Raw genomic sequence first — 56,680 nt, 5'->3', positions numbered from 1 at the left:
TCTCTGTCTGTCGAGGATGGTGCGTGGGGTACGCCGGGGCATGGCTGGCTCCTCGCGACGGGGGTGAGCCGGACGTTACCGCCGGTATCCCCGCGTTTGAAGATGAACATGCGTCACTTTTGGCGTCGGCGGGGCCGGAGGATCCCCCGACGCACCGCCGGCCGCACCGGCCGACGGCGAGAAGCAGACGGTGGACGGCCGAGAACCGTCTGATGGACGGTCCGAAATCGTCCGATTGGCGGCTTTTTATCGGTCGCCGAAAAACAGATGGAGCCGAATCGCGTGTCGATACGTCTATTCGGCGACGTCCTTTCGACGACGCCGAAGTGACCGAAGTACAGGTGCAGGTGTGACGGAGGTGCAGGGCGATGGCCGGCTTTCGGAGTCTGGCGAGACAGGTGCGCGACCCGAGGAGCGATCTGGCACTGCGGCGCTATTCACTGCGCAAGTGCCTTGAGAGGTTCGCTCCTTACGGTCACCGGGCGACCTGGGACCATCTGTGCTCCCGGGCCGGGTTCGGCCCCGAGGACCGGTCCCCCGATCCAGCGCGGCTCGTGGCCGCACTGGACGAACTGGAGGAGGCGCGCTCCGTATGGCTCGCCTACGAGGTCGAGTTCGCACAGCGCCGCAAGAAGGAGAAGCACGACGGTCTGCGCAGCCCTGGCAGCGTGGACGACTGGCACCGGCTCACCTGGGGCGGCTTCGGGGTCGCCTGGTGCGACGACCCTCGGGTCCACCCGCATGAGCCGATGGCCGAGGTGCTGCGCCGGCTGATCGCCGCCCTGGAGCGCGAGCCGGGCACCGTCTGCCCGGTCTGCTCGGGCGAGCGCCTCACCTGGAAGTACGACCTGGCCCACGAACCGTCCACGGGCCCGGTCTGCACGGCCTGCGGGATCGTGGTCCCGCGGCCGGTTCTCACGCCCGAGGCCCTGGCAGAAGCCAGAAGAGGGCGTCTATTGGTGTCGGTGGCGAGCTAGGCGTGCCGGGGGTGCGCCGGCGGAACCGCACCCCCGGGCGATCGGCTACGGCGTCTTGACGTCGGTGTGGATGGCGAGCTTGAACTCGGCGAGCATCAGCGGTGTAGAGACCTTCACGTCCCCCGCGCCGCGCACGGAGATCTTCAGCCCGAGCGGCGTCCCCGGATGGACGAACATCTGCCACATGTAGGTGCGGTACTGGCCGCCCCGGGTGGGTGCGATGTCGGTCGTGGCCGTCGAGTTGTAGCCCGTCGAGAGGTTCAGCGGGTCCCGGACGTAGCGCGCCCGGTACTCGAGTCCGGCGGAGTCCGCCTCCCAGAAGACCATCGCGGACAGTACGCCCCAGCCGTCGTGGCTGGGCCAGATCAGGCCCGAGCGGGCGTCGGGGAACGTCGACGCGCTGTCGCCGCCCTGCGCCGGGTCGTGCATGTTCCAGGGGTCGTACTGCTCCTCCCCCGTGACGTACGGGAAGCGCACGAGGTGGTACCCGTCGCTGTCGTACGTGATCGTCTGCGCCCCCGTGTGCGCGGCTTCCCACTTGAGCGAGCAGATGGCCAGGCTCATCGCCTGTTCCTCCTTCGATCTCCGGTTGTCAGTGGCGCCTGGCACCATCGGGGGCATGGTGCAGGTGTGTGTGAACGGGGGACGCGGGTCCGGCGACGGTGCTCTCGTGCCGTTGTCGCCGGCGGCGATGGCCGACTCCGCGGCGGAGGCCGTCGCGGTCGGGGCGTCGGACATCCATGTACATCCCAAGTCCCCCTGTGGAGAAGACACGCTGTCGCCGAAAGCGGTTGCAGCGACGCTGGAGCAAATACGTTCCCGGGTCACCGCCCCCGTCGGCGTGACCACCGGAGCCTGGGCCGAGCCCGACCCCGCCACCCGCGTGGCCCGCGTCCGCGAATGGACCGTCCTGCCCGACCACGCCTCGGTCAACTGGCACGAGCCGGGAGCCGAGCAGGTCGCCGCCGCACTCCTGGAGCGTGGCGTGGCCGTGGAGGCGGGCATCTGGTCCGACACGGACGGAGCCGCACGCTTCGCGGCCTCACCACTCGCCCCACGGGTCCTGCGCATCCTGGCGGAGGTCACGGACCCGAACCCCGACACGGCGGAGGACTCGGCCCGGGGGCTGCTGGCCGCACTCACCGTCACTCACGGCCGTCCCGTTCTGCTGCACGGCGAGGAGGGCGGCACCTGGCCCGTCCTGCGGCTCGCCGGACGCCTCGGTCTCGCAACACGGATCGGCCTGGAGGACACGCTGTTCCTGCCGAACGGCCAACGGGCGCTGTCCAACGCGGAGTTGGTGACAGAGGGGCTGGTCCAGCACGAGAGAGCGCGGCGTTCTCCGTAAGGGGCGCGCCCCTTAGGGGCGCGGGGAACTGCGCGACCAGCCCCCACCGGGCCCGCACGTCACCACCCACCCTCAAGCGGAACACATAGCAGCCCCAAAATCCCTCGCTCCACCCCTTTCCCGTACGGACAGTTGGAGGCGATGAGACCGGTCTGAGGAACCCGAGGAGTCCCACCATGTCGACGCTGCGCGTCACCGCCGAAGTGCTGACCGTCCACGAGCATCCGAACGCCGACGCGCTCGAACTGGCCCAGGTGGGCCTGTACCGAGCAGTCGTCGCCAAGGGCGTGTACCGCACCGGTGAGACCGCCGTCTACATCCCCGAGCAGTCCGTGCTGCCAGAGGAGCTGATCGAGGAGCTGGGCCTGACCGGACGCCTCGCGGGCAGCAGGTCGGACCGGGTCAAGGCGGTGCGGCTGCGCGGCGAGCTGTCGCAGGGGATCGTCTGCCGGCCAAAGGTGCTGGCGGGCGTCGACCTCGCCCGGGCCGCGGCGGACGGCACGGACTTCGCCGAGCGGCTCGGCATCACCAAGTGGGTGCCGCCGATACCGCCCACGATGGACGGCGAGGTCGAGCCGGCCCCCGATCTGCTGCCCTGGGTCGACATCGAGAACATCCAGCGCTACCCGGACATCTTCACCCCGGGCGAGGACGTGGTCCTGACCGAGAAACTGCACGGCTCGGCCTGCCTGCTCACGTACTTCGCCGAGGACGGCCGCGTCCAGGTCTCCTCGAAGGGCTTCGGCGCCAAGTACCTGGCCCTGACGGAGGACCCGCGCAACCTGTACTGGCGCGCGGTCCACGGCCACGGCGTCACCGCGGCCGCGGCCCGGCTCGCCGAGCGGCTCGGCGCGCGCCGCGTCGGCGTCTTCGGCGAGGTGTACGGAGCGGGCGTACAGGACCTCACCTACGGCGCCGACGGCCGCCGCGAGTCGCTCGGATACGCCGTGTTCGACGTGTCCGCGGAGATCGACGGCGAGGTCCGCTGGCTGGACGCGACGAAGCTGCTCACGGGCGAACTGCCGCTCGTGCCACGGCTCTACGAGGGTCCGTACGACATCGGCCGCGTCCTGGAGTTCGCCTCCGGGCGCGAGACGGTGTCCGGGCAGGGGCTGCATCTGCGCGAGGGTGTCGTGATCAGGCCCGCCACCGAGCGGTACAGCCCGGTGACGGGCGGCCGGGCCGTCGCGAAGGCGGTCAGCCCGGCGTATCTGACACGCAAGGGCGGCACGGAGTACGAGTGAGGAGGGGCCCGGGGTCTCAAGAGCCCCGGGCCTCAGAACCCGAGGCCATGGCAACCCGAGGTCCCAGGAACCCGGGGCCCAGAAGCGCGGGGGCCCAAGAACCCGAGAGCCCAGGAGCCCGAGAGCCCAGGAGCCCGGGGCCTGAGGAGCCCAGGCCTCAAGAGCCCGAGGTCTGAAGGGCCCGGGCCCCAGAAGCCCAGTGGCCGCTTCAGCCGCAGTTCCTGGGCTCCTTCTCCGGCTGCTCGCGCTGGTTCCTGGCGCCCGGGCGTTCCACCATCAGGCGGGAGCCGCTCTGCCGTTCACCGAAGACGTCGTCGGGGTTGGACAGTACGCAGGTCTCCAGCGAGAGACAGCCGCAGCCGATGCAGTCGGTGAGGTGGTCGCGCAGGCGGCCCAACTGCTTGATGCGCTCGTCGAGTTCGGACCGCCAGGCCTCCGAGAGGCGGGCCCAGTCCTCGCGCGTCGGAGTGCGCTCCTCGGGCAGCTCGGCGAGCGCGTCGCGGATCGTGGCCAGCGGGATGCCGACCCGCTGCGCGGCCCGCACGAAGGCGACGCGGCGCAGTGCGTCGCGGTGGTAGCGGCGCTGATTGCCTGTCGTGCGGCGGCTGCTGATCAGGCCCTTGGACTCGTAGAAGTGCAGGGCCGAGACCGCGGCACCGCTGCGGGCCGACAGCTGGCCGACCGTGAGTTCGTGGATCTTCTCGGGAATCTGGGGCACCTCTCGAAGCCTACCCATGCCGTCGACCTGCCTCGCCCGCCCTCCTTGTCACGCGTCACGCTTCCGGTCCGTTGACAGGGAACTCTCGCCCTACCATGCTAAGCAGTTGCTTAGACATTGCTACGCGGGAGGCCAGGGACATGGCAGAGCCGAGGATCTTCACGTCCGCCGACGAACTGAAGGCGGCGGTGGACGAGCAGTTGGGGTACAGCGACTGGCTGGAGGTCGACCAGAAGCGGATCGATCTGTTCGCTGACGCGACAGGGGACCACCAGTGGATCCACGTGGACCCCGAGAAGGCCGCGGCGGGTCCCTTTGGGACGACGATTGCCCACGGGTATCTGACGTTGTCGCTGCTGCCGCTGTTCGGGCCGCAGCTGATCAAGGTCGAGGGCGTCAAGATGGGTGTCAACTACGGGACGAACAAGGTTCGTTTTCCCGCTCCTGTGCCGGTGGGGTCGCGGCTGCGCGCGACGGCGAAGATCACCGGTGTCGATGAGGTGCCGGGCGGGGTGCAGGTGTCCGTGGGCTTCACCGTGGAGCGTGAGGGGGGCGACAAGCCGGTTTGTGCGGCTGAGTCGGTGTCTCGGTACTACTTCTGACCGGTCGCGTGTTGGCCGCGGGTGCGTTGGGGCTGGTCGCGCAGTTCCCCGCGCCCCTTGAGGGGCGCCCTGCGCGGCGCGAACAACCCAGCGGGCTATTTCCTGGCCCCGACCATCCTCAGGACCAGGTCCGCGTAGAGGGTGCCCACCTCGTCCGGTGTCCTCGTGCCGTTGACGTTGAACCAGCGGGCCACGTCGATGCACAGGGAGAGGACCGCGAGGGTGGTGCCCGGGACGTCCGGGACGTCGAAGTCGCCCGCCGCCACACCGTCCTGGATGATGCCGCGGACCTCGGCGTCGACCTGGCGGCGCAGGGCGATGATCTCGGCCCGGGCGTCCGGGCCGAGCGAGTCCAGTTCGTACTGCACGACCCGGGCGGTGGTACGCCCACCTGCGTGCCAGCGGACGAAGGAGCTCACGGCGTCCGCCAGCCGCTCGGCGGCACCGCCCTCGCCCTGGGCCGCCGTCCGCAGGATCTCCAGGGCCTTCTCGTGGCCGATCCTGCTGATCCGGTGGAGCAGTTCTTCCTTGGTCTTGTAGTGGATGTAGAGCGCGGCCGGGCTCATCCCCGCCCGGCCGGCGATGTCACGGGTCGTCGTCGCGTGGTACCCGCGCTCGGCGAAGGCCTCCACGGCGGCGACGAGCAGCCGCCGGGCCGCGTCCGGGGTGACCTCGGCCCACGGCGGCATCTCCGCACCGGCCGTCTCCTCCGCCGTACTCATCGCTGGTTCGCCCCTTCCACTGGCAGAACGAACACCATACCTCCGATACTGAGCGGGCGCTTAGAGTGCCCGATCAGAGGCGTGGAAAACCCGCTCGGAGCTTCACCGCTTCAGGACTTCGGCTTCACAGCTTCTCGAAGGGGTCGTGTGCGGCGAGGAGCTTCTCCAGTCGGGCCTGGTCGACCCGGCTGACGATCTGCCCGGCCTCCTGACGGTCGCGGATCACCTTGGCGAGGGTGAAGGCGGAGGTGACGAGGTAGAGGACGGCGATCCCCAGGAAGGCGCGCACCCAGGTGTCGGCCTCCAGCTTGAAGATGCCGATGGTGGTCGCGACGACGGCGACGCCGAACGATAGGACCGCCTGGCCGTAGAAGGCGGCGGTGTTCTGCTGCTTGACCGGTGTCTCACTCATGCGCACCAGAGTCGGCCCACCTGGCCGCAGCCACATCCGCTCGCATACTCAGACGCGTACTCAGAAGGCCGAAATCCCTGTCAGCGCACGGCCGATGACCAGTTTCTGGATCTGGCTGGTGCCCTCGTACAGGGTCATCACGCGGGCGTCGCGCAGCAGCTTGCCGACCGGGTACTCGTCGATGTAGCCGTAGCCGCCGAAGACCTGGAGGGCGTTGTTCGCGGCGCGCACGGCGGCCTCCGAGGCGAAGAGCTTGGCCTTGGAGGACTCGGTGGCGAACGGCTCGCCCCGGTCGACGAGATCGGCGACCCGCCAGGTGAGCAGCCGGGCCGCGTCGACGTCCACGGCGATGTCGCTGAGCAGTTCCTGGACGAGCTGGTGGTGGGCGATGGTCTTGCCGAACTGCTCGCGCTCGGTCGCGTACGTCACGGCGGCGTCCAGCGCGGCCTGGGCGATGCCGACACAGCCGGCCGCGACGGACATCCGGCCCTTGGCCAGCGCGGACATCGCGATGGAGAAGCCCTTGCCCTCGGGGCCGAGCATCGTCGAGGCGGGCACGCGGACGTCCTCAAGTGCCAGCTCCGCGGTGGCCTGGCCGCGCAGTCCGAGCTTGCCGTGGACGGTGCGGCGGGTCAGGCCGGGGGTGTCGGTGGGTATGAGGAAGGCGGAGACGCCCTTGTGGCCTGGGGCGTCGGTCGAGCGGGCGAAGAGCAGCACGACGTCGGCCCAGGTGCCGTTGGTGATGAACATCTTGCTGCCGCTGATCACGTAGTCGTCGCCGTCGCGCACCGCCCTGGTCGAGAGGTTGCCCGCGTCGGAGCCGGTGCCCGGTTCGGTGAGACCGAAGCAGCCGACGTACGCGCCCGAGGTGAGCCCCGGCAGCCACTGCCGCTTCTGCTCCTCGCTCCCCCAGGACGCGATGGTCTTGGCGACGAGGCCGAGGGAGACCGAGACGATACCGCGGACCGAGGAGTCACCCCGGCCCAGCTCCTCCGTCACCAGGCAGTACGCGAGGTGGTCGCCGCCGGAGCCGCCGTACTCCTCGTCGACCGTGAGGCCCAGGAAGCCGACATCGCCGAGCTTCTTCACGATCGAGCGGTCGACCTCCTCCGCCCGGTCCCAGGCGACGACGTGCGGGGCGATCTCCCGGTCGACGAAGTCCCTGGCGAGCCGTCGGACGGCGGCCTGCTCCTCGCTGAGCCCCAGGTTCATGGCGAGTCCTCCCGGTCGAAGGCCACGTGACGGCCGCGACATGACTGCTGCGGCATTAAATTAGCGCTGCTAGTTTCTGGTTCGCAGCCCTACTATGTGCGCCATGGCCAGACCGCGCAAGCCCCTCCTCAGCACCGACCGGATCGTCGGGGCGGCCCGGACGCTGGTGGACGCCGAGGGCCTGGCCGCCGTCTCGACACGCCGGCTCGCCGCCGAACTGGGTGTGAGCGGTCCGTCCCTCTACAACCACTTCCGCACGAAGGACCAGATCCTGGAGGCGGTCGCGGACTCCGTGAGCGGGCAGGTCGACCTGTCGATGTTCGAGGACGGGCGCGACTGGCGCACCGCGCTGCACGACTGGGCCGTCTCCTACCGGGCCGCCCTGCGCGACCACCCGAACATCGTCCCGGTCCTGGCCCGCGGCCCCGGCCGCCGCCCGGCCGGACTGCGACTCGCCGACGCCGTCTTCGGAGCGATGGTCGAGGCGGGGTGGCCCCCCGCCCAGGCCACGTCCATCGGCGCGCTGATGCGGTACTTCGTGATGGGCTCCGCGCTGGGATCGTTCGCCGGGGGCTTCGTGGACGACGAGACCGCGTACGATCCCGCCGACTATCCGCATCTCGGGCAGGCCCATCTCCTTGCCGAGCAGCAGGAGAAGATCGACGAGCGGGCCTTCGAGACGGGGCTCAGGGCGTTGCTGGACGGGTTGGCGTTGCAGTTTGAGGGGCTGCGGGGGTAGAGGCCGTGTTGTTTTCTGCGGGCCGGTGTGGGCTGGTCGCGCCCACACGGCGGAGCCGCACATCGATACAGCCCCGCGCCCCTGAAAAGCGGGGCTTCGCCCCAGCTTTTCATCCTTCGGCGTCGGCCGAACCATGCGTCGCGCATCCTGAGTGCATGACCTCCTCACGTACGGGCCGTACGAGCAGTGCGCGCGCCGAGGCCGCCGGGCTCGCCGCCCTCGCCTCTCTCGTCGCCGACGAGACGCGGGCCGGTTTTCTGCTGGCCCTGCTCGACGGGCGGGCGTGGACCGCCGGGGAGCTGGCCCGGCACGCGGGGGTCGCCGCGTCGACGGCCAGCGAGCACCTGGGCAAGCTCGTCGCGGGCGGGCTGCTCGCCGAGGAACGGCAGGGGCGGCACCGGTACGTACGACTGGCCGACGCCCGGGTCGCCCAACTCGTCGAGGATCTCGCCGCCCAGGTCGCGCCGACGACCGCCGTACGACCGCGCACCCTGCGCGAGGCCGGTGCGGGCAGCGCGATGGCCAGGGGCCGCACCTGCTACGACCACCTGGCCGGCCGCCTCGGCATCGCCGTCACCGACGCGCTGACCGGCCGCGGACTGCTCCGACAGGACACGGGGTTCGCGCTCACCGACGAGGGGGTTCGCTGGTTCGACGGCCTGGGCGTCCCCCTCGTACGCACCGGGCGGCGTCCCCTCGCCCGGGCCTGCCTGGACTGGACGGAACGACGCCCCCACCTCGCCGGCATCGCGGGAGCCGCCCTCTGCCGACACGCCCTGGACACAGGCTGGTGCGTACGCATCGGCTCGGAGCGCGCGGTGAAGGTCACGGCTGAGGGCGAACGGGCGCTGGCGGAACTACTGGGAATCCAACCCGAGACTCTCCACTGACCCGCCCCTCAAGGCGCCCCATAAGGGGCGCGGGGAACTGCGCGCCCAGCCCCCACCGCCCCGCAGACAGACAACGCCACCCAGCGGAGCACAACGCCCCGTCCAAAAACCGCGAGCCCTTTCCCGCAACCCCACCTAGCCTCTGGAAAGTGATGAAGCCTCTCCTGTCCGCCCGCCGCACAGAACTGCTCGCGGCCGGAGCCGCGACGATCACCGTGCTGCTGTGGGCCTCCGCGTTCGTGTCCATCCGGAGTGCGGGCGAGGCGTACGCGCCCGGCGCCCTGGCCCTGGGCCGGCTGCTCGCCGGGGCGCTCGTCCTCGGCGTGATCTGTCTGATACGCCGGGAGGGGCTGCCGCCGCGCCCCGCCTGGCCGGGGATCGTGGTGTCCGGGCTGCTCTGGTTCGGGCTCTACATGGTGGTGCTCAACTGGGGTGAGCAGAAGGTCGACGCGGGCACCGCCGCCCTGGTGGTGAACGTCGGCCCGCTGATCATGGCCCTGCTCGCGGGGTGGCTCCTCAAGGAGGGGCTGCCGCCGAGGCTCCTCGCCGGGATGGCCGTGTCGTTCGCGGGAGCGGCGGTCGTCGGCCTGTCGATGTCGGGCGAGGGCAGCGCCTCCGTGCTTGGCGTGTTGCTCTGCCTGCTCGCCGCGGTGGCGTACGCGGGCGGTGTGGTCGCCCAGAAGCCGGCCCTGCGGCACGGTTCCCCGCTCCAGGTGACGACGTACGGCTGTGCGATCGGGGCGGTGGCCTGTCTGCCGTTCGCGGGGCAGCTGGTGTCCGATGCCGCCGACGCCCCGCTGTCCGCGACCCTCAACATGCTGTATCTGGGCGTCTTCCCGACCGCCCTCGCGTTCACCACCTGGGCGTTCGCGCTGGCCCGTACGACGGCCGGGAAGATGGGTGCCACGACGTACGCGGTGCCCGCGCTGGTGGTGCTGATGTCCTGGGTGGCACTCGACGAGGTGCCGGGCTGGATCACGCTCGTCGGCGGGCTGGTGTGTCTGGCGGGGGTGGCGGTGTCGCGGTCGCGCCCGCGAACGGCCGCCGTGGCGGCGGAAGTCGGGCCTGCGGCTGCCGCCGGGCCGGTCGCCGCGGCCCCGGAGCCGAGTCCGGAGCCGCAGCGCGAGCAGGCCTAGGCAGCCTGGCTTCTCAGCGTGAACGCGCCCTGTCCGCAAGGACCTTGATCGATCCGAGCGCGATCACGGCGAGCCCGATGATGTACGCGGCCACCGACATCGACGTGCCCGTCGTCTCCAGCAGGAGCACCATCACGAAGGGCGCGAGTCCGCCGCCGAGCACAGCCGCGATCTGATAGCCGAGCGAGGCGCCCGTGTACCGCATCTCGGGGGTGAACAGCTCGGCGAACAGGGCGGCCTGGGGCCCGTACATGATGCTGAGGAAACAGCTGGCGACGAACGTTCCGACCGCCAGCCACAGCAGCGAGCCCGTGTCGATCAGCAGGAACATCGGCACGGCCCACAGGGCGATGCCGGCCGCGCCGAGACCGTAGATCCGGATGCGGCCGATGCGGTCGGAGAGCGCGGCGGACGCGGGGATCAGGACGAGCTGGGTGAGGCTCACACAGAGGGAGACCGTGAGGACGGCGCCGCGGTTCATGTCCAGTTCGCGGGTCGTGTAGTCGAGGACGCCGGTGATCAGGATGTAGAAGGTCGCGGTGTTCACGGCGAACGAGCCGCCCGCGAGGAAGACCGTGCCGAGGTGGCCTCGGAGGATGGTGCGCAGCGGGGAGTTCCGCGCGCCGTCGCCTCGCTTTCCGTTCCCTGTTCCCGGTCCCTTGCCTGTTGATTGCCCCTTCTCTTCCCTCTCCTTCTCGGCCAGGGCCCGTTCGGCCGCCCGGAACTCCGGGGTCTCCTCGACGTGTTTGTGGATGTACCAGGCGAGTACGAGGACCAGCAGGCCGACCAGGAACGGGAGCCGCCATCCCCACGCGGCGAACGCCGACTCGCTGGTGAACGCGCCGGCGAGGAGGAAGACCGAGTTGGCGCTCACCACGCCGATGGGGACGCCGAGTTGGACGAAGCTGCCGTAGATGCCGCGCTTGCCCTCGGGGGCGTACTCGGTGGCGAGGAGCATCGCGCCGCCCCACTGGGCGCCGACGGCGATGCCCTGCATGACGCGGAGCGTGACGAGGAGGACCGGGGCGGCCATGCCGATCGTCTCGTACGTGGGGAGGAGGCCGATGCCCGTCGTGGCCACGCCCATCAGGGTCAGGGCCAGGACCAGCATGGGCTTGCGGCCCCGCTTGTCGCCGAGGTGGCCCGCGATCACTCCGCCGAAGGGGCGGGCGAGGAAGCCGACCGCGAAGGTCGCGAACGAGGCGAGGACTCCTGCGGAGGGGCTGCCTGCGGGGAAGTACAGGTCTCCGAGGACGAGGGCTGCCGCGATGCCGAAGACGAAGTAGTCGTACCACTCGACGGCTGAGGCGAGGGCGGCGGCCGTTGCCCCTTTGCGGCGGTTTCTGGCGTCTTGCGCGGGGGTGGATGTGCTGGGGAGGGCGGAAGGAGCGGTGTCCATGCGGTGCACACTCCGGTGGGTGCGGGGACGTTCGCGGCAACGTACTGACCGGACGGTATGTGGGTCAACGGGTGTGCGGGGATCGGTTTTTTCTCGCCCCCGCCGCCCCTACCCAATCCCGTCCCTTACTCAGGGGCTCCGCCCCCGAACCCCCAAAAGACCGCGCAGTTCCCCGCGCCCCTAGGTTTTCAGGGGCGCGGGGAACTGCGCGACCAGCCACAGCCGGACCCGCACCCGAAATCGCACCCCACGGGACCTGGGGCGGAGCCCTAGAACACCACCAACGCCCGGCCCCCCTTCCCCGCCAGCATGTTCTCGAAAGCCGACGGGATGCCCTCCAAGGCGATCCGTTCGGTCACCAGGGAGCTCAGGTCCAGGCGCCCCGCGCGGACGAGGTCGGCAAGAAGCGGCAGGTCCCGGGCCGGATCCGAGTTGCCGTAGACGCAGCCGGAGAGGGTCCGACCCCAGTGGAAGAGTTCGAGGGCGTTGAAGGTGACCTGCTGATCCTTGCCGCCGATGCCGACGACCGTCGTACGGCCACCCCGGCGGGTGGATTCCCAGGCCGCGCGGATCGTGACCGCCCGGCCCACACACTCCACCGCCACATCGACCCCCTGCTTGCCCGTGAGCCCCCGGATCTCCCGCGCGGTGGTGTCGGACGCGACGACATACTCCGTCGCCCCGGCCGCCCGCGCCAGGGACTCCTTCTCCGGCGACACATCCACCGCCACGATCGTTGAGGCACTCGCGATCCGCGCGGCCTGGATCGCCGCGAGACCGACCCCGCCCACCCCGAACACGGCCACGGTCTCCCCGGACCGTACCCGCGCCGAGTAGTGGACGGCCCCGTACCCGGTGAGCACGGCGCAGCCGAGCAGCGCCGCGTCCGCCAGCGGAATCCCGGCCGGCGCCGGGAGCACACACGCGCCCGCCACCACCGTCTCCTCGGCGAACGCGGCGACGTTCAGCCCGGGATACAGCTCGGCCCCGTCGGAGGAGCGCCGCGCGTACACCTCCCCCGCGCCCACCAGCGCGTTGGCGCACAGCCATACCTCGCCCAGCGAGCAGGCGTGGCAACTGCCGCAGGAAGGGGCCCAGTTGAGGACCACGCCGTCCCCGGGCGCGACGTGTGTGACCCCGGGTCCGACGGAGACGACGGTCCCCGCCCCCTCGTGGCCGAGCACGGCGGGCACCGGCACCCGCATGGTGCCGTCGGACAGGGAGAGGTCGGAGTGGCAGACCCCGGCCGCGGCCAGCCGGACCCTGACCTGCCCGGGCCCCGGCACCTCCGGCAACTCGATCTCGGTGATCTCCAAGGGAGAACCGATGGCGGGCAGGACAGCGGCGCGAACCGTGTGCGTCGCACTAGCCATGTCGTACACCCCTCCTGGAACTAGAACTGCAGGGACTTGGTCTGGAGGTACTCGGACAGGCCGTGCGAGCCCAGCTCCCGGCCGACCCCCGACTGCTTGTAACCGCCGAAGGGGGCAAGGGGGTTGAAGCGCCCGCCGTTGATGTCCACCTGCCCGGTGTCGAGTTGTCGTGCGAAGGCCACGGCCTCGGTCACCTCGCCGGCCCACACGGCCCCCGCCAGCCCGTACACCGTGCCGTTGGCGATCCGCAGCGCGTCGGCCTCGTCCTCGTAGCGGAGGATCGAGAGGACCGGGCCGAAGATCTCCTCCTGGGCGATCGTCATCTCGGGGGTCACGTCCGCGAAGACGGTCGGGCTGACGAAGTAGCCCTGTGCGCGCGGGGCTTCGGGGCCGCCGGCCACCAGCCTCGCCCCTTCCCCGACGCCCTTCTCGATGTAACTCCGCACGCGCTGCTGCTGCTTGGCGTTGACGACGGGCCCCATGCGCTCGCCGTACTTCGCGGCCGCCTCCACCGCCAGCGCGACCGCCTCGTCGTACTGCGAGTCGTGGACCAGCATGCGGGTCCAGGCGCTGCACGTCTGGCCGGAGTTGGACATCACGTTGGCCACGCCGACGTTGACCGCCTTGGCGAGGTCTGCGCTCGGCAGGATGACGTTGGCGGACTTGCCGCCGAGTTCCAGGGCGACGCGCTTGACGGCCGCGCCCGCGGTCGCGCCGATCCGCCTGCCGACGGCCGTCGAGCCGGTGAAGGAGACCAGGTCCACGCCCTCGTGCCCGGCGAGGGCCTGGCCCGCGACCGGTCCGAGGCCGGTGACGAGGTTGAAGACCCCGGCCGGAAGGCCCGCTTCGTGGACCGCCTCCGCGAAGAGCTGGGCGGTCAGCGGGGTGTCCTCGGCGGGCTTCAGCACGACCGTGCAGCCGGCCGCGAGGGCCGGGGCTACCTTGGCGACGATCTGGTGCAGCGGGTAGTTCCAGGGGGTGATCGCGCCGACCACACCGACCGGCTCCAGATGGACGGTCGAGTTCCCGACCTTCTCCTCGAAGGCGTACGAGGCGGCCAGCTCGGCGTACGAACCGGCGACCGCGATGGGGGCTCCGACGTGCACGGCCTGCGAGAGCTTGAGCGGTGAGCCGAGTTCGGCGGTCACGGTCCCGGCGATCTCGTCCTTGCGGGCGACGAGGACGTCCCGGAGTGCGGCGATCCGCGCGGCGCGCTCGGCGGGCGGGGTGGCGGCCCAGGCCGGCAGGGCTCCGCGCGCGCGGCCCGTACGGCGGCGTCCACGTCGTCGGCGGTGCCCGCCGGGACGTGGGCGATGACCTGCTCGTCGGCCGGGTTCACGACGGCTATCGTGTCCGTCCCGGCGGCCGGGCGCCACTCGCCGTCGATGTACATGCCGTCGTGTGCCTTCATGCGTTCCTCCCGGGAGGGGCGTCGTCTCCGCCGCCCAACCTAGCCGTCGTCCGAGACCCCAAACTAGCGGTGTTAGTTTTTGGACACCAGGGGCCCCGGGACGAGCACCGGGCCCACCGGGAGGACCACACGAACCGCTGTGAGGATCACCGGGCCACTACCGGGACACAGGCCTGCCGGACCTCAGAAGTCCGCGCGCGTCGGTTCGTCCAGCCGGGCCACGGCCTCCTGGCCGAACTCCTTCTCGTACGCGTCCCGGATCCGCTCGATCCCGGGGTCGGCCGCCTTCGCCCGCCCCACGGGATACAGCAGGATCAGCTCGTACGACCGCTCGCGCTCGATGACGCCGTTCCTGTCGCGCCACTGCCCGCGGCCGTCCTGCACGGTGAGCCCGTCCGGGAAGGCGGGGGTGACCTGCCGGTCGACGAAGTCCATGAACTGCCCGTCGGTGACCGCCGGGCCTCCGTCGGGGCGCTCGGTGCCGAAGAAGAGGCGGGTCTCGACGTATGCCGCGCCCCTGGCCGCCGGGGCCGTCAGAGCCGCCGGGGCCGTTGCGGCCGCCGGCCGGGTCCCGGCGTCGGTGAGTGTGGCGTACGCGGCCGGGGCGCCGGCGAAGAGGAGGGCGGAGGCCGTCGCGACGGCGAGGCGGGTACGCACGGTGTTCATGATCATGAACGCATACCTAGCGGGCCTCAGTCCTCCAGGTCGGGCAGGCGCGCCGGGGCCGGGCTGATCCGCACTCCTTGGTGGTCGAAGACGAACAGATGGGCGAGGTCCACGAGGAGGGGGACCTGCATGCCGTGGCGGAGTTCGTGGTCGGGTGTCGTACGGACGATGAGGTCTCCCGGCAACCGGCCTTCCGGCGGCGGCAGTTCGGTCCGGTCGGGTCCGGTGTCCCCGGGGTCCTCCAGAACCACGACGGGTCCGGCCCGCAGCGCGCCCGCCCGGTCCCGAAGGCGGCCCAGGACACCGCCCACGGGACGGCGGCGGCGCGGCGGCCGGGGCATGGGGCGCGGTGCCTCCAGGTCGGGCACGACGGCGGGCTGCGAGCCGGTGTTGAAGTGGACGAGGACCTCGTGTCCCTGGAACTCCACGTGCTCGACGAGCCCGCTGATCGCCACCTCGCCGGGTCTTGCCTCCGCCGGCTTGGCGATGCGTACGGCCTCGGAGCGCAGACCCACGATGACTTCGTGGCCCTGGTGCACCCGGAGCAACCGGTGGTCCAGGCACAGGGGTTCGGGCAGGACGAGGGCCTGGCGGCCGAGGCCGATCGACATGGCGCCGTCGAGCGGGGCGAGGACGACGCCGCGCAGGAGGCTGATGCGCGGGGTGCCGATGAAGGCGGCGACGAAGACGTTCTCGGGCAGCGCGTAGACCGTGCGCGGGGTGCCGACCTGCTGGAGGACACCGCCGCGCAGGACGGCGACCCGGTCGCCGAGGGACATCGCCTCCGCCTGGTCGTGGGTGACGTACACCGTCGTGACGCCCAACCCCCGGGTGAGGCGGGCGATTTCGGCGCGCAGACGGTTGCGGAGCTTGGCGTCCAGGTTGGCGAGCGGTTCGTCCATCAGGAACGCCGAGGGGTGCCGTGCGATCGCACGGCCCATCGCGACGCGCTGGCGTTCGCCGCCGGAGAGCTCGTGGGGGAAGCGGTCGAGGAGATCCTCGATGCCGAGCATCTTGGCCGTGGCGTCGACGCGCGAGCGCGGGTCCTGGCCGGGCGTCTCGATGCGCAGCGGGAAGCCGATGTTCTCGCGGCCGTTCATGGTCGGGTAGAGCGCGAAGTTCTGGAAGATCATCGCCATGTCCCGGTCGGCGGGCTCCAGATGGTTGGCGTACGCGCCGTCGAGCCGCACCTGTCCCTCGGTGGGGTCCGTGAGGCCGGCGATCATCCTCAGCACGGTCGACTTGCCGCAGCCGGACGGCCCGAGCAGCACCAGGAACTCGCCGGGCGCGACGTCGAGCGACAACCTCTCCACCACAGAGACACCGCGTGTGTAGGACTTGCTGACCTGTCGAAGGGAGATGGCGCGTGACATGGGACGTGACCCCCGGGGGCTCACAGGGCGCTGTTGCTCCGCGATCGGAGGTCTCGCGGGTCGTACGAGACCTATGAGTCACGGAAGCTAACGGACCGCACACATCCCGGGGAAGACTTGCGGCGGAATCGGACGGGCCTTGTGGAGGACCCTCTCGGGAAACAGGGGCGTTCGGGCCAACTCCGGTGCGAAATAGGTCTGTTCAGTGTCTCTCGGGCTCCGGTGCGGATGGCGTACGTCCCCTACGTTCCGTCGGCTCCGACCCGGCTGCGCCCGTACGCCCCTGTCGCAGTCCGAGCCCCGAGGCGATCAGCAGCAGCGCTCCGAGCATCACGAACGGCGCGGCCACGCCGGCGACTCCGGCGACCAGGCCCGCGGCGGCGGGCGCGGCGACCTGGCCGAGCCGGTTGCCGGTCAGGCGCAGGGCGAGGGCGGTGGAGCGGGCGTCGTCCGGGGCGGCCTGGACGACCGTGGTCATGGACAGGGGCTGGCCGACGCCCAGGCAGAAGCCGAGCAGGGCGAGGATCACGGCGAGGCCCCAGACCGGTACGGGCAGCGCGATCCCGGCGCACAGGAGGGCCCCCAGCAGACAGGTCGTGCTGAGCAGCGCGGCCCGGCCGAGGAGCCGCAGCATGGGTGTCATGACCAGGCGGCAGGCTATGGTCGCCGCCGCGCGCAGGCTGAGCAGCAGGCCGATCACGGAGGGCGCGATGCCCCGGTGTTCGCCGACCACCGGCAGATACGCGGTGAGGATGTCCGTCGCGGACAGCACGGCGAGGCTGATGAAGATGCCCGCGGGTACGCCCCGGGTGCGCAGTATGCGGTGCACGGGGACTCGATCGCCGCGTCCGGTACGGGACTTGGGCCGGTCGCGGTGCTCTATGCGCCACAGCGAGACGAACGAGACCGCGGCGACGGCGCCCGCGACCAGCAGCGCGAGGGCACTGGTGCCCGCCATGTCGGAGCCGCCGATCAGCGCGCCCGCGGCGATCGGTCCGACGAGCTGGCCGAGCGAGGCGCCGATGGTGAAGTGGCCGAAGTTGCGGTCCTGGTCGTGCGGCGCCGACTGGCGGGCCACGATCGACTGGGCGCCGATCACGAAGGAGAGGTGGCCGAGGCCCATCACCCCGCTCCAGGCCGCCATCGCGGCAAGGGAGTTCGCCGTACCGCTGAGGGCGCAGCCGCCGGCTATGAGGACGACGCCGACCGGGAGCAGCGGGGCGCACCGGCCGTGGTCGGTACGGCGGCCGAGCGGTACGGCGGCGAACAGGGGCAGCAGTGCGTAGACGCCGGCGATGACACCGATCGCGCGCTCGTCGGCGCCCAGCGCGAGGGCCCGGTAGGAGACGGCGGGCCGTGCCATCGACACCGCCCCCTGCGCGAAGCTGAAGGCGATGACGAGGCGGAGCAGCCAGCCGCGGTTCCCACCGGGCCTCACAGTGACACCCTCCATTGGATGAAAGGACGGACGGCGTGAGTCCGGCCGGGGCCGGACTCCCGGGAGCCGGGGCTCAGATGATGCCGAACAGGATTCCGGCGCCGAGTACCACGAGGGAAGTGAGGGCGGCCCACTTGACGACGAACTTGGTGTGGTCGCCGAACTCGACCTTGGCCATGCCGACCAGGACGTACACGGCCGGGACGAGCGGGCTCGACATGTGGAGCGGCTGGCCGACGAGCGAGGCGCGGGCGATCTCCAGCGGGGAGACCCCGTGGGCCGCGCCCGCCTCGGCGAGGACCGGCAGGACGCCGAAGTAGAAGCCGTCGTTCGACATGAAGTAGGTGAGGGGGAGGCTGAGGACGCCGGTGACGAGGGCCATGTGCGGGCCCATGCCGTCGGGGATGCCGTCGACGAGCCACTTGGCCATGGAGTCGACCATGCCGGTGCCCTGGAGGACGCCGGTGAAGACGGCGGCGGCGAAGACCATGCCGGAGACGTTGAGGACGTTGTCGGCGTGGGCGGCGAGGCGGGCCTTCTGGTCGGGGATGTGCGGGAAGTTGACCGTGAGGGCGAGCGCGGCGGCGAGCACGAACAGGACCGGGATCGGCATCAGTTCCATGATCATGGCGGTCAGGAGCGTCGCCGTGAGCAGTGCGTTGAACCAGTACAGCTTGGGGCGCAGCGTCGGACGGTTGGGGTCGAGGCCCTGGAGGCGGATGTCGTCCTCCTCCTCGTCGTCACCGTCGGAGGCGTCGGTGCCGGAGCCCGCGCCGCCGGTGGTCTTGGTCATACGCACCTTGCCGTCACCCGGGCCGCCGGCGGCGGCACCGGCGCCGACCAGCACCGTCTCGGTCTCGGGCTCATCCACCAGCTGCTTCTCGTCCGTCAGCACGTCGGCCAGGCTCAGCACGCCGAGGCGCTTGCGCTCGCGGAGGCCGAGGACGTACGAGAGGGCGATCACGGCGACCAGGCCGACGGCGAGCGCCGGGATCATCGGGACGAAGATGTCGCCGGCGTCGAGCTTGAGCGCGGTGGCGGCGCGGGCGGTCGGGCCGCCCCAGGGCAGCGTGTTCATGACGCCGTTGGCGGTGGCGGCGACGCCGGTCATCACCACGAGGCTCATCTTGAGGCGCTTGTACAGCGGGTACATCGCCGAGACCGTGATCATGAACGTCGTCGAGCCGTCGCCGTCGAGGGAGACGATCGCCGCGAGCAGGGCCGTGCCGACGACGATGCGCAGCGGGTCGGCCTTGCAGAACTTGAGGATGCCTCGGACGATCGGGTCGAAGAGACCGACGTCGATCATGACGCCGAAGTACACGATGGCGAACATGAGCATCGCGGCGGTGGGCGCGAGGGTGCCCACCCCTTCGATGACGTAGTCGCCGAGATGCGCACCCTTTCCGACGAACACGCAGAAGAGCGCCGGGATCAGTACGAGCGCCGCGATCGGCGACATCTTCTTCATCATGATCAGGACCAGGAAGGTCGCGATCATGGTGAAGCCGAGGATGGTCAGCATGAGTGGATACCTAACGTTCGCCCTTGAACTTCCACCAGGGACAGCGGTTCGAGTGACGTTAGGGCGGCCACACAAGGCTTAACAAGATGTTGACACGCGAGCAATAAGCGCAAAACTCCAGGTCAGGGCGTTGTGCCTGTTGGCGCGATATCGATGGGTACGCCATTGAGTACCGCTGTGCCGGACAGCGGGTCGAGCAGGCTGCCGTCGAGGAGCTGGTTGACGTTGACTCCGGGGTTCTCGGCGGCGTGGGTCGTCCGGGTGCCGGGACGGTCGTGTCCCCAGCCGTGCGGCAGGCTCACGACTCCGCGTCGTACGGCGTCGGTGACCTCGGCGGGGGCGACGACCTCTCCCCCGGCACCCTTCACCCGCACCGGCGCCCCGTCGGTGACACCGAGGCGGTCGGCGTCGTCGGGGTGGATGTGCAGGGTGCAGCGGTTGGTGCCGCCGGTGAGGGCGGGGATGTTGTGCATCCAGCTGTTGTTGGAGCGGAGATGCCGGCGGCCGACGAGGACGAGCCCCTCGGGGCGTCGGCGCAGTGCGTCGCGCAGGCGCGGGAGATCATCGGCGAGCGGCTGTGGAAGCAGTTCCACTAGTCCACTGCGGGTCTTGAGGGGCTGCGGGAGGCGCGACTGGAGCGGTCCGAGGTCGATGCCGTGGGGCTGGTCGAGCAGCTTCTCCAGGGTCAGTCCTTCGGGGCGTACGCCGAATCCGTCGCCGTACGGGCCGAGGCGCAGCATCATGTCGAGGCGTCGCTCGGGGCCGGTCTCGCCGGTGAGCTGTGCGGCGAGCTCGCGCGGGTCGCGGCCGTGCGCCGGTGAATGGGCTTCCTTGACGGCCTTGCCGAGGGTCTGGCCGATGACCAGGTCGTCGACGGCGGAGGGCTCGGCGCCGTGCATGCCGGTGGCGGCGAGGACGAGCCGGGCGAGGATCTCCGTCTCGGCCATGCGGCCGGACTCCAGGGGGACGGCGGCGCGGGTGTAGCGGACCTGGTTGCGTACGGCGAGGGTGTTGAAGGCGAAGTCGTGGTGCGGGCTCTGCGAGGGCGGGGGCGGCGGCAGCACCACGTGGGCGTGCCGTGAGGTCTCGTTGAGGTACGGGTCGACGCTGACCATGAAGTCGAGCGAGCCGAGGGCCTTGTCGAGACGGTCGCCGTCGGGCGCGGACAGGACGGGGTTGGCGGCGATGACGACGAGGGCGCGGATCGGCTCGCCCTCGGCGGTCGCGGTGTCGATCTCCTCGGCGAGCGCGGCCATCGGCAGTTCGCCCTTGGCCTCGGGGTGGCGGCTCACGCGGCTGTGCCAGCGGCCGAGCGCGAAGCCGTGGCCGGGTCCGGCGGGGCGGGGTGTCCGGTCGGTGGCGGCCTGCGGGAAGAGGGCGCCGCCGGGCCGGTCGAGGTTGCCGGTGAGGATGTTCAGGATGTCGACCAGCCAGCTGGCCAGGGTGCCGTGCGGGACGGTGCAGCTGCCGATGCGGCCGTATACGGCGGCGGTGGGCGCGGCGGCCAGTTCACGGGCGAGCGCGCGGATCGTGTCGGCGTCGACGTCGCAGGCCTCGGCGGCGGCTTCCGGGGTGAAGTCCCTTACGGCCTCGCGGAGTTCGTCGGTCCCCTGCACCAGCTCGGTGAGCTCCCCGAGGTCGGTGAGCTCCTCCTCGAAGAGGACGTACGCCATGGCGGCGAGCAGCAGCGCGTCGGTGCCGGGGCGGATGGCCACGTGCCGGTCGGCGAGCTTGGCGGTGCGGGTGCGGCGCGGGTCGATGACGGTCAGGGTGCCGCCGCGTGCCTTGAGTGCCTTGAGCTTGCCGGGGAAGTCGGGGGCGGTGCACAGGCTGCCGTTGGATTCGAGGGGGTTGGCGCCGATCAGCAGCAGGTGGTCGGTGCGGTCGAGGTCGGGCACGGGGATCGCGTTGGCGTCGCCGTAGAGCAGTCCGCTGGAGACGTGCTTGGGCATCTGGTCGAGCGTGGACGCGGTGAAGAGGCTGTGGGTGCCGAGGCCCCCGAGCAGCACGGTCGGGTAGAGGGCGCCGGCCATGGTGTGCACGTTCGGGTTGCCGAGGACGGCTCCGACGGCGTGCGGCCCGTACCGCTCGACGACCGGCCGCAGTCCGGCCGCGACGGCGTCGAAGGCCTCGGCCCAGGTGGCCTCGCGCAGTTCGCCGTCCTTGCGCACCAGCGGCGTCCGCAGCCGGTCGGGGTCACCGTCGGCCGCCCCGAACGAGGCGCCCTTCGGGCAGATGAACCCCTGGCTGAACACGTCGTCGCGGTCCCCGCGCGCGCTTGTCACCCGGGTCCCCTCGATGGTGAGCGTGAGCCCGCAGGTCGCCTCGCAGAGGGGACAGATGCGCAGAGCTGTTCGGGAGTCGGCGGTGGTGGACACGGGTCCTCCCGGAGGGGTGGCGACGACAATGGCGCTGACCCGGCCGAGCATACCGACCGGTATGGACGGTGGGGAGGGGGTGCGGGGGGTCACGTCGGAAATTCGCGCGCCGTTCGGGTGTCCGCACCCGGCGGGGTCGGGGCGGGTGGGCCGGGGCGGGTGGGCCGGGCGAGGCCGTCGCCCGGCCTCTCCGTCAGTCGAGCGACCGCGCCAGATACGCCCGCAGCAGTTCCCGGGTCTCCTCTATGACCCGTTCGTCGCCGGAGGGGTCGAGGCGGAAGGCGAGCTGGACGAGGGTGTCGGCGGCCTCGACGGCGATGAGGAAGGTGCGGCGCAGGTCCTCGTCGGGTTCGCGGTTCAGGACGGAGGAGAGCAGGTCGGTGAGGCGGTCGGCGACGCGGGTGTTGGGTTCGGCGTCGCGGGTGCCGACGGGTATCTGGTTGCCGAAGTCCACGAGGGAGAAGCCGGGCGCGGTGCGTTTCATGGCGAGGTACTCGTCGAGGACCGCGTCCATGGCCGCGCGCCAGCCGCCCGTGCCGGCGGTCTCCTGGAGGCGGAGGGTGACGCGCTCGGTGAAGACGTCGAGGTTGCGCTGGGCGAGCGCGTCGGCCATGGCGCGCTTGTTGCCGAAGAAGCGGTAGACGGAGCCTATGGGCACGCCGGCGCGCAGGGCGACCGCGCGGGTGCTGAGGGCGTCGTAGCCGACCTCGTCGAGGAGATCGGCGCAGGCGTCGAGGATTCGGGTGAGTCTTTCGGCGCTACGGCGTTGAACGGGCGCTCGGCGCAGCGAGGTCGCAGGGGGCACGGGCTTCATGATGCCTTTCCGCCGGGGTCCGGTGAACCTTGCCCTTCGGTACGAATGTCGGTGCTGATGCCACTCATTTGTGCGTGCCCGGGCCGCTCGTCGTCGTTGCCGTCGTCTTCGCCTTCGCGGACTCCGTGTCCGTCGGCCCGGGATCGGACACGGTGATGTCCGCCGCGCTGCCGACGGGCTCGCCGTCCACGGCCCACACCGTGTCGTCGTCGGCGTGCAGGCGCACGCTCACCTGGTGGGTGCCGCGCGGAACGAGACCGCCCGCGATGTGGTGGTCCGGGCCGCGGAGGAAGGACAGGGGGCGGCCGTCGAGGCGGAGGAGGGCGTGTCCGCGGCCGGGTTCGGCCGTCTTCCTCGTACCGGCCGGCGAGAAGCGGAAGTCGTGGACGGTCAGGCGTACGTCCCAGCCGTCGCTCTCGGCGTCGGGCTGTATCTCGATCGCGACCTTCGGTGCGTCCTTCTTGTCGATCTCACGGTAGTGGCGTCCTTCCTCGTCCGTGTCCTCCAGCACCTTGCCCACCGGCGACGGCTTCACTCCGTCGTCCTCGCGCGCTTCGTCGGACCCGCAGCCCGTCGCTCCGACGAACAGAGCGCCGAACAGGACACAGGCCGCGAGCGCGGTGAGGAATACGCGCGTCCACGACATGCCCGGGAGATTAGAGCACCGCTCTGACAGTCGGATCCCCCTGAAGTCTGGTTCTCGGTACTCCAGTGGTCTTGGCGCGATCCCGCGGTCGCCTCCGTGGGCACGGGCATCTCCCTCTTGCGCACGGATTTCGCGAATCCTACGGTGATGCATAGGAATCAGGAACGAGGGAGCGACCATGAGCGGGGACGGGCGGATCACCGCCGAGGCACGGCGGAAGACCGTCGAGGCGCTGACGTATCTCACCGGGTTCGGCAACGAGCACAGTTCGGAGGCGGTGCCGGGCGCCCTGCCGCACGGCCGCAATTCTCCGCAGCGGGCCCCGCTCGGGCTCTACGCCGAGCAGCTGAGCGGTACGGCGTTCACCGAGCCGAGGGCGCACAACCGCCGGTCGTGGCTGTACCGGATCCACCCGTCGGCCGCGCACCCGGCCTTCACCCGCACCGACAACGGCGCCGTCCGCACCGCGCCCTTCACGGAGACGGTGCCCGACCCGAACCGGCTGCGCTGGAACCCGCTGCCCGAGCCCTCACCCGGCACCGACTTCCTGGCGGGCCTGTGGACGCTCGGCGGCAACGGCGACGCGACACAGCGCACCGGTATGGCCGTGCACCTCTACCACGCCAACGCGTCGATGGAGCGGGTGTTCAGCGACGCCGACGGCGAGCTGCTGATCGTGCCGGAGCGCGGCGGACTGCTCCTGCGCACCGAGTTCGGGCTGCTGCATGTGCAGCCGGGACATGTGGCGCTGATCCCTCGTGGGGTGCGCTTCCGTGTGGAGCTGCTGGACACCGCGTCCGACGACGGCCCGGGCCCGACGGCCCGCGGCTATGTGTGCGAGAACTACGGGGCACCCTTCCAGCTCCCCGACCTCGGCCCGATCGGCGCCAACGGTCTCGCGAACGCCCGCGACTTCCGGGCGCCCGTCGCCGCGTACGAAGACGACGAGGACACAGCGGGCCCGGTGGAGGTCGTGAACAAGTTCTGCGGCAACCTCTGGTCGGCGACCTACGACCACTCCCCGCTGGATGTCGTGGCCTGGCACGGCAACCATGTGCCGTACGCCTATGACCTGCGCGCGTTCAATGTGATCGGCACCATCAGCTACGACCACCCGGACCCGTCGATCTTCACGGTGCTGACCTCGCCGAGCGACACCCCGGGCCTTGCCGGCGTCGACTTCGTCGTCTTCGCGCCGCGCTGGCTGGTGGGCGAGGACACGTTCCGGCCGCCGTACTTCCACCGGAACGTGATGAGCGAGTACATGGGGCTCATCGAGGGCGCGTACGACGCGAAGGCGGAGGGCTTCGTGCCGGGAGGCGGCTCGCTGCACAACATGATGTCGGCGCACGGTCCCGACCGGGAGACGTTCGACCGGGCGAGCGCCGCCGAGCTGCGGCCGCAGAAGATCGACGACGGTCTGGCCTTCATGTTCGAGACGCGCTGGCCGGTCACCGCCACCGCGCAGGCCGCCGGGGCGGAGCATCTGCAGCGCGCGTACGACGACGTGTGGCAGGGCCTCCAGCGGCACTTCCGGCCGGAGCGGCGCCCATGACCGGCCGGGACCGATCGTGACCGCCCGTTGCACCCATCGCCCGCGAACGGTACGGATACCCTCGTGACCTCCTTCGCCCCGGACTCGATCGTCCTGAACCGCAAGCTGCCGCTCTGGTATCAGGTGTCGCAGTCCCTGCGCGCCTCGATACTCGGGCGGTCCGCGCAGGATCCGCTGCGGCTGCCCACCGAGGAACAGCTGGCGGAGCACTACGGGGTGAGCGTGCTGACCATGCGGCAGGCGCTCAAGGAGCTGGAGGACGAGGGGCTGATCACCCGCCATCGCAGGCGCGGCACGTTCATCGAGCCGAGCGCCGCGCGGGGCGCCCCGGTGCGGCTGCTCGGCTCGGTGGACGCGATCGTGGCCCAGCAGTCGGGCATGACGACCCGGCTCCTCGACCACGGCACCGAGCCCGTGTCTGCGGAACTCTCCGAGCACTTCCCGGACCTGACGGAGGTCGCGACCTACCACCGGCTGCGCAGCGACGAGAAGACCGGGGAGCCGACCAACCACGCGCGCAACTACGTACGGCCCGAACTGGCCGCCCTGATCGACCCCGAGGACCTGGTCCGCTGGCCCATGACCAAGGTGCTGCGCGATGTCGCGGGGGCGAGGATCAGCCAGATCACCGACACCGTCGAGGCCCGGCTCGCGGACCCGGAGACCGCACGGCTGCTCCAGGTCCCGCTGCTGAGCCCGATCCTGCACTACACGGGCGTCGTGCACGGCGAGGACGGCCGGGCGCTCGACGTGGCTCGCATCCAGTACCGCGGCGACCGCTTCTCCTTCACCGTCACCCTCGACGCCCACTGAGCATGCGGGACCAAGTCGCCTCCCACGGCCCACGTCGTACGATGCCGAGCGTGACGCACGACGACGCTCCGCTGCTCGCGGACCTCATGCCGTGGGCCGTCGCACCGCCCCGGCTGGGCCGCGGGTGGCCGACGGCACCCGACCCGGCGTCCCTGAAAGCACGGTGGGACGCCCTCGTGAAGGCCGAAGGGCCCGACCGCGAGGCGTTGTTCGGCGTCACACGCGCGCGGACGCTCCACTCGGCGGTGGGTCAACTGCCGGGCCAGTCTTCCGGAACGGTCCGGCTGGCCCGCGCGTCGGGCCCCTGCGCGGAGCCGGTGCGGGTCATGCACGGGCCGTTCGACGAACAGTGGCTGATCCCCGACCACCGGCTGATCGACGCGGCGCGGCCGGAGTTGTGGCGTGTGACCGACGAGCGACAGGTGTTCGCGGTCGAGCAGGCCCCCGCACCGGACGGGCCGCCCCTCCTGATCACGTCGACCCTGCCGGTGGTCCTCCCCCAGTCGAAGACCGTGCCCACCGCCCGGCCGGGCCGGATCCACCCCTTGTACCGGCGCCCCGAGGGCCGCGAACCCAACCTGGCGCCGGGCCTGTTGGACCTCCTGGCCAAGCGCCTGGGCTACTCCCCCACTCCCCTGGACGTCCTCGCCTGGACGGTCGCCGTCGCCCGCCCAGGTCCGCGCGGGTGCACGGTGCCACTCACGCCGGACCCCGAACTCTGGGCACGCGGCACCGAGTTGGGCCACCGCATGCTGTGGCTGATGCGCCGCGACGGCGAACGCCCCAAACTCCCCGGCGGCCGCCGCCCGTACGTACGGTCCCCACTCCCCTCCCGCCCGCTCGAACTCCGCTACGACCGCGACGAGGAGACCCTCCACCTCGACGAGGGCCGCATCTCCCCCGTCCCGCCCGCCGCCTGGGACTTCGAGGTCGGCGGCGTCCGGGTCCTGGACCAGTGGTTCACCACCCGAACCACCCAGCCGGCCCCCGGCACCCTGGAGTCCATCCGCCCCACCACCTGGCCCCAGCCCTGGACCTCCGACCTCCTGGAGGTCATCACGGTCCTGTCCCTACTGGCGGAACTACGCCCACAGCAGGCCGAGTTGACGATTGAGTCCCCCATCACGCCGGACGACCTGCGCAAGGCGGGCGTCCTCCCGCCGCCGACCGCGTCCCGCCAACCGGCATCAGTACTGGACCACCACGAGGAGGGCCCAGAGGGCCAGGTCGCCCTGATCTGAGAAATACGGGGGCACTTCCAGGGGCGCGGGGAACGGCGCAGCCTCTTGCGGCGCAGGGGACGGCGCCACCTTCCAGGGGCGCGGGGAACTGCGCAGTTTCTTGGGCGCGCAGGGACTGGCGCAGCCTCTTGCGGCGCAGGGGACGGCGCCACCTTCCAGGGGCGCGGGGAACTGCGCAATCTTTTAGGGGCGCGGGGAACTACGCGACCAGCCCCCACCGGCCCGCAGCTCCAACACGACCCTCCGCGACGCAGTCACGACCCACTCAGCGAGACGGGGCAAACCCGTCGAGCACCCTCACCAACGCCCGCTCGAACACGGCACCCATATCAATCGGCCCCGCATCCTCCATGAACGCCGCAGCCATCCGCGGATACGCCCCGGTGGCAACCTGCCCACCCAAGTACGCCCCGCGCACAGCGTTCTCCTGTTCCTCCGACCACGGCAACGCCCGCACCCGCTCCACCGTCGCCAGCTCATTCCCCACGTACGTCGTCACCACCCCGTTGACCATCGCGATCAGCTCGAACTTCGTGCCGTACGTCCCCTCGAAGGAGTCCAGGCACGTAAGGCAGTGCTCCAGATAGCGCAGGGCGTTGGGGCTGAACCCGTACACCGGCGACATCAGAGCCGGCAGCCACGGATGCCGGAGCATGAGCGCCCGGGTCTCATGGGCGACCCGGAGCATGTCGGCCCGCCAGTCCCCAGCCGGCTCCCACAACTCGTGCTCACCACTGACGGCGTCGACCATCAGCTCGTACAGGTCCTCCTTGCGCGGCACGTAGTTGTAGAGCGACATCGTGCCGCAGCCCAGCTCGGCCGCGACATGTCGCATCGAGACCCCGTCCAGCCCCTGCGCGTCCGCGATCCGCACCGCGGCGGCCGCGATGTCGGCCCGGGTGAACGCGGGTCGCGGCCCGCGTCCCGTGCGCTCGGGTCGGGCCCAGATCACTTCGGGTACGTCGGCACGTCCTGCCATCGGTGTCGTCAGTCCTGCCATCGGTGGATCCTGTCGCCCCCATCGTAGTTACGTACAGCGTACGTAGTGAGGTATGGTCGCACCATGACGACTACGTACGCTGTACTTAGTGAAGGTCTGGAGAAGAGTTTCAAGGAAGTCCGGGCGCTGCGCGGGCTGGACCTGGCCGTGGCGGAGGGCACGGTCTGCGGTCTGCTCGGGCCGAACGGCGCGGGCAAGACGACGGCGGTGCGGCTGCTCACCACGCTGCTGCGGCCCGACGCGGGGTCCGCGCGTGTCGCGGGGCACGACCTCGTCCGGGAGCCCGACGCCGTGCGCCGCGCGATCGGCGTCACCGGGCAGTACGCCTCGGTCGACGGCGACCTCACGGGACGGGAGAACCTGCGGCTGTTCGCGAAACTCCGCCGCCTCCCGAAGGCGGCCGCCCGCGCCGACGAACTCCTCGACCGCTTCGAACTCGCCGACGCGGCGGACCGCCCCACGTCCACCTACTCCGGCGGCATGCGGCGCCGTCTCGACCTGGCCGCGAGCCTGATCACCCGGCCCGCGGTGCTGTTCCTCGACGAGCCGACGACGGGCCTCGACCCGCACAGCCGCAACCAGATCTGGGAGACCGTGCGCGCGCTGAAGGCGGAGGGCACGACGGTCCTGCTCACCACGCAGTATCTGGAGGAGGCCGACCAACTCGCCGACGACATCGCCCTCGTGGACCGCGGCAGGGTCGCGCACTCGGGCACGCCCGCCCAACTCAAGGCGCTCATCGGCTCGTACGCGGAAGCGGTCGTCGCCGACGCGGACGCCATGGCCGGAGCGGCGGCCGTCCTCGACCAACTGACGGGCTCCAGGCCCGACTTCGACGAAGAGCGGCACGCCGTCGGCGCGGTCACCACCGACCCGACGCTCACCCTGCCCCGCCTCGTACGCGAACTCGACGCCGCCGGTGTGCCGTTGCTTGACGTGAACCTGCGCCCGCCGACGCTCGACGACGTCTTCCTCCGCCTGACCGGCGGCTCGACCGGAGCCGGGACCGACAACCGGGCCGACAAGCAGTCCGGTGACCGCACCGACAGCAAGGAGCTTGTGACATGAGCGCGTTGGCCTACGACGGAACCGCGATGCTGGGCCGTCAGCTGCGGCGGATCCGGCACAACATGGGGCTGCTGATCCTCACCCAGACCATGCCGATCACGATGCTGCTGTTCTTCGGCTATGTCTTCGGCAGCGCGCTCGCGATGCCCGGCGAGGAGTACCGGGCCTTCCTGGTGCCGGGGCTGCTGGTCGCGACGGCGGCCAACGGGATCATGACCGGGATGTTCCAGGCCGCCCAGGACTCGCACCGGGGCGTGATGGACCGCTTCCGCACGCTGCCGATCAGCCGGGCCGCCGTACCGCTCGGGCAGGCGGTCGGGGACCTGGTCGTCACCGCCGTGGGCACGGTGCCGGTGCTGCTGGTGGGGCTCGCGGTGGGCTGGCGGATGGAGGGTTCCGCGCTGGAAGCTGCCGGCGCCGTGGGTCTGCTGCTGCTCTTCCGGTTCGCGACCACGTGGATCGGGATCCTGCTGGGCCTGGCCTCGCAGAGCGAGGAGGCGGCCGGGCAGCTGGGCGGCGCGACGTTCATCCTGCCGCTGCTGTCGAACGCGTACATCCCGACGGACAATCTGCCCGACTGGCTGCGCACGATCGCCGAATGGAACCCGATCAGCGCGGTGACCACGGCCCTGCGCGACCTGTTCGGGAACGCGCCCGTGCCGACGGACGGCGCCTGGCCGGTGACACACCCCGTCGCGGGGTCGCTGGCCTGGTGCGTGGTCCTCATCGCGGTGTTCATGCCGCTCGCCGTCCGCCGGTACACGAACGGCGGCCGCTGACCGCTCGCCCCCGCGGCCGCGTCCGCCCGGCCTGCCGGCTCCTGGCCTCCCGGCCTCGCGGCCCCCGCATGACAAAGCGCTCGCGCGCGGGCCATGATCCCTCGCATGGAGCCGCTTCCCCTGCCCCTGGAGGGCATCACCGTCGTCGCCGTCGAACAGGCCGTCGCGGCCCCCTTCGCCACCCGGCAGCTCGCCGACCTCGGGGCCCGGGTCGTCAAGGTCGAGCGGATCGACGGCGGTGACTTCGCGCGCGGCTACGACACCGCGGCCGCCGGTCTCGCCTCGCACTTCGTGTGGTGCAACCGCGGCAAGGAGTCCATCGCCCTCGACCTGAAGGACCCGCGCGGCCTGGACGTCGTACGCCGTCTCGTCGCGGACGCCGACGTCTTCGTGCAGAACCTCGCGCAGGGCGCGGCCGCGCGGCTCGGCCTGGACGCGGCGACGCTGTGCGCGGCCGACCCGCGGCTGATCGCCGTGGACATCTCGGGCTACGGGGCCTTCGGTCCGTACGCCGGCAAGCGCGCGTACGACATGCTCGTGCAGTGCGAGGCGGGGCTGGTGTCCGTGACGGGGACGGCCGGGCAGCCGGTGAAGGCGGGGATCCCGGCGGCCGACATCGCAGCGGCGATGTACGCGTTCTCGGGGGTGCTGGCGGCGCTGGTGCGGCGTGGCACGACGGGGCGCGGCGGCCCGGTCGAGGTGTCGATGCTGGAGGCGCTGGCCGAGTGGATGGGGCATCCGCTGCACCATGCGATGCACGGCGGAACTCCCCCGGCGCGCACCGGTCTCGCGCACGCCGTCATCGCCCCGTACGACGCCTATCCGACGGCGGACGGCGGGCGGGTGCTGCTGTCGGTGCAGAACGACCGGGAGTGGCGGCGGCTGGCCGAACAGGTGCTTCGGAGGCCGGAGTTGGCGCACGACCCGGCGTACGCGACGAACGCGGCGCGGGTCGAACACCGGGAGCACACCGACGAGTTGGTCGGCAAGGCCCTGGCGGCGCTGGTCACGGACGAGGCGGTGGCACAGCTTGAGGCGGCCGGGATCGCGTGTGCGCGACTGCGGGACGTACGGGAGGTGGCGGAGCATCCTCAGCTGGCGGCGCGGGACCGGTGGCGGGAAGTGGGTTCGCCGGTCGGGCCGCTGAGGGCGTTGTTGCCGCCGATCACGCTGCCGGGCGGGGACTCGGCGCGGATGGGGCCCGTACCCGCGCTCGGGGAACACACCGGGGCACTGCTGCGTGCCGTGGGGATGACGGACGATGAGATCGCAGCACTGCGCCGGGACGGTGTGGCCGCCTGAGCGCGGGTCGGGGTCCTGCTCGGGTTCGGCCGCCTGTCAGCGGCCGAGGCCGCTCAGCGGCCGCCGAACAGGGAACGGCGCAGTCGGCGCAGCGGCGCGAAGAGCGAGACCCGCCTCACTCGCGCGCCCCTGGCGGTGCGGTTGTGCGCGGTGTCACGTGCGGTGAGCTCGCGCATCAGGTCCGTCGCCTCTGCCGCCTCGCGCTGAGGGATGGCGGGGCCACCCATCACCGAGAGATGGCGGTCGAGGCGCGAGCTGGTCGCGCTGCTGCCACACGTGATCGCAGGGACTCGCGCCCTGCCACGCACTGTTATCTGTTCCATGTCACTCCCCACCCATACGAGGGCACCCGGCCCGGGCAGGTTAACCCTATCGCTCCCTCTCCACACCCGTGTATCCCGGGCGCGGGATTCACCTTTCCGGTAAGGGTGTTGACGGTTACTCTCCGAATCCAACTGATTCCAGGGCGAGTTGGACAACCGGTGCGGTAGTTGGCTGCGCTGAACCGCCCGACGGCTCGACGGTGACAGCGAGTGATGTCGCGTTCGTGTTCAGCCCGGTGGCAATCAAGGGCGTGTCGCCGTCCAGGAGCCCCAGGGATCGCGGTTTCTCCTCCGGTCGCATGAGCCACAGTTGGTGAACCCTTCCGTTCGAAGGTGTACCCAGTCCGGCCGCGGTCACTACAGCGGTGCGCTGCGAGGCGGACGCGACGACGCTCATGCCCTGTCCGTTCGCGTCGCGTCCGGCGCTCGCGCGGGCGTCCGGCGCGGCGAGAACGTGTGCGATCTCACGTGCCTGGGCGCGCTCCTGGGCTAGCTGGTCCTGGGTGCGGGCCGCCTGCATGCCGAACAGCGCGGCGACGACGAGGGCGGCCGCGGCCGTGGTGGACGCGAGCGGGATGAGGAACGGCGAGAAGCCCGAGCGACGGGCACGCGACGGCGCCCGTTCCTCGTACCGGTCCGTGATCGCCCGAGCCGGTGGCCGGGCGAAGGCCGCCGGCTCCTGAGGAGTCGTCCGTACAGCCATGAGGACCCGGTCCCGCATCGCGGCCGGCGCCGGGGCGGCCGTGGACCAGGCGAGGCGGACCGCGTCCTCGCGCAGCGCGCGCACCTCGGCGGCGCACCTGTCACAGCGCCTCAGGTGTTTCTCGAAACGCTTGTGCTCATGGGGTTCCAGGGCGTCCAGGGCGTAGGGGGCGGCCAGGGAGTGCAGATCACTCCGCCGGAAGAGGCTGGTCATGCGACACCTCCCAGGCAGTCGCGCAACCGCGTGAGTCCGTCGCGCATGCGCGTCTTGACCGTGCCGAGCGGCAGGGAGAGCCGTTCGGCCACTTCACGGTACGTGTAGCCGTCGTAGTAGGCGAGGGTGACGGACTGTCGTTGCAGGGCGGTGAGCCGGTCCAGGCAGCGGCGCACCCATTCTCGTTCGAGGCCGGCCTCGACCTCCTCGGCGACCTGGTCGAAGGCGGGGCCGTTCGAGCGCCGGGCCATGCGCAGTTCGCGCTCCCCGGCGGCGCGGGCACTGCGGACCCGGTCGACCGCCCGGCGGTGCGCGAGGGTGAGGACCCAGGACAGTGCGCTGCCGCGGCCCGGGTCGTAGCGTCCGGCGGACCTCCAGAGTTCGAGGAGCACCTCCTGGGCCACCTCCTCCGACTGGGCCGGATCCCGCACCACGCGGCGCACCAGCCCGAACACCGGCCCGGACACCAGACCGTACAAATCCTCGAAGGCCTTCTGGTCTCCTCCGGCCACGAGCACCAGAAGTTCGTCCGCCTCCACTCGTTTCCCCCTCTCCGGCCATTGAACGGCCCGTCTCATCCTCACGTATTCGGCGCCGGAACGCCTTCGGATGGGGTTACGGATCAACTGCTTGAAAACGCGGGTGAATCCCGAACCAATCCTTCCGAGCCCCCGCTCCGAATGGCGTGCATCAGGCAACACCAACCGACGCGGAACGAGAGCAGGAGCCGGCCAGTCGCAACCAGACCGGGGGCGCCTCTCGCGGACATCACCGCCGGAACACAGCTTTGGGACAGAGGACGGACGGCATGACACCTTTCACCAGCGGGTTCGTGGGACGCAGGAGCCTCGCGACCCTTGTCTGCGGTGCGTTGGCCACCGGCGGGCTCGCGGCCGTCGGCGTGACCGCGCTCGGACCGGGGACGGCGAGCGCGTCCAGCCACCGGGAGGCTCCGCTCATCTCGGGGCAGCCGCAGTTCGACAACACGGACGTGTACGCGTTCGTCAGCCCCGACCATCCGGACACCACGACGCTCGTCGCGAACTGGATCCCGTTCGAGGAACCGGCGGGCGGGCCGAACTTCTTCACCTTCGCCGAGGACGCCCAGTACGACCTGCACATCGACAACAACGGTGACGCGCAGGGCGAGTTCGTCTTCCGCTACACGTTCAAGACGCACGTCAAGAACGACAAGACGTTCCTGTACAACACGGGCCCGGTCGAGAGCCTCGACGACCCGGACCTCAACATCACGCAGACCTACGACATCGATCTGCTGCAGCTCAAGGACCAGTACGTGGTCAAGAAGACGAAGTACGCGGACGACGTGCCGGTCGCCCCGTCGAACGTCGGCCAGGCGTCCATGCCGGACTACGCCAAGCTCCGCGAGCAGGCCGTCCACGAACTCCCGGGCGGAGCGAAGACGTTCGCCGGTCAGGCGGACGACCCGTTCTTCCTGGACCTGCGCGTCTTCGACCTGCTGTACGGCGGGAACCTGTCCGAGGTCGGCAATGACACGCTGAAGGAGTACAACGTCAACTCCGTTGCCCTGCAGGTGCCGACCGACATGATCCAGGAGTCGGCCGACCAGCCGATCGTGGGCATCTGGTCGACGACGCAGCGCAAGAGCGCGAGCGGCAAGTACCGGCAGGTCTCGCGCCTCGGCATGCCGCTGGTGAACGAGGTCGTCAACCCGATCAAGGACAAGGACAAGTTCAACGCGTCCTCGCCCTGGAACGACGGCGACTTCCTGGAGAACGTCACCAACCCCGAACTGCCCAAGCTCATCGAGGCGATCTACAAGATCCCCGCGCCGAAGGAGCCCAGGAACGACCTGGTCGACGTCTTCCTCAAGGGCGTCGAGGGCCTCAACCAGCCCCCGCACGTGCGTGCTTCGGAGATGCTGCGCCTGAACACCTCGATCAAGCCGGCGGCCAAGGAGAAGCGGCTCGGCGTGCTGGACGGCGACAACGCGGGCTTCCCGAACGGACGCCGCCTCGGCGACGACGTGCTGGACATCGCGCTGCAGGTCGTCGAGGGCGAACTCGTCGGTGCAAAGAACGACTTGGGTGACGCGGTCGACAAGAACGACCAGAAGTTCGAGAAGGCGTTCCCGTACGTCGCGCTGCCGACCTCCGGTTCGCGCGGTCCGCTCGCCAAGGGCACCACGGGCACGAACGACGTCCGCAACCAGCTCGGTGACGCCCTGCAGCCCGCGGGCACCACGGGCGGTGTGGCCGGTATGGACGACACCACGCTGATCGCCGTCTCGGCGGCGTCGGGCGCGGCCGGGTTCCTGCTCATCGGCACGGGTCTCCTGTGGTGGCGTGGCCGCCGCCGGTCCTACTGACCCGCACTCCGACTGGCGCGGCCCGCGCGTTTCCGTCCCCCACGGCGCGCGGGCCGCGCCGCTCACCCTGAACCACCGCTTCTGAACCACCGCTTCCATCAAGGAGATTGAGGAGAGGGCATGGCCCCGGGTACGAACGAGGACGCGCACGAGAAGGATCGCGCGGACGTGACCCCGCCGCCCGAGGGCGAGGACAGGCCCGACCGGACCGACCGGCCGAAGGAGAGTCCGGAGTCCCCGCGGGCGCGGATGCTGCGGCTCGGCGCGTGCGCCGTCGCCATTGCCGTCGCGATGACCGCGGGAGCCGTGGTTCTGGGCAACAAGGACGACGACGGCGTGCGTACGGTGGCGTCCGCGCCCGGTGTCGCTCCCGAACTGCTGGGCACCGGCAGCCTCGCCTCCAGCATCTCCGCACTGCAGACCCACCTCAAGGCACAACCCAAGGACTACGGCGGCTGGTCCACTCTGGGCGTCGCCTACATCGAGCAGGCACGCACGAACGGCGACCCGTCCCGCTATCCGCAGGCGGAGCGCGCGCTGGACCGGTCGCTGAAGCTGAAGCCGGACAACGACCCGGCACTCGCGGGCCGTTCGGCGCTGGCCGCGGCCCGGCACGACTTCCCCGACGCACTGCGGTACGCGGACAAGGCGCTGGACGAGAACGCGTACAACGAACGGGCGCTGTCGACCCGCATCGACGCCCTGGTCGAACTCGGCCGCTACAAGGAGGCGTCCAAGGCCGCCGACCAGGCCGACGCCCGCCGCCCCGGCATCCCGGTCTTCACCCGCTACGCCTACGTACGGGAGCTGCGCGGCGACGTCACCACGACGCGGCGCGTCCTGAAGCAGGCGCTCTCCAGTGCCTCCACCCCCGGCGACATCGCGTACGTGGCGACGGCGCTCGGCCAACTCGCCTGGCGCGAGGGCGAGTACAGGACGGCACTGACGTACTTCGAGCAGGCCCTGCGGGCCGACAAGGTGTACCTCCCGGCGTTGGAGGGCCGTGCCAGGGCGCAGGCCGCGAACGGCGACAGCAAGTCGGCGATCACCGGCATGGAGGACGTCGTGGCCCGCTTCCCGCTGCCCGGCCCGCTGGTCGTGCTCGGCGAGCTGTACGAGGCCCGTGGCGGCGAACAGGACAAGGCGAAGGCCCGTGCCCAGTACGCCCTGGTGAACGCCTGGACCGCGCTGGCCCGGGCGAACGGCGTCAACGCCGACCTCGACACGGCCCTCGCGGCGGCGGATCACGGCGACCGCAAGGCCGCCCTGCGCGCCGCCCGCGCCGAGTGGGAACGCCGGGAGACCGTCCACACCGCGGACGCGCTCGCCTGGGCCCTGCACGTCAACGGCCGTGACGAGGAGGCCCTCCCCTACGCCCGGCGCGCCACGGCCACCGGCTACCGCGACGCGACGTTCCTCTACCACCGCGGCATGATCGAACAGGCCACGGGCAACAAGAAGGTGGCCCGCGGCAGCCTTTCGGCGGCGCTGAAGCTCAACCCGGGCTTCTCACCGGTGGGCGCGAAGCTGGCCGAGAAGACCCTGACGGCACTGGGCGGTGCCGAGTGAGCACCTTCTCCGCGCGCGGCCTCCGGGTCCGGCCGGCCCGCCAAGTGGCCGTGCGCCGCCGGGCGTTCGCCTCCGGTGCGGCCGTCCTCGTGGCGGCCTGCGCGCTCGTGGTTGTCCCCTCCGGCACCGCGTCCGCGCATCCGCTCGGCAACTTCACCGTCAACCGGTACGACGGACTCGTCATCGGTCCCGGGAAGCTGCGGGTCGACCATGTGGAGGACCTCGCGGAGATCCCGGCCACCCAGGCCAAGCCCGCCATCGACAAGGCGGGCATGGAGAGTTGGGCCCGGGAGCGGTGCGAGACGGCAGCCGGGAAGAGCCGGGTGACCGTCGGCGGAGAGGCAGTCGCGCTGACCGTCGGCGAGAGTCTCGCCCGGGTACGGCCCGGACAGGCAGGGCTCAACACCCTCCGGGTGCAGTGCCGTTGGACGGCCCCGCTGCCGGAGAGGGCCGAGAAGAACGTGTCCGTGCGCTTCCACGCCTCCGTGGACGACGGCCCCGGCTGGCGTGAGGTCACGGCGCGCGGCGACCGGATGACCCTCACCGCCTCGGACGTACCGACGAAGTCCGTCTCGGATGAACTGACCAAGTACCCCAAGGAGTTGCTGTCGTCCCCGGCCGACACGGCGACGGCCTCGCTGCGTGTCCGCCCCGGCGGTCCCGCGCTCGTCGAGGAGAACTCCGACGCGCCCGGCTCCTCCGTCCTTCCGCGGGGCGCCGACCGCTTCACCCGCGCGCTGGACGACCTGGTGTCCCGCCAGGACCTGACCCTCGGCTTCGCGGCGCTCGCTCTCGGCATCGCCGTGCTGCTCGGCGCGATGCACGCCCTGGCGCCCGGCCACGGCAAGACGATCATGGCCGCCACGGCCGCGGCCCGCGGCAACGCGACGATGCGTGACGTGATGCCGCTCGCCATCTCGGTGACCGTCACCCACACGCTGGGCGTGGTCGCCCTCGGCATCCTCGTGACCGCCGGCTCGGCAGCCGCGCCCTCGGTGATCGCCTGGCTGGGCGTGGCGAGCGGCGTCATCGTGATGCTGGCCGGCGCGACCCTCGCACGACGGGCCTGGCGGCAGCGCGGACACGGGCACAGCCACTCCCACGGCCACGGACACAGTCATGGGCACAGCCACAGCCATGGGCACGCTCACGCCCACAGCCATGATCGCGCGCTTGTTCTTGCGCATGCGCAGGGGCACGAGGACGACCACAAGGGCGTCCACACACACGGGGACGACCACGAACACGGTGACAAACAGACGCACGACCACGGCCCGTCCCACACCCACGACCACGGCGCCTCCCACACCCACGAGCACGACGATTCCCACGCCCACGGCCCCTCCCACGACCACGACGCCTCCCACGATCACGGTCACGGCCACCACTCCCATCCCCACCCGCACACCCACTCCCCCTCTCTCAAGCTCAAGGACACCCTTCTTCTCGGCTTCGCCGGCGGGCTCGTACCGAGTCCCTCCGCGGTCGTCGTGCTCGTCGGTGCCGCGGCGCTCGGCAAGGCCTGGTTCGGGCTGCTGCTCGTGCTCGCCTTCGGGGCGGGGCTCGCGCTCACGCTCACGGCGGCCGGGTTCGCCGTCGTCAAGATCGGCAGCCGGGTCGCGAAGGCCATCGAGAACGGCGCCCGGTGGTCGGGCGGCCGGACCGCGGCCCTGCTCCGGCGGACCGTGCCGATCGGATCCGCGTTCGTCGTGGTGGCCCTTGGGGCTGGATTGGTGTTCAGGGGGGCGGCAACCGCACTCGGTTGAGCTACTTTTGTTCAGAATCGTGCGGATGCGAATGGGGGACGCCCGTGTCCGAAGAGCCGGGTAGTGAACGAGTGATCGCGGGGCGCTACCGTCTGCTCTCTCCGCTGGGCGAGGGCGGGATGGGGACGGTGTGGCGCGCCCGTGACGAGGTGCTGCACCGCGAGGTCGCCGTCAAGGAGGTACGGGCCCCGGGCGGACTGCCGGGCCCCGACGCCGAGCGGATGTACGCCAGGCTGGAACGCGAGGCGTGGGCGGCCGCCCGGGTCGCGAACCGCAATGTGGTGACGGTCTACGACGTGGCGACGGAGGATGGGCGCCCGTGGATCGTGATGGAGCTGATCCGCGGGATCGCGCTCTCCGATCTGCTGGACGCCGAGGGCCCGTTGTCGCCGCAGCGCGCCGCGCACATCGGCGCGGAGGTGCTGGCCGCGCTGCGGGCCGCGCACGAGGCGGGGGTCCTGCACCGGGACGTGAAGCCAGGCAACGTACTGCTGTCGAACGACGACCGTGTGGTCCTCACCGACTTCGGTATCGCGACGGTGGAGGGCAGTTCGGCGCTCACCATGACCGGTGAGGTGATCGGTTCGCCCGAATTCCTCGCGCCGGAGCGGGCGTTGGGGCGTACACCGGGACCGGAGTCCGACCTGTGGTCGCTCGGTGTGCTCCTCTACGCGGCGGTGGAGGGCAACTCGCCGTTCCGCCAGAACACGCCGCTGAGCACCCTGCGGGCGGTCGTCGACGAGGAGTTGCCGGCACCGCTCCGCGCGGGCCCGCTCACCCCGGTGATCGAGGGCCTGCTGCGCAAGGACCCGGCGGACCGCATGTCGGCCGAGGACGCCGAGCGGGATCTCCGGCTCGTCGCGGCGGGCGGCACACCCCGTACGGGCAGCGCCGCCTACGCGCCGACGATCGCGGCACTGCCGCAGCCGGCCCCGACGCCGCCGACCCCGACTCCCGCGTACACACCGCCCGCCTACACACAGCCCGCCTACTCGCCGCAGCAGGCGTCGTCCGCGACGACCACCACCACGGGGCCCGCCCATCCGCGGCGCGCGACGGTCGTGGTGATCGCGGGTCTGGCCGCGCTCGCGATCGCGCTCGGGGGACTGACGTACGCCCTGGTCAACCGGGACAACGGGGGCGGCGGGGACGACACCTCCAACAGCGGGTCGAGCACCGGCGGCTCGACGGGCGGCGGTGACAACGGCGGGAGCAACGGAAGCAGTGGGGGCGGCACGGACGGCGGCTCGACCACGGAGAGCTCCGGCTCGAACGGCAGCGACGGCGGTTCGACCACCGGCGGCCAGACGACCAAGCCGCCCACCCAGTCCGTGAAGGTCACGGTCTCGGGCTCGCACACCGAGTACACCGGCGCCTGCCCGCCGCCCGACGCCGAGGCTCCGACCTTCACGGCGACGTTCACGGTGACGGTCGTGCCGGCGGACGTGGAGTACCGCTGGGTGACGGAGACGGGTCAGGTGTCCGACCCGGGCTGGAAGACCCTGTCGTTCCCCGCGAACGGCGGGAAGACCAAGCAGAACTCGGTCATCGTGACGACGTACGACGCGTCGGGGACGTACAAGAACAAGATCGGTGTGGAGGTGCGCAGTCCCGAGGAGGCGAAGTCGGAACAGGTGCCCTTCTCGGTGACGTGCGAGACGGAGGCCCCGACGGGCGGGGCCTCCTCCGACGCTCCGCAGGCACTCGCGCCGAACGGAGCGATCAGGCCTCGGCAGTAGTCGGTCCGAGGCGATCAGGCCTCGGCGGTGATCAGTCCGAGGCGTTGAGGACGGGCAGATAGCCACCCGACTGGCCCGAGGCCGTCGGGTGGTACGACTCGCCGATGTTCAGCCAGTTGACGCTGTGCAGCCAGGCGCTGCCGGAGCAGATCTCGTGACCGGTGAACGTGGGGCGTACGTCGCCGAAGGTGAAGCCGTGGTCGGCCGCCCGCTTGGCGATGGCGCTGTCCAGGTAGTCGGCGGCGCTGTTGATGGCGGCCCGCTCCGTCTCGGAGAGGCCGGCCAGGCAGCTGCCGCCCAGCTTGTAGAACCGGGGGTAGCCCAGGACGACCACATGGGCGGCCGGGGCCTTCGCGCTGATCGCCGAGTAGACCGAGTCGAGCTTGCCGGGGAGTGTCGAGTCGACGTACGCCTTCGCGGTGTTGATGCGGGCGACGCAGGCGCTCTCGGACTGCAGGACACAGGTCGTCATGACGTCGGAGAAGCCCGCGTCGTTGCCGCCGACGCTGATGGAGACGAGGCCGGTGCCGGAGCCGAGCGGGCCCAGCTGGTTCGCCAGAACATCACCCGTACGAGCGCCTGAGCAGGCCGTGAAACTGAACGACGAGGGTGAATGGGCGGCCGCCCAGAGGTAGGGGTAGGCCTTCGTGCTGCGCTTGCAGTCGCCGCTGGAGCCGATGTAGCTGCCCGCGCCGACACCGGACGAGTAGGAGTCGCCGAGGGCCACATAGCCCGTGGCTGCTGCTCGCTGGGACGCCTGCGCCGTCGTTGCCCCGGTGAGGGCGAAGACGGTGGCGAGGAGGAGCGAGGTCACGTATGCCGTAAGTCGGGAACGTCTCATGGAACCTCCCTTTAGCAGGATCTCTGCCGTAACTTTCGTAGCAGCTACGCGTGTTGACAGGAAGTGTCCATGCCAAGACTTTTCCGGACCTACCGGGTCCTCCGCTTTGTGTTCACCGTGCGTTCGATTGCGTGTTCATGACAGGTGCGTGACAAAGTGTCAACTCCCTTGAGCTACATCCGTAGATCGATCACGCTGATGTCTCAACCGGTAGCGGAACGCAACGCTCCTGGTTGTGCGTGCGATCACGTGCGCACCCCCCACAGACGTGCGCCCCACCCAGGCGCACGCCGCCTATGAGGAGGACTCCCTCGCATGGCACAGCTGCGTAGCAAGAAGATCCGGATCGCCGCGATAACCTCCGTGGCGACCGCCGCCCTGCTAGGCGCCGTCACCGCGCTTCCCGCCCAGGCCGCGCCGGCCGAGGGCCGGGTCCTCGCGGCGGACTCCCCCACCGCCGTCAAGGACAGCTACATCGTCACGCTGAAGAAGGGCGTCGACTTCAAGGCCTCGTCGGCCGAGGGCAAGGGTCTGATCAAGGAGTACGGCGGCACGGTCAAGAAGGCGTTCGGCGCCGCGCTGAACGGCTACACGGCGACCCTGTCCGCGGCCGAGGCCAAGAGACTGGCGGCCGACCCGTCGGTGGCCGTGGTCGAGCAGAACCAGACGGTGCACGTCACCGACACCACCCAGTCCAACGCCCCCTGGGGCCTGGACCGCTCCGACCAGACGTCGCTGCCGCTCTCCGGCACATACACCTACCCGGACACGGCGGGCAGCGGCGTGACGGCGTACGTCATCGACACCGGCGTGCGCATCACGCACTCGCAGATCAGCGGCCGGGCCAGCTACGGCTACGACGCCGTGGACGGCGACACCGTCGCCTCGGACGGCAACGGTCACGGCACGCACGTCGCCACGACCATCGCCGGCTCGACCTACGGCATCGCCAAGAAGGCGAACATCGTGGCGGTCCGCGTGCTCGACAACGCGGGCTCCGGCACCACCGCCGGCGTCATCGCGGGCATCAACTGGGTGACCCAGAACCACAGCGGTCCCTCGGTCGCCAACATGTCGCTCGGCGGCGGCGCGTCCACCACGCTGGACACCGCGGTGGCCAACTCCATCGCGAGCGGCGTGACCTACGCGGTCGCGGCGGGCAACAGCAGTGCCAACGCCTCCTCGTACTCCCCGGCCCGCGTCGCCACGGCGATCACGGTCGGCGCCACCACCAGCACGGACGCCAAGGCCAGCTACTCCAACTTCGGCTCGATCCTCGACATCTTCGCCCCCGGTTCGTCGATCACGGCGGGCTGGTACACCAGCGACACCGCGACGAACACCATCTCCGGTACGTCGATGGCCACCCCGCACGTCGCGGGCGCGGCCGCCGTCTACCTGGCGGGCCACACCTCGGCCACCCCGGCCCAGGTGTCCACGGCCCTCGTGAACGGCGCCACCACCGGCGTGGTGACCAGCCCCGGCACGGGTTCCCCGAACCGCCTCCTGAAGATCGTCCCGTAATGACGTACGCAGTTCCCCGCGCCCCTTCAAAGGGGCGCGGGGAACTGCGCAATCTATTTGCTTTTAGGCGCGCGAGGAACGGCGCGACAAGCCCCCACCGGCCCGCACACGAACAACGACGCCTTCCGCACCTTGACGCCCCGGGCCGGGCTGGTCCACATTGAAGCCCGGCATCCGGCGCGTCGGGGGGCAAAGTCGCCAATGCAGACCTTACGTATCAAGCCATCTCCATCGGACCCATCCCCATCGGGTGGTGAAGAGCGGTTGGACCAGGATCCGGGGAGGGACCTGCTCCCCCTGCTCGCAGGCGCCGCCGCGGCCATCGCCGGCGTCGGAGCCGTGCTGGCCCTGACCGACGTGGACTCGCCGCTGCGCGCCCCGTTCGCGCTCTTCTTCCTGCTGGCCGCTCCGGGAACCGCGGTAGGAATCGCCCTGCGCGGCATGGAACCGTTCGGCCGCACCATTGCGTCCCTGTCAGCAGCAGTAGCTCTCAACCTTCTGGTCGCCCAAGGCATGCTCGCGGTGCACCGGTGGTCGGTCCGTGGCGGAATCGCGGCCGTGGCCGCGCTCAGCTCCCTCATTCTCCTGCTGGTCCTGGTACGGCGGTTCCGTGGCCGTACGGTGAGAAGACGGGCATCCTGACGTGAACATCAGCGTGTACCGCCCCGGCGAACTGACCGCCGCCGACCGGGCGGCATGGTCGGCCCTTCAGTCGAAGGCCCATCTGCACGGCTCGCCGGAACTCGCCAACCCGTTCCTGTCACCGGAGTTCACCCTCGCCGTCGGACGCTGCCGACGCGGCGTACGGATCGCCGTGGTCCGGGAGGGCGGCGAACCCGTGGCCTTCTTCCCGTTCCAGAGAACCACCACCGGCGTCGGCCGGGCCGTCGGCCTCGGTGTCTCCGACTGCCAGGGCCTCGTCCACGGGCCCGGCTTCACCTGGGACGCAAGGGAACTGCTGCGGGCCTGCGGGCTCGCGGTGTGGGAGTTCGACCACCTGGTGGAAGGCCAGGAGCCGTTCGAGGCCGAGGCCTCCGGCACCTTCCCCTCCCCGGTCATGGACGTCGACCGGGGGTACGAGACGTATCTCGCCGAACTGCGGGCCCGGTCACCGAAGTTCACCCGGACCACCCTGGCCAAGGACCGCAGACTCGGCCGCGATCACGGCGAGGTCCGCTATGTGCACGACGAGCGTGATCCCGAGGCGCTGCTCACGCTGATGGGATGGAAGTCGGCGCAGTACCGCAGGACCGGTCGCAGCGACCGCTTCGCGCAACCGTGGATCACCCGGCTGACGCACCAGCTCTTCCACACCCGTTCCGAGCCGTTCGCCGGAATCCTGTCGGTGCTCTACGCGGGCGGCAAGCCGATCGCCGCGCACTTCGGGCTGCGCTCCGGACGCGTCCTGGCGTGCTGGTTCCCCGCGTACGACCCGGCGTTCTCCAAATACTCCCCGGGCCTTGTCCTGCATTTGCGTATGGCCGAGGCGGCTGCCGCCGACGGCATCGCCTATCTGGATCTCGGCCGGGGGCAGAAGGAATACAAGGATTCCCTGAAGACACGCGAACTCGCCGTGTCCGAGGGGTTGGTCACGCGCCGCCATCCCGTGGCGCTCGGACACCGGGCGCGGCGCGCCCCTGTCCGGGCGCTGCGGAACGCGGTGCTGTCGCGGCCGGAGCTGTTCGAGCCGGCCGACAAAGCCCTCAAGCGGATGGGAAAAATCCGCTCGGGCCGTTAGGTAACGTCCAAATCAACAAAAACGTGAGGCCACGTTCCAGGTCTTGCCATATCGTCTCAATCATCAATACCGTCGTACATCCACCCGCATCGGACCATCACGCACATGCGATTCAGGGGAGGGCTCAGGATCGCGAAGAGGGCCCGGCGCGGGGCGCGGTAGGGGGGTGCCGTGCTCGGTGACCGCTTTTGTGCCGAGTGCCGCCGCGCGACCGACCCAGCCAGTCGGCCAGCTTTGCCAGCTCACCCGGCCTGCACGGAGATCGATTTCGGCATGCCGTAAGTGACAAAACCCCCCTTTCGAACCGGACAAAATGCCGGACCGCCCAGGGGCGGGCGGTCCACCGGACGAGAGGGATCAGACTCATGAGTTCTGTTGTGCGCCCGGCGGTTTCGGGCCAAGATCCGCTCATAGCCAGCAAGTACCGGCCCATATCGACTCACCTGGCCATAGCGCCTCCGGTGAGCGTCGTGATTCCCGCCATGAACGAGGCGGAGAATCTCCCGTACGTCTTCAAGACATTGCCGGCATGGATCCACGAAGTGGTTCTCGTCGACGGCAATTCCACCGACAACACCGTCGAGGTCGCCCGCGAGCTGTGGCCGGACGTCAAGGTCGTCAAGCAGGTGGGCAAGGGCAAGGGAGATGCCCTGATCACCGGATTCGCGGCCTCCACCGGCGACATCATCGTCATGGTCGACGCGGACGGCTCGGCCGACGGTCACGAGATCGTCAGCTATGTCTCCGCGCTGGTCTCCGGGGCGGACTTCGCGAAGGGGTCGCGGTTCGCCAACGGCGGCGGCACGGACGACATGACGCCGATCCGCAAGCTCGGCAACTGGGCGCTGTGCACAGCCGTCAACCGCAAGTTCGGCGCCCGCTACACCGACCTCTGCTACGGCTACAACGCCTTCTGGCGGCACTGCCTGGACAAGATCGACCTCGACTGCACCGGCTTCGAGGTGGAGACCCTGATGAACATCCGGGTGGTCAAGGCGGGGCTCAAGGTCCAGGAGATACCGAGCCACGAGTACCTCCGGATCCACGGTTCGAGCAATCTGCGTGCCGTGCGGGACGGGCTGCGGGTGCTCAAGGTGATCCTCAAGGAGCGCTCCAACCGGCGCTCGCTGCGCCGTCGTCCGCACGCCGTGGCGCTCAACTCCGGGCCGGGAGAGGTGTCTTGAGAACCCTGGACATCTCCGTGGTGGTCTGCGTGTACACCGAGGACCGCTGGGAGGACATCCTCGCGGCGGTCGACTCGGTGCGGGCGCAGTCCAGGCCGGCCCTGGAGACGCTCCTGGTGGTGGACCACAACCAGGCGCTCCTGGACCGGCTGTCGAAGGAGTACAAGGAGACCGAAGGGGTTCGGGTGCTCGCCAACGCGGGCCCCCGGGGCCTCTCAGCGGGCCGCAACACCGGCATCGCCGCCTCGTACGGCGACGTCATCGCCTTCCTCGACGACGACGCGGTGGCCGAGCGCGACTGGCTGCTCCACTTCGCGGAGGGGTACGAGGATCCGCTGGTCATGGCAGTCGGCGGCCGTACGATGCCGATCTGGGCGTCGGGCCGCCGGCCTGCCTGGTTCCCCGAGGAGTTCGACTGGGTCGTGGGCTGCACGTACAAGGGTCTGCCGCCCGGCCGGGTCCAGGTGCGCAACGTGCTCGGCGGCAACGCCTCGTTCCGGCGCAGCGCCTTCGACGCGGCGGGCGGCTTCGCGACCGGCATCGGGCGCGACGGCGACAAGCGGCCGCTGGGCTGTGAGGAGACGGAGCTGTGCATCCGTCTCACCCACGCCCGGCCGGACGCGGTCCTGCTGATCGACGACCGTGCGGTGATCCACCACCGGGTGCCCGAGGCGCGCGAGCACTTCGCGTACTTCCGTACGCGTACGTATGCCGAGGGTCTGTCGAAGGCGCTGGTCGCGCGGAGTGTGGGCGCCGACAAGGGCCTTGAGTCCGAGCGCCGGTACACCACGCGTGTGCTGCCCGCCGGAGTCGCGCGCGGGCTGCGCGACGCGCTGCTCGCCCGCCCCGGCGGCGCGGGCCGCGCGGCCGCCATCGTGACCGGAGTGGTGACGGCGGCGGGCGGGTACGTACTCGGCAGCGTCCGGGCACGCAGGGGTGGGGCCACGTTCTCGGTCGTGCGGATCGAGGGGGCGGAACGATGAAAGACCCGCGTGATGCGCGTGATGCGCGTGATGCGCGTGATGCGCGCGTGCCGATTCTCATGTACCACTCCGTCGCCACCGCGCCGAACGACGCGACCCGTGAGCTGTCCGTGGCGCCCGAGGCGTTCACCGAGCAGATGGCGCTCCTGGGCGACCTGGGGTTCACGCCGGTCAACACCGCCGCGCTCGCGGAGTGCTGGCGTGAGTCGAAGCCGCTGCCGAGGCGGCCGGTGCTGATCACGTTCGACGACGGCTACGAGGGCGTGTACCGGCACGCGCTGCCCGTGCTGGCCGAGCACGGTTTCGCGTCCACGCTGTTCGTGTCGACGGGCTGGCTGCGCGGCGCGTACGACACCGGGGGCGCCCTCGACGAGATGCTCGACTGGGACCAGGTGCGCGCGCTCGCGGGCGCGGACGTCGAGATCGGCGGCCACAGCCATACGCATCCGCAGCTCGACCAGCTGACCGACGAGGCGCTCTGGTTCGAACTGCTGCGCTGCCGGGAGATCGTCGCCGACGAACTGGGCGTGCGCCCGGCGTCGTTCGCGTACCCGTACGGCTACTCCAGCGGCCGGGTGCGCCGGATCGTGCGCGAGGCCGGGTTCGCCCAGTCGCTCGCCGTCGGCAACAGCCTCGCCCGGCGCCGCCAGGGGCCGTACGCGCTGCAGCGGGTCACCGTGCGCCGCAGCACCGGTATCGAGGAGTTCGAGCGGCTCGTGGAGGGCCGCGCGATCGCCCGTACCTTCGCCAGGGACCGGGCCCTCACCAAGGGGTACGCCATGGTCCGCAGAGCACGACAGGTTCGCCGGAAGGCCATCCGTTCCCGTGTCTGACACGACCACGGCCCAGGCCGACACTCCCACGCCCGAGGCACCCGAGCGGTCCGGGCGCCGCCTTCGTCTGCCCGGCCTCGGCCGGTCGTCGTCCGGAGGCAGCCCGCTGTTCCGGAACGCCTACGCCCTGATGCTGAACACCGGGATCTCCGCCGTGCTGGGGCTGGGCTTCTGGCTGGCGGCCGCCCGGTACTACTCCGAGTCGGCGGTCGGCCAGGGCTCCGCCGCGATCGCCGCGATGAAGCTCCTCGCGGGGCTCACCGCGGTGACGCTGACGGGCGCCCTCGCTCGCTTCATCCCGGTCGCGGGGCGGGGCACCGGACGGCTGATCTTCCGTACGTACGCGGGCAGTTCGGTGGTCGTGGCGCTGGCCGCGGGCGTCTTCCTGCTCACGCTGAGCCTCTGGGGTTCCTCGTACCGCTTCCTGCACAGCCCGCTGATCGCCGTCGGTTTCGTGGGGGCCGTCGTCGCCTGGTCGGTGCTGACGCTCCAGGACGGGGTGCTGACCGGGCTGCGCAGCGCGCTGTGGGTGCCGGTCGGCAACACCGTGTTCTCGGCGGTGAAGCTGGTGCTGCTGGTGGCGTTCGCCGCGGCGATCCCGACCATGGGTGTCTTCGTGTCGTGGGTCGCGGCCATCGCGGTGTCCGTGCTGCCGCTGGGCTGGCTGGTGTTCCGCCGCCTGGTGCCGCGGCATGTGAAGGCGACCGCGGAGCACGCCGAACCGCCCACCACGAGGGAGATCGGGCGGTTCCTGGCGGGCGACTACACCGGTTCGCTGTTCTCGCTCGCCGTGGTGTATCTCGTCCCGGTGATCGTCGCCGCGCAGGTCAGTTCCACCGACAACGCGTACTTCTACATCACCACGACCATCGGCGGCACGGTCAATCTGCTCGCCATCAACATGGGCGCCTCGCTGACCGTCGAGGGCTCGCACGATCCGGCGCGGCTGGCCGCGAACACCCGGGCCGCTCTGCGCCGGATGGCGCGGATCATGCTGCCGGTGGCCGCGGTGCTGTTCTTCGGGGCGCCCTGGATCCTGGGCGTGTTCGGCCAGGGGTACGCGGACGCGGCGACGCCGCTGCTGCGCTGGTTCGCGGTCGGCGCGGTGCTGCGGGTCGTCATGGAGACGTACTTCGCGGTGCTGCGCGCCCAGAGCCGCACCTCCGGACTCGCTTGGCTGCAGGGCCTGTTGTGCCTGCTGGTGCTGGGGCTGACGGTGATCCTGCTGCCCCGTCTGGGCCTGACCGGGGCGGGCGTGGCGGAGATCTCCAGCCTCGCGGTCATCGTGGCGCTCGCCGCGCCGAGGCTGTACCGGATCGTCAGGACCGCGCCGGCCGACGCCGTGCCCGAGGACGCGGCGCCCGACGGGGACCTGGCGGACCTGGGTGCCCGCGAGGTGGCCGCGTCGCAGCAGGACAAGCCGAAGAAGGGGCGCGGCCCGGCCTGGGCGCAGCGGCTCGACACGGACACGCTGGCGCTCGGTGTGCAGCTGGACTTCGACCACCTGGAGCGGCGGCCTGACGTACGGCCCGGTCCGGGAACACCGCCCGTCGGGACGCCGAAGGTCGAACGGCCGGAGCGCCGCAGCGAGCCGCGGCCGGACCACCGGCCGACCTGGGCGCTCAAGGCTCCCCTCCAACTGCCCGCCTCCCGCGTGGAGGTGGGCCTGCCCGTCGAGGAACGGGAACCGGGCTCCGAGACCTCCCTCGGCCCGTCCGAGGTCGAGGTGGACGCCCCCTTCGAGCCGTCGGCGGGCAGGTCCGGCGACGAGTCGGAGGGCGTACGCGAACGGAGTGCGTCCGGCGCGTCGGGCGCCGTACGCGGAAGGGGGTCTTCGCCGCTCGCGCTCGAGGCGGGTGGGCAGGAGACGGGTGGGCGGTCCGGTTCGTCCGGCACACCCGTGCCGCCGGTGTCCGTGTGGGAGCGGCTGCGGCCGACCCGGCTCGGGGTGGTGCTCGGCTCTCTGCTGACGGCCGCGCTGGTCCTGTACTGGGTACCCGCGGCCGGACTCGGGGAGCGCGATCTCGACCGGATGGGCGGGCTCGGCCTGGTCTCCGTGCTGCCGACGCCGACGCTGGTCGGGGCCGGTCTGCTGGTCACGGTCTTCGCCTCGCTGCTCTGGCTGGGCCGTGAGCACCGGGCCCTGCTGCTGGTCACGCTGCTGGCCACCGTGGTGTCGCTGCACGCGCTGCCCGCGGTCATCGAGACCGAGCCGCGGTTCGCGACGGCCTGGCAGCACCTCGGGTTCATCGACTACATCGACCGGACCGGGTCCGCCGTGCCCGACCTGGACGCGCGCTGGAGCTGGCCGGGCTTCTTCGCGGGGGCCGCGTTCGTCGCGAAGGCCTGCGGGGTCACCGACCTCACCGAGGTCATCCGCTGGTGGCCGACGGCCATGCAACTCCTCTATCTGGCACCGCTGTTCCTGCTCGTACGCCATATGCGCGCGAGCTGGCGGGCCAAGTGGACCGGCATCTGGATCTTCGTGCTCAGCGGCTGGGTGGGCCAGGACTACTTCTCCCCCCAGGGCTTCACCTATCTCCTCTATCTGGTCTTCGTGGCGATCCTGCTCGTGTGGTTCCGGGCGCCACGGGTGCTGTGGACGAAGGCGCGGCCCGGCGAGCTGGAGGTCGAGCCGACCGACCGGCGCCAACGGGCCGTACTGCTCATGGTGTTGATCGGGCTGTTCATGGCGACCGTGCCGGCGCACCAGCTCACGCCGTTCGTGATGCTGGGCGTCCTCGCGGTCCTGGTCCTGATCGGCCGCTCCGAACTGCGTGGCCTGCCCATCCTGTTCGCCGTCGTGGTCTCCGTGTGGATCGGCTTCCTCGCCGAGCCGTACTGGTCGGGGCACTTCGACGAGCTGTTCGGCGGGGTCGGCGGCGTGGGCAGCAATGTGTCCTCGTCGGTCTCCGGCCGTATCGGGGAAGGCAGTTCGTCCCACAAGCTCGTGCTGTACGCGCGTGTGGTGCTGGCCGGCGGTGTGATGGCGCTGGCCTGCTGGGGCTGGTGGCGGCGGCGCGACCACAAGTACCGCGAGCGCTCGCTGCTGGTCCTCACGTTCGTCCCGTTCCTGGGCTTCGGCATGCAGTCGTACGGCGGCGAAATGGCGCTGCGCGTCTTCATGTTCGCCCTCCCGGGGGCGGCCCTGCTCGCCGCGCTGGCCCTCTTCCCGCGCACCGGCGTCACGGCGAAGGAACGGGACAAGGACCGGGTGAGTCTCGCCCCGCTCGCAGCCCTGATGGCGGGTCTCGTCCTGATGGGCGGCTTCCTGGTGGCCCGCTGGGGCAACGAGCCGTTCGAGCGGATCCGGCCGGGCGAGGTCGCCGGCATGGAGTACGTGTACGCGCACGACAAGCCGACCGTGCGCCTGCTGTGGCTCAGCGACGACACGGTGAACAACGTGACGCCCGCGATGCCCTGGGGCGCACGGGACATGGAGAAGGTGGAGTACCTGCCGACGCTGGCGCCGCCCGATCCGGTCCTGGTGTCGGGCCTGGTCAAGTCCCTCAAGGACGCGGGGCCGAACTCGTTCCTCATGGTCAACCGCAGCCAGGTGACCTACCTCCAGCTGGACGTGGGCTACTCCAAGACCTGGGACACCCGGCTCGTCCACAACCTCGACGCCCGGCCCGAGCTCCGCAAGACGTTCGCCAACGACGACGTGACGATCTACGCGCTGCGCAAACAGCCGGACGGCAAGGTCGCCGAGCCCGACCCCGGTCCGATCGGCCCCCAGGTGACCTGGACCCCCTGGTCGGTGGTCGGAGGCCTCGCGGCGATCGCCCTGATCGTGCTGCTGACGACGCGCGAGGTGGTTCGGGTGGCCGTACGGCCGAGCGTGCGGCAACTGCAGTGGCTGCAGGGCAGTTTCTGGTTCTCACTGCCGTTGCTGGCGGTGTTGCTGGCTTCGCTGATACAGAGATTCCTGACGATGGCTTGAGGTGACGAGGGTCTGAGGTGACGAGGGTCTGAGGTGACGAGGACGTGAGGCGGGGCTCAGCCGTCGGACCCGCCCGGGGTGACCAGCCCCGTCTCGTAGGCGAGGACGACGGCCTGGGCCCGGTCGCGCAGGGCGAGCTTGGCGAAGACGTGGGCGCCGTGGGTCTTCACCGTGGCTTCGCTGAGCCCCAGTTCACGGGTCGGCTCCGTGTTGGACAGGCCGCGGCCCATATGGGTCAGCACCTCGCGTTCGCGGGGCGTGAGCGCGGTGAGGTCGCGGTGGACGGCGGGGCACGGGCGGCCCCGCCGGCGAAACGCTCCACGAGCCGGCGCGTGATCGAGGGCGCGAGGAGGGCGTCGCCGGTGAACGCCACGGCCGTGACCGTCGTCGGTGCCTCCACGCTCTTCACCCTGGTGCTGGGGACCGTCGCGGCGCTCGGCGTCTTCAACACCGTCGTGCTCAACACCCGTGAGCGCCGCCGTGACCTGGGCATGCTCAAGGCGATCGGTATGACGCCCCGCCAGGTGACGGTGATGATGGTGACGTCGATGGCGACGCTCGGAGCCGTCGGGAGTCTGGTCGGCATCCCTCTCGGCATCCTCGGCCACCACTTCGTCGTACCGCGGAGCTTCCGGGCCGCGGACATCGCCATCCCGGACTCGATGATGGCCGTCCGGCAGGCCCCGGCCCTCGCCGCCCTGGCCCTGGCGGGCGTCACGATCGCGGCCGTCGGAGCATCGGAGCACTGGTCCCGTCCCGGGCGGCGGCACGGCTCACCGTGGCGGAGGTGCTGCACAACGAATGACCGGGGTGACTGGCCGACGGCTCGGTCACCCACCCGCCAACTGCCTCAGCGGCTGAGCCACTTCACTTCGTACGCCCCCATCTCGAACTGCTTCCCGTCGATCTTCGCGCTGATCTTCCGGTCGAGGGTGTTCACGACGAGGAGGGCCTTGTCGTCGGCGAGGACCCGTACGTTGGGCTTGTCGTCCGCGGCGACGGAGACCTGCTCGTACTTGGTGCCCGGCGGGAACTCCTTGTCGAAGCGGGAGATGAGGTCGAGCATCGACAACGCCTTGCCGCCGCCCGCGCGGTCGGTCGGGGTCCACAGGCAGCCGGGGCAGGTGGCGCCCTTCTCGGTCTCCGGGTTCCAGTAGAAGGCGGAGGTCGTGCCGCCGCGTGCCATCGCGATCAGGCCGGAGGCCTGGACGGCGACGCGGTGCGGCTCGGACCAGCCGTCGCGAATGTCGTCTCCGTCGGCGGGTTCCACGTAGTACTCGGCCCACCACAGCGGCAGGTCACCGGTCTGCTCACGCACCCAGCGACTGACGGCCGTGAACTTGTCGGTGGCCCCGAACTCGTCCGGCAGCAGGTCGTCGTCCTTGGTGTAGCTGGACCCGTCGACGACGACGAAATCCGCGCCTGCCTTGTTCTTGTTCCAGTAGTCGAAGGCGTCGAGGATCCGCTGGTCCATGGTGCCCCAGCTGCCCTTCAGCGTCGTCGACGCGTTCTCCCTCTGGCGCGGGTCGAGGCTGTCCATCACCAGATAGGGCCCGCCGACCTCGATGTCCTTGTCGACCTTCTTGAGCGCCTTGTAGACGAGGTTGTACAGCTCGGTGTAGCCCTCGTAGTCCCAGCGGGCCTCGGAGTCGTTCCAGAATCCCTTGAACTCGTTCCAGACGATGAAGTGCCGTACGTCCGGGTAGCGCTTGGCGACGGTCGCGGCGAGGGCGGCGTAGTCCTTGTAGTGGGCGCGGTCCGGCGCCGTCTCCAGTGCCGCCTGGCTCCAGTCGGTCTTGTCGGAGCCGGGCTTGCCGCCCTTCATCCAGTCCGGGGCGCAGCACAGCGTGACGACCGGCGTGCCGCCCGTCTCCCGGACGAAGTCGATCCGGCGATCCATGTCCTCGAAGTCGTACCGCCCCTTGACCGGCTCGGGGTTGTCCGCGCCCCAGCCCATGATGTGCTGGATCTGCGGCAGGGGCTGCTCGCCGAGGCGCTTCTCCACCCGCTTCGTGGCGGCGCCGCTGCCCTCGTCCGCGCTGAACTGGGTGTGCGTGAAGCCCCAGCCCACCTCGGGCCTCGGCTCCGACGGGGGAACGGCCGGCGTGCCGTGCACCTTGTCACCGTCGCGGGTCGTGCCGGCCTCGCTTCCCGCGTCGCCCGGAAGTGTGTGGATCAGGGTCAGCACCAGGGCCAGAGCGGCCACGCCCACACCGAGCAGAGCGGTGAACCGCCACCGCCGAGCCCCCGAATTCCACCCATGACGTCCCATCAAGGGCAACAGTAACGGCGGGGGTCAGCGGTAGAACAGGTTCCGTCGACCACAGCCCTGTAACAGGACGGAGGGGATACACAGGGTCCGCGGGGGCCGGCCGACACGCACCGACACCCTTCCCTCCGGCTCGCCCCTCCCGTATGCGCCTCCGATATGCCCCCTTCGGTGCGCAACGCGGAAACCGGATGCACGGGTCGCCCACGTGACGGATCATGGCGGCATGTCTGCGAACCCACACGACGCTCTGCCGATCCGGCTCAACGTCGACGACAGCGACTCACCGTCGGACGTCGTCGACGCGCTGTTCCTCGGCCGCTTCGCGACGGGCGAGCAGCCGCACTCGCACTCGGCGAACATCGACCGCGTACGGTCCGGGGCCACGCTGCTCCCTCCGGACGCGCAGGTGCTGCGGTCCGCGCGCGACGACGACCGCAGCGCGACCCTCGCCGAGGGAGAGGGCTGGACAGTACTGGTGTCGCGCTGGAACCGGGGCGCCGACATCACCGTCACCGCGACCAGCGCCGAGCTCGCCGAGAAGGTGCTCGGCCAGGCCACGGACGGCGCGGCCGACGAGCCCGAACCCCAGCCGGAGAACGTGACGATGGGGTTCTGGTACGTGTCGCCCCGGCGCGGACCGCACCGCACGACCCGCCAGATCTCGGCGGGTACGTGGGAAGAGGTGCGCGCCAACTACACCGCGCCCGTGGCGGACGCGATGGACGGCCTGATGAAGACGACGCCCGAGGACATCGCGGGCCGTCTGCTGTTGCTGCACGGTCCGCCGGGTACGGGCAAGACGTCGGCACTGCGGACGCTGGCGCGCTCGTGGCGGGACTGGTGCCAGGTGGACTGTGTGCTGGACCCGGAGCGGCTCTTCTCCGACGTCGGCTATCTGATGGACATCGCGATCGGCGAGGAGGACGGCACGGGCAAGGGCCGCTGGCGGCTGCTGTTGCTGGAGGACTGCGACGAGCTGATCCGCGGCGAGGCCAAGCACACGGCGGGCCAGGCGCTCTCCCGCCTGCTGAACCTCACGGACGGTCTGCTGGGCCAGGGCCGCAACGTCCTGGTGGGCGTCACCACCAACGAGGACCTGGAGCGCCTGCACCCCGCCGTCGTCCGCCCCGGCCGCTGCCTCGCCCGTATCGAGGTCGGCCCGCTCACCCGCCGCGAGTCCGCCGCCTGGCTGGGCACGGAGGAGGGCCTCCCCCGGGACGGCGCCACCCTCGCCGAGCTCTACGCCCTGCGCCGGGGCACCACCCCGACCTCGGTCCCGGACCAACGAGAGGGCGCGGACGCGGGTTTGTATCTGTAGGGCGCGCGACCCAACACTCCGCCGCGACGGCAGAACCCGGCGCGACGAATCCGGACGCTCCCGAACTCGCCACACGAGGGAGCCACCTGGCCCCCTTACCCGCGCCACCGCCCCTCCGACCGGCCGACCCGCCGCCCCTCCGACCGGCTGACCGCTGGGCGCCCCGTCAGGGGCGCGGGGAACTGCGCGACCAGCCACAGCGCACCCGCAGCCAGCAAACAACCGGCAGCATCCCAGGACGGCTCCAACGCCAACGCCAATCGTCAGCCGCAACCGCCAAGCCAGCGCCAACCGTCATCCACCAGCCACCAGCCACCAGCCACCAGCCACCAGCCACCAACTGTCAGCCGGAAGCCCCATACGCCGCGCGCAGCGCATCCCGGGCCGCGGCGACGGCGGCGGCCTCGGACAACCCGAGCCGCCGCACCCGATCGGCATAGGCCTGCGCGGCGGACGCCGCTTCCCGCTCCGCCGCCGAGCCCGCGGCAGCGACGAACGTTCCGTTGCGCCCCCGCGTCTCGATGACCCCGTCCGACTCAAGAGCCCGGTACGCCTTGGCGACCGTGTTGGCGGCGAGGCCGAGCTCCTCGGCCAGCCCCCGCACGGTCGGCAGCCGGTACCCCACCGGCAGCGCCCCGGCCCGCGCCTGTTCGGAAATCTGGGCGCGCACCTGCTCGTAGGGCGCGATCCCCGCGTCGTCCTCGATGTCGATCTTCAGCGTCACGCAGTGATTGTCCCGCACCGGCGGGAAAATGAGAGGCACCCGGACTCACCGCCCGCGTAGCGTGCGACGTCATGACTGTGATCGTCCGCGACTTCCGCGCGGGAGACGCCGAGGGCTTCGCCCGCATCCGGCACCTGGCGCTCCCCTTCATGCTCTCCACCCCCGAGGCCATCACGTACGACGCCGCGAACGCCCACCCCGACGCCCACTTCCAGCCGCTCGTCGCGGAGGAGGACGGCGAACTCGTCGGCGTGGCCCAGGTCGGCATCGTGTACGACAGCCCGCAGCCCGGCCAGGGTTATCTGAACGTGTACGTGCACCCGGACCGCCAGGGCCGGGGCGCGGGCTCGCTGCTCCTGAGGATCGCCGAGGAGCGCCTCTCCGCCCTGGACATGACCAGGTTCTTCGTCCGGGTCGTGGACGAGCCGGCGAACCGCTCCTTCGCGGAGAAGCGCGGCTACCTCCCCCGTCGCTCCGCGCACTTCCTCCGCCTGGACCTGGCGACGTGCACACTGCCGCCGCTCCAGGAGCCGCCCGCGGACGTCGAACTGCGCACGGCCGCGGACTTCGCCGACGATCCCCGCCCGCTGTTCGACCTGGACGCGGAGACGCTGCTGGACGAACCGAGCGACATCGCCCACGAGTTCACGGACTACGAGGCCTGGCTGAAGGAGACCTGGCACCATCCCCTCCTCAGCCATGAACTGACCTCGGTCGCGGTCGTCGACGGCCGCCCCGCGGCGTTCAGCGCCGCCCGCACCGACGGCGGCACCCGCTACGGCACCGTGATGACCGGCACGGCCCGCGCCCACCGAGGCCGCGGCCTCGCCAAGCTCGCCAAGAACGACTCCCTGCACCGCGCCCGTGCCGCCGGCTTCACGGAGGCGTTCACGGCCAACGACGCGGGCAACGAACCGATGCTCGCGGTCAACAAGTGGTTCGGCTACGAGATCTGCGCCACGGAGGTGCAACATGTCCGCGAACTCTCCTGACTCCCCTCCCCAGTTGGACATCGTCCTGGTCAAAGCGGGCCGTACGAAGATCCGTTACCCGGCCGAGCTGCTGCACGACGACGGCACCCACGTCACCGTCCGAGCGGCCTGGGCCGGTGCCGGAGTCCGCGACTTCGGCTTCGTACGCTTCGAACCGGGTGACGTCTTCACCGAGCACTACTGGCGCGACCGCTGGTACGCGGTGAAGGAGGTCCGTGGTCCCGAGGGCGTGCTGAAGGGCTGGTACTGCGACATCACCCGCCCGGCCGCCGTGTCCGAGGGCGAGCTGGTCGTCGAGGACCTCGACCTCGACCTGTGGCGCTCCGCCGACGGCCGGGCCGTACTGCGTCTGGACGAGGACGAGTTCGCGGAGAGCGGCCTGGAGACCACCGATCCGCAGGCCGCGGCCGCCGCCCGGGCAGCCCTGGACGAGCTCGAACTCCGCGCTCGCGAAGGCGACTTCGAGGCGCTCCTGGCCTAGGCACGCCCACTCCCGGCAGGCCCGCCCGGGATTCCTCAGCCTCCGGCAGCCCTCAACACCGGGCAGCCCCGCCGGCAGCCCTCAGGGCACGGCCACCACCGCGTACCGCTCGTCCTCCACCTCTCGTCCCCACAGCAGCGGGTCGTCGGACAGCGGCTCCACGCGGACGTCCTCCGCGAGGGGTGCGAGCAGTCCGGTCAGCCGGTCGGCGGAGATGCCGACCGGGCTCACCGTCCCCCAGACGCCCTCTATGAGCACGAGCCGTCCGCCGGGGCGGAGCAGTCCGCTCCAGTACCGCAGGACGCGGCCGGGTTCGGGCAGCGTCCACAGCACATGGCGGACAAGGACGACGTCGAAGCGCTGCTCCCCGACCGGCGGGGCGGTCGCGTCCCCGACCAGGAAC

At 70.9% G+C, this 56,680-nt stretch carries 51 protein-coding genes and 2 pseudogenes (2 of these 53 only partly in view); 28 read left to right on the top strand and 25 right to left on the bottom strand.

Going from position 1 to position 56,680, the window contains the following annotated elements; translation table 11 throughout:
* Positions 1-42: the 5' end (the start) of a penicillin acylase family protein gene (locus QF035_RS40505; protein ID WP_307526219.1), read on the bottom strand. Its footprint begins 2,760 nt before the window's first position; only the first 42 of its 2,802 coding nucleotides appear in the window; the start codon lies at positions 40-42; the stop codon falls past the left edge of the window.
* A 326-nt stretch (positions 43-368) separates the two neighbouring features.
* Between QF035_RS40505 and QF035_RS40500 the strand changes: the two genes are divergently transcribed.
* Positions 369-977, top strand: a complete 609-nt coding sequence (locus QF035_RS40500; RefSeq protein ID WP_189840104.1) for a hypothetical protein — start codon at positions 369-371, stop codon at positions 975-977.
* A gap of 45 nt (positions 978-1,022) precedes the next feature.
* On the opposite strand, the gene QF035_RS40495 is transcribed toward QF035_RS40500, so the two are convergent.
* Positions 1,023-1,541 carry a hypothetical protein gene (locus tag QF035_RS40495; RefSeq protein WP_307526217.1) on the bottom strand — a complete coding sequence of 173 codons (519 nt, stop codon included), beginning with the start codon at positions 1,539-1,541 and terminating at the stop codon, positions 1,023-1,025.
* Between the two features lie 55 nt (positions 1,542-1,596).
* Between QF035_RS40495 and QF035_RS40490 the strand changes: the two genes are divergently transcribed.
* Positions 1,597-2,325, top strand: coding sequence for a 3-keto-5-aminohexanoate cleavage protein (locus tag QF035_RS40490; protein WP_307526215.1), 729 nt, complete (start codon positions 1,597-1,599; stop codon positions 2,323-2,325).
* 176 nt (positions 2,326-2,501) lie between these two features.
* Positions 2,502-3,569 (top strand): RNA ligase (ATP), encoded by a 1,068-nt coding sequence (locus QF035_RS40485; protein WP_307526213.1) that lies wholly within the window; start codon positions 2,502-2,504, stop codon positions 3,567-3,569.
* 208 nt (positions 3,570-3,777) lie between these two features.
* On the opposite strand, the gene soxR is transcribed toward QF035_RS40485, so the two are convergent.
* On the bottom strand, positions 3,778-4,287 hold the full coding sequence (gene soxR, locus QF035_RS40480) for a redox-sensitive transcriptional activator SoxR (RefSeq protein ID WP_307526211.1): 510 nt from the start codon (positions 4,285-4,287) through the stop codon (positions 3,778-3,780).
* 140 nt (positions 4,288-4,427) lie between these two features.
* Between soxR and QF035_RS40475 the strand changes: the two genes are divergently transcribed.
* Positions 4,428-4,889, top strand: a complete 462-nt coding sequence (locus QF035_RS40475; RefSeq protein ID WP_307526210.1) for a MaoC family dehydratase — start codon at positions 4,428-4,430, stop codon at positions 4,887-4,889.
* A 95-nt stretch (positions 4,890-4,984) separates the two neighbouring features.
* Here QF035_RS40475 and QF035_RS40470 read toward each other — a convergent pair whose 3' ends face one another.
* From QF035_RS40470 to QF035_RS40460, 3 genes are all read right to left on the bottom strand, one after another.
* Positions 4,985-5,611, bottom strand: a complete 627-nt coding sequence (locus tag QF035_RS40470) for a TetR/AcrR family transcriptional regulator (protein ID WP_307526209.1) — start codon at positions 5,609-5,611, stop codon at positions 4,985-4,987.
* A 124-nt stretch (positions 5,612-5,735) separates the two neighbouring features.
* Complete coding sequence (locus QF035_RS40465) at positions 5,736-6,023, bottom strand: YiaA/YiaB family inner membrane protein (RefSeq protein WP_055612233.1); 288 nt, start codon at positions 6,021-6,023, stop codon at positions 5,736-5,738.
* A 60-nt stretch (positions 6,024-6,083) separates the two neighbouring features.
* Positions 6,084-7,235, bottom strand: a complete 1,152-nt coding sequence (locus tag QF035_RS40460) for an acyl-CoA dehydrogenase family protein (RefSeq protein WP_307526206.1) — start codon at positions 7,233-7,235, stop codon at positions 6,084-6,086.
* 103 nt (positions 7,236-7,338) lie between these two features.
* Between QF035_RS40460 and QF035_RS40455 the strand changes: the two genes are divergently transcribed.
* From QF035_RS40455 to QF035_RS40445, 3 genes are all read left to right on the top strand, one after another.
* Positions 7,339-7,974, top strand: coding sequence for a TetR/AcrR family transcriptional regulator (locus QF035_RS40455; RefSeq protein ID WP_307526204.1), 636 nt, complete (start codon positions 7,339-7,341; stop codon positions 7,972-7,974).
* 155 nt (positions 7,975-8,129) lie between these two features.
* Entirely contained in the window at positions 8,130-8,864 is a 735-nt protein-coding gene (locus tag QF035_RS40450) for an ArsR/SmtB family transcription factor (RefSeq protein WP_307526202.1), read from the top strand.
* Positions 8,865-9,016: 152 nt separating this feature from the next.
* Positions 9,017-10,000, top strand: coding sequence for a DMT family transporter (locus tag QF035_RS40445; RefSeq protein WP_307531794.1), 984 nt, complete (start codon positions 9,017-9,019; stop codon positions 9,998-10,000).
* Between the two features lie 13 nt (positions 10,001-10,013).
* Here QF035_RS40445 and QF035_RS40440 read toward each other — a convergent pair whose 3' ends face one another.
* From QF035_RS40440 to QF035_RS40395, 10 genes and pseudogenes are all read right to left on the bottom strand, one after another.
* On the bottom strand, positions 10,014-11,399 hold the full coding sequence (locus QF035_RS40440; protein ID WP_307526200.1) for an MFS transporter: 1,386 nt from the start codon (positions 11,397-11,399) through the stop codon (positions 10,014-10,016).
* 269 nt (positions 11,400-11,668) lie between these two features.
* Positions 11,669-12,772: a Zn-dependent alcohol dehydrogenase gene (locus tag QF035_RS40435; protein ID WP_307526198.1), complete on the bottom strand. Its 1,104-nt coding sequence runs from the start codon at positions 12,770-12,772 to the stop codon at positions 11,669-11,671.
* 20 nt (positions 12,773-12,792) lie between these two features.
* A pseudogene (locus QF035_RS40430) lies at positions 12,793-14,183 on the bottom strand (aldehyde dehydrogenase family protein).
* Between the two features lie 183 nt (positions 14,184-14,366).
* Positions 14,367-14,855 carry a DUF3574 domain-containing protein gene (locus QF035_RS40425; RefSeq protein WP_307526196.1) on the bottom strand — a complete coding sequence of 163 codons (489 nt, stop codon included), beginning with the start codon at positions 14,853-14,855 and terminating at the stop codon, positions 14,367-14,369.
* 20 nt (positions 14,856-14,875) lie between these two features.
* Positions 14,876-16,222 (bottom strand): ABC transporter ATP-binding protein, encoded by a 1,347-nt coding sequence (locus tag QF035_RS40420; protein WP_307526193.1) that lies wholly within the window; start codon positions 16,220-16,222, stop codon positions 14,876-14,878.
* A 202-nt stretch (positions 16,223-16,424) separates the two neighbouring features.
* On the bottom strand, positions 16,425-17,660 hold the full coding sequence (locus QF035_RS40415) for an MFS transporter (RefSeq protein ID WP_307526191.1): 1,236 nt from the start codon (positions 17,658-17,660) through the stop codon (positions 16,425-16,427).
* Positions 17,661-17,733: 73 nt separating this feature from the next.
* A complete protein-coding gene (locus tag QF035_RS40410; protein WP_307526190.1) occupies positions 17,734-19,185 on the bottom strand; it encodes a CitMHS family transporter in 1,452 nt (483 codons plus the stop codon).
* Positions 19,186-19,307: 122 nt separating this feature from the next.
* Positions 19,308-21,563: a molybdopterin oxidoreductase family protein gene (locus tag QF035_RS40405; protein ID WP_307526188.1), complete on the bottom strand. Its 2,256-nt coding sequence runs from the start codon at positions 21,561-21,563 to the stop codon at positions 19,308-19,310.
* 193 nt (positions 21,564-21,756) lie between these two features.
* Entirely contained in the window at positions 21,757-22,377 is a 621-nt protein-coding gene (locus tag QF035_RS40400) for a TetR/AcrR family transcriptional regulator (protein ID WP_307526186.1), read from the bottom strand.
* A 64-nt stretch (positions 22,378-22,441) separates the two neighbouring features.
* The gene (locus QF035_RS40395) at positions 22,442-23,023 is read right to left on the bottom strand and encodes a hypothetical protein (protein ID WP_307526184.1); all 582 of its coding nucleotides are present in this window, start codon (positions 23,021-23,023) and stop codon (positions 22,442-22,444) included.
* Between the two features lie 178 nt (positions 23,024-23,201).
* Between QF035_RS40395 and hmgA the strand changes: the two genes are divergently transcribed.
* From hmgA to QF035_RS40380, 3 genes are all read left to right on the top strand, one after another.
* Complete coding sequence (hmgA, locus tag QF035_RS40390) at positions 23,202-24,578, top strand: homogentisate 1,2-dioxygenase (protein WP_307526182.1); 1,377 nt, start codon at positions 23,202-23,204, stop codon at positions 24,576-24,578.
* Positions 24,579-24,641: 63 nt separating this feature from the next.
* On the top strand, positions 24,642-25,391 hold the full coding sequence (locus QF035_RS40385) for a GntR family transcriptional regulator (protein ID WP_055615539.1): 750 nt from the start codon (positions 24,642-24,644) through the stop codon (positions 25,389-25,391).
* A gap of 41 nt (positions 25,392-25,432) precedes the next feature.
* Positions 25,433-26,632 (top strand): type ISP restriction/modification enzyme, encoded by a 1,200-nt coding sequence (locus tag QF035_RS40380; RefSeq protein ID WP_307526180.1) that lies wholly within the window; start codon positions 25,433-25,435, stop codon positions 26,630-26,632.
* Positions 26,633-26,897: 265 nt separating this feature from the next.
* Here the strand turns inward: QF035_RS40380 and QF035_RS40375 are convergent, their stop codons facing one another.
* Complete coding sequence (locus QF035_RS40375; RefSeq protein ID WP_307531791.1) at positions 26,898-27,611, bottom strand: TetR/AcrR family transcriptional regulator; 714 nt, start codon at positions 27,609-27,611, stop codon at positions 26,898-26,900.
* 84 nt (positions 27,612-27,695) lie between these two features.
* On the opposite strand from QF035_RS40375, the gene QF035_RS40370 reads away from it, so the two are divergent.
* The 3 genes from QF035_RS40370 to QF035_RS40360 all read left to right on the top strand — a co-directional run bounded on the left by QF035_RS40370 (position 27,696) and on the right by QF035_RS40360 (position 30,781).
* Positions 27,696-28,700 carry an ATP-binding cassette domain-containing protein gene (locus tag QF035_RS40370; protein ID WP_307526178.1) on the top strand — a complete coding sequence of 335 codons (1,005 nt, stop codon included), beginning with the start codon at positions 27,696-27,698 and terminating at the stop codon, positions 28,698-28,700.
* Positions 28,697-29,479 (top strand): ABC transporter permease, encoded by a 783-nt coding sequence (locus QF035_RS40365; protein WP_307526176.1) that lies wholly within the window; start codon positions 28,697-28,699, stop codon positions 29,477-29,479. Before QF035_RS40370 ends, QF035_RS40365 begins: the two co-directional genes overlap by 4 nt.
* Before the next feature lie 93 nt (positions 29,480-29,572).
* Positions 29,573-30,781, top strand: coding sequence for a CaiB/BaiF CoA transferase family protein (locus QF035_RS40360; protein ID WP_373466809.1), 1,209 nt, complete (start codon positions 29,573-29,575; stop codon positions 30,779-30,781).
* Positions 30,782-30,834: 53 nt separating this feature from the next.
* On the opposite strand, the gene QF035_RS40355 is transcribed toward QF035_RS40360, so the two are convergent.
* The 3 genes from QF035_RS40355 to QF035_RS40345 form a co-directional block, all read right to left on the bottom strand.
* Positions 30,835-31,104 (bottom strand): hypothetical protein, encoded by a 270-nt coding sequence (locus QF035_RS40355; RefSeq protein ID WP_055616858.1) that lies wholly within the window; start codon positions 31,102-31,104, stop codon positions 30,835-30,837.
* 115 nt (positions 31,105-31,219) lie between these two features.
* Entirely contained in the window at positions 31,220-32,020 is an 801-nt protein-coding gene (locus QF035_RS40350; RefSeq protein WP_307526172.1) for an anti-sigma factor, read from the bottom strand.
* Entirely contained in the window at positions 32,017-32,559 is a 543-nt protein-coding gene (locus QF035_RS40345; RefSeq protein ID WP_055616860.1) for a sigma-70 family RNA polymerase sigma factor, read from the bottom strand. Before QF035_RS40345 ends, QF035_RS40350 begins: the two co-directional genes overlap by 4 nt.
* A 269-nt stretch (positions 32,560-32,828) precedes the next feature.
* On the opposite strand from QF035_RS40345, the gene QF035_RS40340 reads away from it, so the two are divergent.
* The 4 genes from QF035_RS40340 (at position 32,829) to QF035_RS40325 (ending at position 39,444) form a co-directional block, all read left to right on the top strand.
* Positions 32,829-34,370, top strand: coding sequence for a DUF4331 domain-containing protein (locus QF035_RS40340; protein WP_307526170.1), 1,542 nt, complete (start codon positions 32,829-32,831; stop codon positions 34,368-34,370).
* Between the two features lie 120 nt (positions 34,371-34,490).
* Positions 34,491-35,939 carry a tetratricopeptide repeat protein gene (locus QF035_RS40335; RefSeq protein WP_307526168.1) on the top strand — a complete coding sequence of 483 codons (1,449 nt, stop codon included), beginning with the start codon at positions 34,491-34,493 and terminating at the stop codon, positions 35,937-35,939.
* Positions 35,940-35,983: 44 nt separating this feature from the next.
* Positions 35,984-37,705 (top strand): urease accessory protein UreH domain-containing protein, encoded by a 1,722-nt coding sequence (locus QF035_RS40330; protein WP_307531789.1) that lies wholly within the window; start codon positions 35,984-35,986, stop codon positions 37,703-37,705.
* A 44-nt stretch (positions 37,706-37,749) separates the two neighbouring features.
* Positions 37,750-39,444, top strand: a complete 1,695-nt coding sequence (locus tag QF035_RS40325) for a serine/threonine-protein kinase (RefSeq protein ID WP_307526167.1) — start codon at positions 37,750-37,752, stop codon at positions 39,442-39,444.
* Positions 39,445-39,475: 31 nt separating this feature from the next.
* On the opposite strand, the gene QF035_RS40320 is transcribed toward QF035_RS40325, so the two are convergent.
* Positions 39,476-40,285 (bottom strand): SGNH/GDSL hydrolase family protein, encoded by an 810-nt coding sequence (locus QF035_RS40320; RefSeq protein ID WP_307526165.1) that lies wholly within the window; start codon positions 40,283-40,285, stop codon positions 39,476-39,478.
* Between the two features lie 315 nt (positions 40,286-40,600).
* Between QF035_RS40320 and QF035_RS40315 the strand changes: the two genes are divergently transcribed.
* From QF035_RS40315 to QF035_RS40285, 7 genes are all read left to right on the top strand, one after another.
* Positions 40,601-41,809, top strand: coding sequence for a S8 family peptidase (locus tag QF035_RS40315; protein WP_307526163.1), 1,209 nt, complete (start codon positions 40,601-40,603; stop codon positions 41,807-41,809).
* 264 nt (positions 41,810-42,073) lie between these two features.
* Positions 42,074-42,451, top strand: a complete 378-nt coding sequence (locus QF035_RS40310) for a hypothetical protein (RefSeq protein ID WP_260694999.1) — start codon at positions 42,074-42,076, stop codon at positions 42,449-42,451.
* Position 42,452: 1 nt separating this feature from the next.
* Complete coding sequence (locus QF035_RS40305) at positions 42,453-43,547, top strand: GNAT family N-acetyltransferase (protein WP_307526160.1); 1,095 nt, start codon at positions 42,453-42,455, stop codon at positions 43,545-43,547.
* A 365-nt stretch (positions 43,548-43,912) separates the two neighbouring features.
* The gene (locus QF035_RS40300; protein WP_307526159.1) at positions 43,913-44,731 is read left to right on the top strand and encodes a glycosyltransferase family 2 protein; all 819 of its coding nucleotides are present in this window, start codon (positions 43,913-43,915) and stop codon (positions 44,729-44,731) included.
* Positions 44,728-45,714, top strand: a complete 987-nt coding sequence (locus tag QF035_RS40295) for a glycosyltransferase family 2 protein (RefSeq protein ID WP_307526158.1) — start codon at positions 44,728-44,730, stop codon at positions 45,712-45,714. Before QF035_RS40300 ends, QF035_RS40295 begins: the two co-directional genes overlap by 4 nt.
* A complete protein-coding gene (locus QF035_RS40290) occupies positions 45,711-46,547 on the top strand; it encodes a polysaccharide deacetylase family protein (protein WP_307526156.1) in 837 nt (278 codons plus the stop codon). Before QF035_RS40295 ends, QF035_RS40290 begins: the two co-directional genes overlap by 4 nt.
* Positions 46,540-50,490, top strand: a complete 3,951-nt coding sequence (locus tag QF035_RS40285; RefSeq protein ID WP_307526154.1) for a lipopolysaccharide biosynthesis protein — start codon at positions 46,540-46,542, stop codon at positions 50,488-50,490. The genes QF035_RS40290 and QF035_RS40285 overlap by 8 nt, the downstream gene beginning before the upstream one ends.
* A 56-nt stretch (positions 50,491-50,546) precedes the next feature.
* On the opposite strand, the gene QF035_RS55935 is transcribed toward QF035_RS40285, so the two are convergent.
* The gene (locus QF035_RS55935) at positions 50,547-50,720 is read right to left on the bottom strand and encodes a response regulator transcription factor (protein ID WP_373466808.1); all 174 of its coding nucleotides are present in this window, start codon (positions 50,718-50,720) and stop codon (positions 50,547-50,549) included.
* Here QF035_RS55935 and QF035_RS40275 point away from each other — a divergent pair.
* Positions 50,721-51,158, top strand: a pseudogene (locus QF035_RS40275) (FtsX-like permease family protein); the annotation flags it as partial.
* 182 nt (positions 51,159-51,340) lie between these two features.
* Here QF035_RS40275 and QF035_RS40270 read toward each other — a convergent pair.
* Positions 51,341-52,762: a GH39 family glycosyl hydrolase gene (locus QF035_RS40270; protein ID WP_307526153.1), complete on the bottom strand. Its 1,422-nt coding sequence runs from the start codon at positions 52,760-52,762 to the stop codon at positions 51,341-51,343.
* A gap of 223 nt (positions 52,763-52,985) precedes the next feature.
* On the opposite strand from QF035_RS40270, the gene QF035_RS40265 reads away from it, so the two are divergent.
* Positions 52,986-54,080 carry a DUF5925 domain-containing protein gene (locus tag QF035_RS40265; protein WP_190229443.1) on the top strand — a complete coding sequence of 365 codons (1,095 nt, stop codon included), beginning with the start codon at positions 52,986-52,988 and terminating at the stop codon, positions 54,078-54,080.
* A 343-nt stretch (positions 54,081-54,423) separates the two neighbouring features.
* Here the strand turns inward: QF035_RS40265 and QF035_RS40260 are convergent, their stop codons facing one another.
* A complete protein-coding gene (locus tag QF035_RS40260) occupies positions 54,424-54,804 on the bottom strand; it encodes a GntR family transcriptional regulator (RefSeq protein WP_186001119.1) in 381 nt (126 codons plus the stop codon).
* 71 nt (positions 54,805-54,875) lie between these two features.
* On the opposite strand from QF035_RS40260, the gene QF035_RS40255 reads away from it, so the two are divergent.
* Together QF035_RS40255 and QF035_RS40250 are read left to right on the top strand one after the other, a co-directional pair.
* Positions 54,876-55,796 carry a GNAT family N-acetyltransferase gene (locus QF035_RS40255; protein WP_307526150.1) on the top strand — a complete coding sequence of 307 codons (921 nt, stop codon included), beginning with the start codon at positions 54,876-54,878 and terminating at the stop codon, positions 55,794-55,796.
* Positions 55,777-56,277, top strand: a complete 501-nt coding sequence (locus QF035_RS40250) for a DUF402 domain-containing protein (protein ID WP_307526149.1) — start codon at positions 55,777-55,779, stop codon at positions 56,275-56,277. Before QF035_RS40255 ends, QF035_RS40250 begins: the two co-directional genes overlap by 20 nt.
* An 81-nt stretch (positions 56,278-56,358) precedes the next feature.
* Here the strand turns inward: QF035_RS40250 and QF035_RS40245 are convergent, their stop codons facing one another.
* On the bottom strand, positions 56,359-56,680 hold the 3' portion of the coding sequence (locus QF035_RS40245; RefSeq protein ID WP_307526148.1) for a class I SAM-dependent methyltransferase. It continues 311 nt past the right edge of the window; the window shows 322 of its 633 coding nt (coding positions 312-633); its start codon lies beyond the right edge, outside the window; it ends in the stop codon at positions 56,359-56,361.

Source organism: Streptomyces umbrinus, assembly GCF_030817415.1.
Lineage (GTDB): Bacteria > Actinomycetota > Actinomycetes > Streptomycetales > Streptomycetaceae > Streptomyces > Streptomyces umbrinus_A.
This window is presented reverse-complemented; position numbering and strand designations above follow the sequence as displayed.

What these genes read in the sequence shown, in the direction of transcription:
- QF035_RS40500 (WP_189840104.1), top strand. Translation starts at nt 369, where the DNA reads ATGGCCGGCTTTCGGAGTCTGGCGAGACAGGTGCGCGACCCGAGGAGC.
- QF035_RS40495 (WP_307526217.1), bottom strand. Translation starts at nt 1,541, where the DNA reads ATGAGCCTGGCCATCTGCTCGCTCAAGTGGGAAGCCGCGCACACGGGG.
- QF035_RS40490 (WP_307526215.1), top strand. Translation starts at nt 1,597, where the DNA reads ATGGTGCAGGTGTGTGTGAACGGGGGACGCGGGTCCGGCGACGGTGCT.
- QF035_RS40485 (WP_307526213.1), top strand. Translation starts at nt 2,502, where the DNA reads ATGTCGACGCTGCGCGTCACCGCCGAAGTGCTGACCGTCCACGAGCAT.
- QF035_RS40475 (WP_307526210.1), top strand. Translation starts at nt 4,428, where the DNA reads ATGGCAGAGCCGAGGATCTTCACGTCCGCCGACGAACTGAAGGCGGCG.
- QF035_RS40470 (WP_307526209.1), bottom strand. Translation starts at nt 5,611, where the DNA reads ATGAGTACGGCGGAGGAGACGGCCGGTGCGGAGATGCCGCCGTGGGCC.
- QF035_RS40465 (WP_055612233.1), bottom strand. Translation starts at nt 6,023, where the DNA reads ATGAGTGAGACACCGGTCAAGCAGCAGAACACCGCCGCCTTCTACGGC.
- QF035_RS40460 (WP_307526206.1), bottom strand. Translation starts at nt 7,235, where the DNA reads ATGAACCTGGGGCTCAGCGAGGAGCAGGCCGCCGTCCGACGGCTCGCC.
- QF035_RS40455 (WP_307526204.1), top strand. Translation starts at nt 7,339, where the DNA reads ATGGCCAGACCGCGCAAGCCCCTCCTCAGCACCGACCGGATCGTCGGG.
- QF035_RS40450 (WP_307526202.1), top strand. Translation starts at nt 8,130, where the DNA reads ATGACCTCCTCACGTACGGGCCGTACGAGCAGTGCGCGCGCCGAGGCC.
- QF035_RS40445 (WP_307531794.1), top strand. Translation starts at nt 9,017, where the DNA reads ATGAAGCCTCTCCTGTCCGCCCGCCGCACAGAACTGCTCGCGGCCGGA.
- QF035_RS40440 (WP_307526200.1), bottom strand. Translation starts at nt 11,399, where the DNA reads ATGGACACCGCTCCTTCCGCCCTCCCCAGCACATCCACCCCCGCGCAA.
- QF035_RS40435 (WP_307526198.1), bottom strand. Translation starts at nt 12,772, where the DNA reads ATGGCTAGTGCGACGCACACGGTTCGCGCCGCTGTCCTGCCCGCCATC.
- QF035_RS40425 (WP_307526196.1), bottom strand. Translation starts at nt 14,855, where the DNA reads ATGATCATGAACACCGTGCGTACCCGCCTCGCCGTCGCGACGGCCTCC.
- QF035_RS40420 (WP_307526193.1), bottom strand. Translation starts at nt 16,222, where the DNA reads ATGTCACGCGCCATCTCCCTTCGACAGGTCAGCAAGTCCTACACACGC.
- QF035_RS40410 (WP_307526190.1), bottom strand. Translation starts at nt 19,185, where the DNA reads ATGCTGACCATCCTCGGCTTCACCATGATCGCGACCTTCCTGGTCCTG.
- QF035_RS40400 (WP_307526186.1), bottom strand. Translation starts at nt 22,377, where the DNA reads ATGAAGCCCGTGCCCCCTGCGACCTCGCTGCGCCGAGCGCCCGTTCAA.
- QF035_RS40395 (WP_307526184.1), bottom strand. Translation starts at nt 23,023, where the DNA reads ATGTCGTGGACGCGCGTATTCCTCACCGCGCTCGCGGCCTGTGTCCTG.
- hmgA (WP_307526182.1), top strand. Translation starts at nt 23,202, where the DNA reads ATGAGCGGGGACGGGCGGATCACCGCCGAGGCACGGCGGAAGACCGTC.
- QF035_RS40380 (WP_307526180.1), top strand. Translation starts at nt 25,433, where the DNA reads ATGCCGAGCGTGACGCACGACGACGCTCCGCTGCTCGCGGACCTCATG.
- QF035_RS40375 (WP_307531791.1), bottom strand. Translation starts at nt 27,611, where the DNA reads ATGGCAGGACGTGCCGACGTACCCGAAGTGATCTGGGCCCGACCCGAG.
- QF035_RS40370 (WP_307526178.1), top strand. Translation starts at nt 27,696, where the DNA reads ATGACGACTACGTACGCTGTACTTAGTGAAGGTCTGGAGAAGAGTTTC.
- QF035_RS40365 (WP_307526176.1), top strand. Translation starts at nt 28,697, where the DNA reads ATGAGCGCGTTGGCCTACGACGGAACCGCGATGCTGGGCCGTCAGCTG.
- QF035_RS40360 (WP_373466809.1), top strand. Translation starts at nt 29,573, where the DNA reads ATGATCCCTCGCATGGAGCCGCTTCCCCTGCCCCTGGAGGGCATCACC.
- QF035_RS40355 (WP_055616858.1), bottom strand. Translation starts at nt 31,104, where the DNA reads ATGGAACAGATAACAGTGCGTGGCAGGGCGCGAGTCCCTGCGATCACG.
- QF035_RS40350 (WP_307526172.1), bottom strand. Translation starts at nt 32,020, where the DNA reads ATGACCAGCCTCTTCCGGCGGAGTGATCTGCACTCCCTGGCCGCCCCC.
- QF035_RS40340 (WP_307526170.1), top strand. Translation starts at nt 32,829, where the DNA reads ATGACACCTTTCACCAGCGGGTTCGTGGGACGCAGGAGCCTCGCGACC.
- QF035_RS40335 (WP_307526168.1), top strand. Translation starts at nt 34,491, where the DNA reads ATGGCCCCGGGTACGAACGAGGACGCGCACGAGAAGGATCGCGCGGAC.
- QF035_RS40320 (WP_307526165.1), bottom strand. Translation starts at nt 40,285, where the DNA reads ATGAGACGTTCCCGACTTACGGCATACGTGACCTCGCTCCTCCTCGCC.
- QF035_RS40315 (WP_307526163.1), top strand. Translation starts at nt 40,601, where the DNA reads ATGGCACAGCTGCGTAGCAAGAAGATCCGGATCGCCGCGATAACCTCC.
- QF035_RS40300 (WP_307526159.1), top strand. Translation starts at nt 43,913, where the DNA reads ATGAGTTCTGTTGTGCGCCCGGCGGTTTCGGGCCAAGATCCGCTCATA.
- QF035_RS40290 (WP_307526156.1), top strand. Translation starts at nt 45,711, where the DNA reads ATGAAAGACCCGCGTGATGCGCGTGATGCGCGTGATGCGCGTGATGCG.
- QF035_RS55935 (WP_373466808.1), bottom strand. Translation starts at nt 50,720, where the DNA reads ATGGGCCGCGGCCTGTCCAACACGGAGCCGACCCGTGAACTGGGGCTC.
- QF035_RS40270 (WP_307526153.1), bottom strand. Translation starts at nt 52,762, where the DNA reads ATGGGACGTCATGGGTGGAATTCGGGGGCTCGGCGGTGGCGGTTCACC.
- QF035_RS40265 (WP_190229443.1), top strand. Translation starts at nt 52,986, where the DNA reads ATGTCTGCGAACCCACACGACGCTCTGCCGATCCGGCTCAACGTCGAC.
- QF035_RS40255 (WP_307526150.1), top strand. Translation starts at nt 54,876, where the DNA reads ATGACTGTGATCGTCCGCGACTTCCGCGCGGGAGACGCCGAGGGCTTC.
- QF035_RS40250 (WP_307526149.1), top strand. Translation starts at nt 55,777, where the DNA reads ATGTCCGCGAACTCTCCTGACTCCCCTCCCCAGTTGGACATCGTCCTG.